The organism is Streptomyces sp. NPDC047014 (assembly GCF_040644195.1).
In the GTDB taxonomy this organism is placed as follows: Bacteria; Actinomycetota; Actinomycetes; order Streptomycetales; family Streptomycetaceae; genus Streptomyces.
Genome location: NZ_JBEYVX010000040.1, coordinates 1 through 56,229, shown reverse-complemented (window position 1 = coordinate 56,229; position 56,229 = coordinate 1). Strand labels below are relative to the sequence as shown.

The window sequence follows — 56,229 nt, the reverse complement described above, 5'->3', positions numbered from 1 at the left end:
TGGTCAACGACGTCAGCGGCGGGCTCGCGGACCCCGGCATGGTCCCGGCGGTCGCCGCGGCCGAGGTGCCCTTCGTGGTGATGCACTGGCGCGGTTTCAGCGCCGGCATGAACAGCCTCGCCGTCTACGAGGACGTGCTCGCCGAGGTCACCTCCGAGCTGCGGGCCAGGATCGACGCGGTCGTGGCCGGCGGGATCGCCCCCGAGCGGCTGCTCGTCGACCCGGGCCTCGGCTTCGCCAAGACCGCCGAGCACGACCTGGCCCTCGTGGCGCACCTGGCCGAGCTGCGCGCCCTCGGCTTCCCGCTGCTGGTCGCCGCCTCGCGGAAGCGTTTCCTCGGCCGGGTCCTGGCCGGCGGCGGCGAGGGCACCCCGCCGCCCGCCCGCGAACGGGACGCCGCCACCGCCGCCGTCTCCGCCATCGCCGCCCACCAGGGCGCCTGGGCCGTACGGGTCCACGAGGTACGGGCGAGCGCGGACGCGGTTCGGGTGGCCCGTGCCGTGGAAGGGGCACTCTGAACCTCGACGTCCGCGACCGGCAAGGAGCACTGTGAGCAGAACCGACATCGAAGCGGTCGAAGAGGTCAACACGGCCTTCTACGAGGCAATGGAGCGGGGGGACTTCGACGCTCTGTCGGCGCTCTGGCTGGAGGACGAGATCTCCTGCGTGCACCCCGGCTGGCCGGTGCTCACGGGCCGCGGCGAGGTGCTGCGCTCGTACGCGCTGATCATGTCCCACACCGAGTACATCCAGTTCTTCCTCACCGACACCAAGGTGGCCGTGACCGGGGACACGGCGCTGGTCACCTGTACGGAGAACATCCTCAGCGGGGGACCCGCCGAGAACGGCGGGGAACTGGGCCCGCTCGTCGGCCAGCTGGTCGTCGCCACGAATGTGTTCCGACGCACATCCGAGGGCTGGCGCCTGTGGTCCCACCACGGTTCTCCGGTGCTCACGGAGACCGAGGAGGGCGACGAGGACGAGCCCTCCTGACCCCGACGGCGGGGGCCGGAGTATTTCGCAGGTAAATTCGAAGACGGACGACGCCGACCGCACTCGGCGTAGGCCCATGGCCCCGGGAAGCCCCCGGGACCGGAAGAACCTACGAAAGCAGGAGTGATTCGCGTGGATCGTGTCGCACTGCGCGGCCTCAAGGCCCGCGGGCACCACGGCGTCTTCCCCCGGGAACGCGAGGAGGGCCAGACCTTCATCGTCGACCTCGTGCTGCACCTCGACACCCGCCCCGCGGCGGCCGAGGACGACCTGGCGAAGACCGTGCACTACGGGGTCGTCGCGGAGGAGGTCGTCGACGTGGTCCAGGGCGAGCCCGTGGACCTGATCGAAACCCTCGCGGAGCGAATCGCCCAGCAGTGCCTGAAGCACGAAGCGGTGGCGCAGGTGGAGGTCGTCGTCCACAAGCCGGACGCACCCATCACCGTCCCCTTCGACGACGTGACCATCACGATCACCCGGAGCCGCGCATGAACAACGGACTGAACGCACCGAGCGACCCCACCGTCCAGCCCGTCCCCGCCGCCGTCGTCGAGGCGGTGGACGCGGCGGACGTGACCCTGTCGAACCCGAAATGGGCCGTCCTCGCGCTCGGCGCGAACCTGGGCAACCGCCTGGAGACCCTCCAGGGGGCCATCGACGCCCTCGGCGACACCCCGGGGATGCGGGTCAAGGCCGTCTCGCCCGTCTACGAGACCGAGCCGTGGGGCGTCGAGCCCGGCTCGCAGCCCTCGTACCTCAACGCGGTCGTCGCGGTGAAGACCACCCTGCCGCCGTCCTCCCTGCTGGAGCGCGGGCACGCCATCGAGGAGGCGTTCGACCGCGTCCGCGAGGAGCGCTGGGGGCCGCGCACGATCGACGTGGACATCGTCGCGTACGCCGACACGGTCTCGGACGACCCGGTCCTCACCCTCCCGCACCCGCGGGCCCACCAGCGCGCCTTCGTACTGGCGCCCTGGAACGACATCGACCCCGAGGCCCAGCTCCCCGGACACGGCGCGGTCGCCGCGCTGCTGGCCGGAATCGGCCTGACCGGGGTGACGGCGCGTCCCGATCTGGAACTCCACCTCCCCGAATAGCCGTTAGCTTTGTGGACTGCCGAGGACGAGGCGGACGACGCGGACAGCGCGACGCGGCACGCAGACACAGAGAGCGGGGAACGGGCACGTGAAGCAACTGAGGCCGGCGGTCCTGGCGGGGATCTTCGCCGTCGCCGGGATCCTGTCCTGGGCCGCGGCCCGGCTGTGGAACGCGTACGGCACCCTGCCCGGGGTGCCGCTCGCCGCGCCCATCGTCCTGGGCGTCATCGCCGTGGTGCTGCTGGCCACCGCCCTGTCCCTGCGGGCCCGTCTGAAGGTCCAGCGCGAGCGGCGCCCTGAGGCCAAGGGCGTGGAACCGCTGATGGCGGCCCGCGCCCTGGTCTTCGCACAGGCCAGCGCCCTCGTGGCGGCCCTGGTGGCGGGCATGTACGGCGGCGTGGGCGTCTTCCTGCTGACCGACTCCCTGGACGTCCCGGCCCGCCGCGACCAGGCGTGGTACGCGGGCTTCTCGGTCCTGGCGGGCATCGCGGTCATCGCCGCGGCCCTCTTCCTGGAACACGTCCTGAAGCTCCCGGAGGACGACGAGACCCCGGACGCCCCGGCCCCGGCCTGACCGCTCCCCGGGGGCGCGCAGGCGCCCCCGGACGGCCCTCCGGCCAGGTCCGGAAGGGACGGCCTAGCGCGCCATGATCAGGGACATGGCCTCGTTGCGGGTGGCGGGGGCGCGGAGCTGGCCGCGGACCGCCGAGGTGATGGTCTTCGCGCCGGGCTTGCGGACCCCGCGCATGGTCATGCACATGTGCTCGCACTCGATGACCACGATGACCCCGCGCGGGTCCAGGATCTCCATCAGGGAGTCCGCGATCTGCGTGGTCAGCCGCTCCTGCACCTGGGGCCGGCGGGCGAACACGTCGACGAGGCGCGCCAGCTTCGACAGCCCGGTGATCTTCCCGTCGGTGGACGGGATGTAGCCCACGTGGGCGACCCCGTGGAACGGGACGAGGTGATGTTCGCAGGAGCTCATGACCTCGATGTCCTTGACCAGGACCATCTCGTCGTGGCCGAGGTCGAAGGTCGTCGTCAGGACCTCCTCGGGCTTCTGGTAGAGCCCGGCGAATATCTCCCGGTACGCGCGCGCCACGCGCGCCGGGGTCTCCAGCAGGCCCTCGCGGTCCGGGTCCTCGCCGACCGCGATCAGGAGTTCGCGGATGGCCGCCTCCGCGCGCTTCTCGTCGAACTCGCCGATCCTGCCCTCGTCACCGGTCAGGGACACTGGGTCGGTCATCTCATCCTCGTTCCTGTCCGCACACGCGGTCGTACAAATGTGCCGCGCCCCCCAGGCTAGAACCTGGGGGGCGCGGCTTCCATTCCGGGTGGGGCGGGGCCGGGATTACTCCGGGCGGTCCTCCGGGGCCACCTCGATGCCCTTCTCCGTGGAGACGGGCGAGGGGGTGGACGAGGTGCCGTTCGCCGCGTTCGTCAGCTGGAGCTCCTTGGGAGAGAGCACCGGCGGACGGGTCGACGGGGTGCGGCGGGAGGAGCCGGTCCACGCGGGGCGGGCCGGGCGCTTGACGATGGTCGAGAAGACCTCGGCGATCTCCTCCTTGCCCAGCGTCTCCTTCTCCAGCAGCGCGAGGACGAGGTTGTCGAGGACGTCGCGGTTCTCGACGAGGATCTCCCACGCCTCGTTGTGCGCGGTCTCGATGAGCTTCTTGACCTCCTCGTCGACCAGCGCCGCCACCTCCTCCGAGTAGTCCCGCGGGTGCGACATCTCGCGGCCCAGGAACGGCTCGGTGTTGTCGCCGCCGAACTTGATCGCACCCAGGCGCTCGGTCATGCCGTACTGGGTGACCATCGCGCGGGCCGTCGCCGTGGCCTTCTCGATGTCGTTCGCGGCGCCCGTGGTCGGGTCGTGGAAGACCAGCTCCTCGGCCGCGCGCCCGCCCAGCATGTAGGCCAGCTGGTCGAGCATCTCGTTGCGCGTGGTCGAGTACTTGTCCTCGTCGGGCAGGACCATCGTGTAGCCCAGGGCCCGGCCGCGGGACAGGATCGTGATCTTGTGGACCGGGTCGGAGTTCGGGGAGGCCGCCGCGACCAGGGCGTGTCCGCCCTCGTGGTAGGCGGTGATCTTCTTCTCCCGGTCCGACATGATCCTGGTCCGCTTCTGCGGGCCGGCCACGACGCGGTCGATCGCCTCGTCCAGGACGTGGTTGTCGATCAGCTTCTTGTCCGAGCGGGCCGTGAGCAGCGCGGCCTCGTTGAGGACGTTGGAGAGATCGGCACCGGTGAAGCCCGGGGTGCGCCGGGCGACAGCGCCCAGGTCCACGTCCGGGGCGACCGGCTTGCCCTTCTGGTGGACCTTGAGGATCTCCAGACGGCCCTGCATGTCGGGCCGGTCGACCGCGATCTGCCGGTCGAAGCGGCCCGGGCGCAGCAGCGCCGGGTCGAGGATGTCGGGGCGGTTCGTGGCGGCGATCAGGATGACGCCGCCCTTCACGTCGAAGCCGTCCATCTCGACGAGCAGCTGGTTGAGGGTCTGCTCGCGCTCGTCGTGGCCGCCGCCGAGGCCCGCGCCGCGGTGCCGGCCGACGGCGTCGATCTCGTCGACGAAGACGATCGCCGGGGCGTTGGCCTTGGCCTGCTCGAACAGGTCGCGGACACGCGAGGCGCCGACACCGACGAACATCTCGACGAAGTCGGAGCCGGAGATCGAGTAGAAGGGGACACCGGCCTCGCCCGCGACGGCGCGCGCGAGCAGGGTCTTGCCGGTGCCGGGCGGGCCGTAGAGCAGCACGCCCTTGGGGATCTTGGCGCCGACGGCCTGGAACTTCGCCGGCTCCTGCAGGAACTCCTTGATCTCGTGGAGTTCCTCGACGGCCTCGTCCGAGCCCGCGACGTCCGCGAACGTCGTCTTCGGGGTGTCCTTGGTGATGAGCTTGGCCTTGGACTTCCCGAAGTTCATGACCCGGGAGCCGCCGCCCTGCATCTGGTTCATCAGGAACAGGAAGACAACGACGATGAGGACGAAGGGCAGGAGCGAGAGCAGCACGCTCAGGAACGGGCTGGTCTTGTCCGGCGTGACGGAGTACCCGTCCGGGATCTGACCGGCGTCGTACTTGGTCTGGAGGTTCTGGGCGAGCTGGACGCCCTGATCCCCGATGTAGTTGGCCTGGAACTTGGTGCCGTCGTGCTTGCCGAGCTTCTCGCCTTGCTTGAGCTCAATCTTGATCATCTGGCTGTCGCCGGTGGTCAGCTTGGCTGTCTCCACCTGACCAGTGTTGATCGCCTTGATGACCTCGCTGGTGTCCACCGACTTGTAGCCGCCGCCGGAGCCGACGACATTCATCAACACGACCACGGCGAGGACGGCCAGCACGATCCACATGACCGGCCCACGGAAGTATCGCTTCACGTCCATCCATACGGGGTGCCGGGCACCCCGTCCCTCCTGCCCGTAGGTAAATGCTGCTGTGAGTAAAGACTGTTCTTCGGAATGTACCCCTGAATTGTCACCCGCGGTCCCGTGGGACGGCTGACAGACCCGCCTTCCCCTGTTTCAACGGGGGGAAGCGCCCCCAGGTTCCCCGGCGCGGCCGTGCTTCTCGCGGGGACCCCGGGGGGACGGCAGGGGGCGGTCAGCCGCCGTAGACGTGCGGGGCGAGCGTGCCCACGAAGGGCAGGTTGCGGTACTTCTCGGCGTAGTCGAGGCCGTAGCCCACGACGAACTCGTTCGGGATGTCGAAGCCGACCCACTTCACGTCGATCGCGACCTTCGCCGCCTCGGGCTTGCGCAGCAGCGTGACGACCTCCAGGGAGGCCGGCTGGCGGGAGCCGAGGTTGGACAGCAGCCAGGACAGCGTCAGACCGGAGTCGATGATGTCCTCGACGATCAGGACGTGCTTGTCCTTGATGTCGGTGTCCAGGTCCTTGAGGATCCGCACCACGCCGGAGGACTGGGTCCCGGCGCCGTACGAGGACACCGCCATCCAGTCCATGGTGAGCGGGGTGGACAAGGCGCGTGCCAGGTCCGCCATCACCATCACGGCGCCCTTGAGCACCCCGACGATCAGCAGGTCCTTGCCCGCGTACTCCGCGTCGATCTTCGCGGCCAGCTCGGCCAGCTTCGCGTCGATCTCTTCCTTGGTGATGAGCACCGACTGGAGGTCGCTGCCCATGTCCTTCTCGTCCACCCGCATCACTTTCGTTGTCGGCCGGGGCTCCGGGGTGTGGCCCCCGGAGGACTCGGCCGTGTTTCAGCGTCGATCAGCCCTGCCGGATGACAAGTCTGCCACCCTGCCGCTGGGCCTCGACCCGGCCGGGCAGGTTGATGGCGCCCTGACCGCGCCAGCCGGTGATGAGCCGGTCGACTTCCTCGATGTGGCGGGCGAAGAGGGAGCCGGCCGGGGAGCCGGCCGCGACCACGGCCCGGCGCAGGACGCGGCGGCGGACGGCCGGGGGCAGGGCGTACAGCTTGGCGCACTCCAGGCGGCCGTCCTCGTCGCGTACGCCGCTCTCGGCCTCGGCGGCCCAGGAGTCCAGGGCGTCGGCGTCGTCGCGGGAGAGCTGGGCGGTGCGGGCGAGGGCTTCGACGACGCCCTTGCCGAGCGCCTTCTCCAGGGCGGGCAGCCCCTCGTGCCGCAGACGGGAGCGGGTGTACGCCGGGTCCATGTTGTGCGGGTCGTCCCAGACGGCCAGGGACTGGACCATGCACGCCTTGCGGGCGGTCTGCCGGTCGACCTGGAGGAAGGGGCGGCGGTAGCGGTGGCCGCGGCCGGTCCGGCCGGGGCCGCCGGGGCCCGCGGAGACCTCGGGCATGCCGGAGAGCGAGCGGATCCCGGAGCCGCGGGCCAGTCCGAGCAGGACGGTTTCCGCTTGATCGTCCCGGGTGTGGCCGAGCAGTACGGCGGCGGCGCCGAGGCGGTCGGCGGCCTCGTCCAGGGCTCCGTAGCGGGCGTCGCGGGCGGCGGCCTCGGGGCCGCCGTCGCGGCCGACGCGCACGGCGACGGACTCCACCGGGTCGAGGCCGAGGGCGGTCATCCGGCTGACGACCTCGGCGGCGCGCAGGTCGGAGCCGGCCTGGAGCCCGTGGTCGACGGTGACGCCGCCGGCCCGGATACCGAGTTTGGGGGCCTCGAAGGCGAGGGCCGAGGCGAGTGCCATGGAGTCGGCGCCGCCGGAGCAGGCGACGAGGACGAGCGGCGGGGCGCTCGCCCCGGTACGGCGGGCCGCGCGCGGGACCGTGCCGGACGGGGTCCGGGGGAGGTCGGTGAGCTCGGTGAGGACGTCGTGGAGTACGCGGCGGACCGCCAGGCGTATCGCCGCGACCGCAGGATGGGGACCCATGTCCGGTGCCCTTCGATGGAGTTCGGATGCCTCGGAGGCTTCGGGGTGGTGTGCTGGGGTGTGCTGCCCGGCCGCCCCCGCGGAGGGGAGGATGTCACTCAGAGTGCGTCGATGGTGACAGAACCGAGCCGTTCCCCGAGCATCGCACGCCCTTCCACGCCCCACGGTCCCTCGGACGGGTGATGCTGCTTCCCCCGGCGGGACAGGTTTAGGCCGCTACGGCATATGTGGCGCGAGTGAACTCGTGGGGCCCGGGACAACCGCCCCGGGCCCTCCGTACGGCCGCTCCCGGGCCTTCGTACGGCCGCCCCGGCCCCGCCCCGGATCCGCCGCGGAGCAGCCCCGGGGACCCGCCGTCACGCCTCGTGGCTCCCTTCGCCGGCCTTGCGGTGCACGCGCGCCACCCAGTCGGCGGGCCGGTCGATCTCCGCCTTGGTGGGCAGGGTGTTCGGCGAGGTCCAGACCCGGTTGAAGCCGTCCATGCCGACCTGGCCGACGACGGCGCGCACGAAGCGCTCCCCGTCGCGGTACTGGCGCAGCTTGGCGTCGAGCCCGAGCAGTTTGCGCAGGGCGGCGTCCAGCCGGCCCGCGCCGCTGGCCCGGCGCTGCTGGAACTTCTCGCGGATCTCGGCGACCGAGGGCACCACCTGCGGGCCGACGCCGTCCATCACGAAGTCGGCGTGCCCCTCCAGCAGGGACATCACGGCGGTGAGGCGGCCCAGGATCTCCCGCTGCTCGGGCGTCTGCACCAGCTCGACCAGGGACCGCCCCTCCTCGCCGCGCTCGGCGTCGGGGCGGGCGCCGGAGAAGGACTGGGCGGCCTCCCGGATGCGCTCCAGGACCGTCATCGGGTCCATGTCGGTGGCGCCGAGAAACGTCTGGATTTCCCCTTCCAGGTGGTCGCGGAGCCACGGGACGGCCGTGAACTGCGTACGGTGCGTCTCCTCGTGGAGGCAGACCCACAGCCGGAAGTCGTGCGGGTTCACCTCCAGCTCGCGCTCCACGTGCACGATGTTCGGGGCGACGAGCAGCAGCCGGCCGCCCCCGGGGGACGCCGGGAGGTCGCGGGACACCGGCGCGAAGGTCTCGTACTGCCCGAGGACCCGGGAGGCCAGGAAGCTGAGCAGCATGCCCAGCTCCACCCCGGTGACCTTGCCGCCGACCGCGCCGAGGACCGCTCCGCCGGGGGCGCCGGCCCGGCGCTCCTGCATCTTGCCGAGGAGCGGCGTGAGCAGCGCCCGGAATCCGGCGACGTTCGCCTTGACCCAGCCGGCCCGGTCCACGACCAGGACCGGCGTGTCGGGGACCGCGACCCCCTCGGGGAGCAGGGTCGCCATCCGCGTGAACTCGCGTACGTGCCGTTCCGAGGTCCTGGCGTGCCCGCGCAGCTCGGCGACGACGGCCCGCGCCTCGCCCCGGGTGACCTCCGGCCCGGGCCGTACCAGTCGGGTCGCGGTCGCCACCGCGAGGTTCCAGTCGACCATCTCCGCACCACTGATGCTCGTCATGCGTCAACGGTACGTGGACGAGCCCGCGGGCGGACCCCCTACGCGGTGCCCGCGACGGCCGCGGCCAGCTTGTCGAGGGCCTTCTCCGCGCCCTCGGGGCCCGGGGTGTTCGCGGTCAGGAAGGCGAAGGCCAGCAGCCGGCCCGAGGTGTCGACCACGGTCCCGGAGAGGGAGTTGACCCCGCTCAGGGTGCCGGTCTTGGCCCGCAGCAGGCCCGCGGCCGGGGAGGCGCCGGCGTTGCGGCCGCGCAGGGTGCCGGTGAATCCGGCGACGGGCAGTCCGGTCAGCACGGGCCGCAGCTCGGGGTGGGCGGGATCGGCCGCCTTGGCGAGGAGGGCGGTGAGCAGCCCGGCGCTGACCTTGTCGGCGCGGTTGAGGCCGCTGCCGTCGGCGAAGCGGGAGCCGGCCACGTCGAGGCCGAGTCCGGCGAGCCGGGCGGAGACGGCCTTCTCGCCGCCCTCGAAGGCGGCGGGCTGCCCGGAGGCGAGGGCGGTCTGGCGGGCCAGGGCCTCGGCGATGTCGTTGTCGCTGTTGGTCAGCATCCGCTCGACGAGCCCGGCGACGGGGGTGGAGAGGGTGGTGGCGAGCGGCTGGGCCCCGGCGGCGGGCTTGGTCCGGGCGGGTTCGCCGGTGACCTTGACCCCGCGTTCGGCCAGCAGGGCGCCGAAGGCGCGGGCGGCGTCCCGGGCCGGGTCCTCGGCGCGGTCGACGGGCCCGGAGGTGGAGTCGTCGGGGCGGCCCTCGTCGGCCGCGAGGGCGGTCACGAGCGCGATGTTCGGGTTGACGCCGATCGGGTGGCGGGCGGGCCCGGAGTAGAGCGAGTCGTCGTAGCCGAGGGACACGGTGTCGGTGCCGGCGGCCTTGAGCGCCTGCGCGGCGTCGGCGGCGAGGGCGACGAGGCTGCCGCCGGATCCGGCGGGCCTCTTCTTCCTGGCGGTGAGGGAGGGGTCGCCGCCGCCGACCAGGACGATCTGTCCGGGCGTGGCACCGGGGACCACGGTGGTGCGGATCCGGTGCTCGGGGCCGAGGGCGGTGAGCGCGGCCGCCGCGGTGGCGATCTTGACGGTGGAGGCGGGGGTCATCGGCTCGCGCGCGCCCGACTCGTAGAGCACCTGTCCGGTCGCGGTGTCCACGACGGAGGCGGTACGGACGCTGCCGAGCGCGGGATCGGCCAGCAGGGGCCCGAGCGCCGCGGCCAGTCCCCCGCCGCCGGGGGCCGCCGCCGCCTGGCCGCGCGCGGCGCCGGGGCCGGTGGCGTCGAGCACCCCGGGGGCACTGGGCGCGGCCTGCGGGAGGGAACCGGAACCGGGGCCGCCGCCGTGATCTGCGCCACCCGTGAGGCCCCAGGAGGCTGCTCTGTCCCGCTCGGCCTTACGCTGGCCGGAGTCCCAGGGACCGGCGGCGGCCACCGTCGCCACCGACAGGGCGAGGCCGGCGGCGGCCGCACCCGCGATGAGCTGCCAGGTCTTGACCGAAGGCACCTCGGACCAGCCCCTTTCGCGATCACACATATGCGTGAGGGACACTTAACCACTGCGTCTTGCCGCGAGCATGGCACCCCACCCGGCTGGGGTACCTCCCAGCGGTATCCGGGAGGGCTGGGCCGGACGCGCTATCACTCGGAGCACATCAAGCCCCGGCACAGGGCCGGAGCTGATCATGGAGGAGCAGGACGTGGAGTTCGACGTCACCATCGAGATCCCCAAGGGTTCGCGGAACAAGTACGAGGTGGACCACGAGACCGGCCGGATCCGCCTGGACCGTCGCCTCTTCACCTCGACCAGCTACCCGACGGACTACGGCTTCGTCGAGAACACCCTCGGCGAGGACGGCGACCCGCTGGACGCGCTGGTCATCCTGGACGAGCCCACCTTCCCGGGCTGCCTGATCAAGTGCCGCGCGATCGGCATGTTCCGTATGACCGACGAGGCGGGCGGCGACGACAAGCTGCTCTGCGTCCCGGCGTCGGACCCGCGCGTGGAGCACCTGCGCGACATCCACCACATCTCCGAGTTCGACCGCCTGGAGATCCAGCACTTCTTCGAGGTCTACAAGGACCTGGAGCCGGGCAAGTCGGTCGAGGGCGCGAACTGGGTCGGCCGCACCGAGGCCGAGGCCGAGATCGAGGCGTCCTACAAGCGTCTGCAGGCGCAGGGCGGCCACCACTGAGCTCGGCTCGGCGGTGACGGGCCGGGGGCGGTGAACTCCCCGGGCCCCGCGTGACGCGTGACACGTGACAGGTGGCGGGCGGTACCTCTTCGGGGGTGCCGCCCGCTTCCGTGTGCCCGGGCGGGCTTCGGGCAGGCGGTGGCTGAGGCGGGGGCTCGGGCCGTAGCTGAGGTGGCGGCTCGGGCCGTGGCTGAGGTAGTGGCTCGGGCGGGCGCTGCGGGTGTGCGCGAGGACTGAACGATTCCGCATACTGATGTTCCGGGTGATCACGAACGGGAGGGCGAGGACGCGTGGCGGAGGCCGACGGGGCGGAGGACAGGAAGCCCCAGTCCGACGAAGCGCACAGCGCCTTCATGGTGCCGCCCGGCATGGAACCGGAAGCCCTGGACGAGGACCAGCCCACCTCGGAGTTCGCCCTTCCGGCGGGCGCCGAGCCGGTGCAGCCCGAGCCGGAGGGCTCCGCCTTCGCCACCCCGGCCACCTACAGCGCCGCGCACTCCCCGCCCGCCTACACCCCCGGCCAGGGCTTCCCCGTGGCCCGGCTGACGGAATCGCCGTGGCAGGACCGGATGCGGACGATGCTGCGCATGCCGGCGGACGTGCGGCCCCTGCCGGAGCTGGTCCAGCGGCCCAGTGAGTACGGGCCGGCCGTGGGGCGCGTACTCGACCTGACCCTGCGCATCGGGGAGCTGCTGCTGGCCGGCGGCGAGGGCTCCGAGGACGTGGAGGCCGCGATGTTCGCGGTGGCCCACTCCTACGGCCTGGACCGCTGCGAGCCGACGGTGACCTTCACGCTGCTGTCGATCAGCCACCAGCCCTCCCTCGTCGACAACCCGGTGTCGGTGAACCGGACCGTGCGGCGCCGGGGCACCGACTACACCCGGCTGGCGGCCGTCTTCCGGCTGGTCGCGGACATCAGCGAGCCCGACGTCGACGTCTCGCTGGAGGAGGCGTACCGGCGGCTGGCCGAGATCCGGCGCAACCGGCACCCGTACCCCACGTGGGTGCTCACGGCGGCGGCCGGGCTGCTCGCCGGGGCGGCCTCGGTGCTCGTCGGCGGCGGGGTGCTCGTCTTCTTCGCGGCCGCACTCGGCGCGGTGCTCGGTGACCGGCTGGCGTGGCTGTGCGCGGGGCGCGGACTGCCCGAGTTCTACCAGTTCGTAGTGGCGGCGATGCCGCCTGCGGCCTTCGGGGTGGCGCTCAAGCTGCTGGAGATCGAGGACATCAAGGCGTCCGCGGTGATCACCGGCGGGCTGTTCGCGCTGCTGCCCGGACGGGCCCTGGTCGCGGCCGTGCAGGACGGTCTGACCGGCTATTACATCACCGCGTCCGCCCGGCTGCTGGAGGTCATGTACCTCTTCATCGGCATCATCATGGGCGTGCTCGTGGTGCTCTACCTCGGGCTCCAGCTGGGTGCCTCGCCGAAACCGGAGGAGGTCCTCCAGATCACCCAGCGGCCGCTGCTCCAGATCGCGGCCTCGATGGTGCTGGTGTTCACGTTCGCGATCCTGCTCCAGCAGGAGCGCTCGACGGTGTGGATCGTGACCCTCAACGGGGCGGTGGCGTGGGTGACCTTCGGGGCCCTGCACTACGCGGGCGGGATCCCGCCCGTGCCCTCCACCGCCGTCGCGGCGGGCCTGGTGGGCCTCTTCGGCCAGCTCTTCTCCCGCTACCGCTTCGCCTCCGCGCTGCCGTACGTCACGGCGGCCATCGGCCCGCTGCTCCCCGGCTCGGCGACCTACTACGGCCTCCTCCTCATCGCCGAGAACCGCCTCAACGAGGGCCTGGGCTCCCTGGTCAACGCCGCGGCCATCGCCCTGGCCATCGCGATCGGCGTCAACCTGGGCTCGGAAACCTCCCGCCTCTTCATGCGCATCCCGGGCGCCGCCACAGCCGCGAAACGCGCGGCGGCCAAGCGCACGCGGGGCTACTGAGGGCCCGTCCGGCCGCGCTTGCGGACGGCGGACACGGCGAAGGGCCGCCCTCTCCCCGCCCCCTGCGGGGGTGGGTGGTCGGCCCTTCGGGGGTGTGGGTCAGCGCTTGGCGTGGCGGCCTCGCTGGGGGGTGGAGGGGTCCGTCGGGAGGGGTGCGGGGGGCTGGGCGGCCGCCGCGGCCTTGGACTCCTTGCGGGCCTTGAGGACCTCGAAGACCACCGGGATGACCGAGATCAGGACGATGCCGACCAGGATGGGCTCGACGTTCTCCTTGATGAACGCGATCTGGCCCAGCCAGTAGCCCGCGATGGTGACGCCCGCGCCCCAGCCGATGCCGCCGATGATGTTGTACGTCAGGAAGGTGCGGTACTTCATCGAGCCGGCGCCCGCGACCATCGGGGCGAAGGTGCGGATGATCGGTACGAAGCGGGCCAGCACGATGGCCTTCGGGCCGTGCCGGTCCATGAACTCGTGCGCCTTGTCCAGGTTCTCCCGCTTGAAGAGCTTGGAGTTCGGACGGTTGAAGAGCTTCGGCCCGAAGAACTTGCCGATCATGTAGCCGACCTGGTCACCGATGATCGCCGCGGCGACGATCAGGGTGCAGACCAGCCACAGCGGCTGCTTGATGTACTGCCCGTCCGCGACCAGCAGGCCCGCCGTGAAGAGCAGGGAGTCGCCCGGGAGGAAGGCGAAGAGACCCGATTCGGCGAAGACGATGACCAGGATGCCGATCAGACCGAAGTGCGAGATCAGGTAGTCCGGGGACAGCCACTCAGGGCCGAGCGCAAGCGTATACACGGGTTCCGGGCTCTCCTGGAATCGGGGGGACGTACTGCGGAGGGGGCAGTTTCAATTATCAACGCACACGACCCCCACCGGGTTCCAGGGACCGGAGGGGGCCGTGCGGGGTGTTCACCCGCTCATACCTGGCGTACCGCGTTCGCCAGGATCGCGTCGCGGACGAAGACCGCCAGACCGGGACGGACGGCTTCGTAGAAGGCGGTGAAGCGCTCGTCCGCCACGTACATCTCGCCCAGGCAGGTGTGGATCTCGTACGTGCAGAAGTAGTAGCTGCCGTTGATCCAGTCGCGGTGCTCCTCCGCCAGGTCCATGGCCCGCTCCGAGTCCGCCGCCGCACCGGAGTCCAGCAGGGCGGCGAAGCGCCGGTTCAGGTCGTCGGAGAGCGCCTGGATCCGCTGCCAGTCCTCCTTGGTGTACGAGGCGGTGCGGCGCGCCGATTCCCGGTACGCGTCCGTGCCGCCCCAGCGGCGCTCCGCCTCCTCGGCGTGCTCGTCGGGGTCGAAGTCCCCGAAGACCTCGAACTTCTCCTCGGGGGTGAGGTTGATGCCCATCTTCTTCGCCTCCATGGCGTGCTCAACGGCCCTGGCCATCTGCTGGAGCCGGTCGATCCGGCCGGTCAGCAGCGCGTGCTGCCGGCGCAGATGCTCCCGCGGATCCGTCCGCGGGTCGTCCAGCAGGACCGCGACCTCGTCGAGGGGGAAGCCGAGCTCCCGGTAGAACAGGATCCGCTGCAGCCGGTCGAGGTCGCCGTCGTCGTAACGCCGGTGCCCCGCCCCGCTGCGGCCGCCCGGGGAGAGCAGGCCGATCTCGTCGTAGTGGTGCAGCGTGCGCACCGTGATCCCGGCGAAACCGGCGACCTGGCCCACGGAGTAGCTCATCTCTCCCGCCCTCTGGTTGGGTACGCCCCTCACTGTGGTCCCTCACGCGGCGTGAGGTGCAAGTCCCCGCGGGCGGGCTACTTGCTGAGCCCCCGGAACCGGGCCACCGCCAGCGGGAAGAAGACCGCCAGCAGCGCCAGCGGCCACACCACGGCGAGCAGGGCCGCGTGGTCGCCGGCCCAGGAGGAACCGGCCGCCGCCGGGTTCCCGAACAGGTCGCGGACCGCGGTGGCCGTCGCGGACATCGGGTTCCATTCCACCACCGCGCCCAGCCAGCCCGGCATCGACTCCGGGGTGGCGAAGGCGTTGGAGAGGAAACCGACCGGCCAGACGAGGATCTGCACCGCCTGCACCATCTCCGGCCGGCCCGCGACCATGCCGAGGTGGATCCCGATCCACAGCATCGCGAGCCGCAGCAGCAGGAGCAGCCCGAAGGCGCCCAGGGTGGCCGCCGCGGAGCCGTGCCAGCGCCAGCCGAGCAGCAGCCCCACCCCGGCCAGCACCACGAGCCCCACCGCCGACTGGATCATGTCCGCCGCGCTGCGGCCGACCAGGACCGCGGAGGAGGACATGGGCATGGCGCGGAAGCGGTCGATGACCCCCTTGCCGAGGTCCTGGGTGACCGCGGTCATCGTCGACTCCAGCCCGAAGGCCATGGTCAGCGCCAGCATGCCGGGCACCAGGAACTCGACGTACTCGCCGTCGATCCCGCGCCCGCCGCCGACCAGGAAGCCGAACATCAGCAGCAGCATCACCGGGAAGACCAGCCCGACGATCATCTGCACCGGCTGCCGGGCCCAGTGGGCCAGCTCGCGCCGGGTCATGGTCCAGGAGTCCACGACCGCCCAGGGCAGGCCGCCCGAGGCCGGTCCCGCCGAACCCGCCGGGCCCGCCGGACCCGCCGGACCGGTCGTCGCTGTCGTCGCTGTGCCCGTGCTCATACGGCCGCCTCCACGGTGTCCTTGTCCTTGCCGCCGGTCAGGTGCAGGAAGACCTCGTCCAGCGTGGGCCGCCGGACCGAGAGGTCCACCGCTTCGATGCCCGCCTCCTGGAGCACCCGCAGGGTGCGGGTCAGGCCCGCCACCCGGTCCTCCACCGGGAAGCCCAGGGTCAGCGTGTCCGGGTCCACGGCCGGGCCGGGCAGCAGCGCGGCCGCCTCCGCGAGCCGGGCCGCGTCCCGCAGGACGACGACGATCCGGTCCGCCCCGACCAGGGCCTTGAGCTGGTCGGCGGTGCCCTCGGCCGAGACCCGGCCGGAGTCGACCAGCGCGATGCGGTCGGCCAGCTGGTCGGCCTCCTCCAGGTACTGCGTGGTCAGCAGCACCGTGGTGCCGCCGCCCACCAGGGAGCGGACCGCGCTCCACACCTCGGCCCGGCCGCGCGGATCGAGCCCGGTGGTGGGCTCGTCGAGGAAGAGCACCTCCGGATCGGTGATCAGGGAGGCCGCGAGGTCGAGCCGGCGCCGCATGCCGCCGCTGTACTGCTTCACCGGTTTGCGGCCGGTGTCCGCGAGGCCGAAGCGCTCCAGCAGCTCGTCGGCCCGCAGCCCCGCCCGCCGCGCGCCGAGGTGGTGGAGCCGCCCGAACATCTCCAGGTTCTGCCGCCCGCCCAGTCCCTCGTCGAGGGCCGCGTTCTGGCCGAGCAGGCCGATGCGGGCGCGGACGGCCGCCGCGTCCGTGCGGACGTCGTGGCCCGCGACCCGGACCACGCCCTCGTCGTGCCGGAGCAGGGTGCTCATGATGCGGACCGCCGTGGTCTTGCCCGCGCCGTTGGGGCCGAGCACGGCGTGCACGGTGCCGCGGGCCACCTCCAGATCGAGCCCGGCCAGGGCGGGCTTGCCGCCGTAGCGTTTGTGGACACCTTCGACGTGGATCGCCGTCACCACTCCCCCATTAGTCAATTTTGATTAGCTGGGACCGATACGGTAAGCCCCAGCATCCGGCTAGTCAAACTTGATCAGATCGCGTACGGGTTCTCCTGGCCCTCCGCGAGGACACCCACGAACGGATCGCCGCCCTCACCGGCGAAGGAGTACGCGCCCCCCTCGATCCGGGCGACCAGGCCCCGGGTCCACTCCGCCTCGGCATCCGCGGAATGGACCCACATGTGCATGATCTCGCCGATGTGGCCCAGGGCCTGCGGGCCGCCCTCCGGCGTGTAGTGCTCGGTCACCGCCGTGCGCCAGGCCGACAGCTTCGCCAGCCGCTGCCCCAGCAGCGCCAGCACCTCGGCCCGCGGCAGGTCGACCATGAAGCCGATCGCCGCCGACAGCATGTCCGCCTTCTGGTCGTAGGAGGACAGCGCCTCGCGCAGCAGCCGGACGTACTCCTCCCGGCCCGCGCCCGTCAGCTCGTACTCGGTGCGCGGCGGGCCGCCGGCCACGCTCGGGGCCACCTCGTGCGCGAGCAGGACGCCCTGCTTCGCCATCTGCTTGAGCGCGTGGTAGATCGACCCGGGCTTGGCGTTCGACCACTCGTGGGCGCCCCAGTACTCCAGGTCGTTGCGCACCTGGTACCCGTGGGCCCGGCCGTGCTGACGGACCGCGCCGAGGACAAGGAGCCGGATCGCTGACATGGGGCCAGGCTACTCAGCCCGGCCCGGCCGCCCGCCGTCCGGCCCCGCCGCCTCCCGCCCGGCGGCCCGCCGCGTCAGCCCATCGCCTTGGTGCCGTCCAGGGACTCGCGGATGACGTCCGCGTGGCCCGCGTGCCGGGCGAACTCCTCCACCAGGTGCAGCAGCATCCAGCGCATCGACACCTTGGTGTCCTTGGGGAACCAGGGCGCCGGCGGCAGCGGGAAGGACTCGTCCAGGCTGGGCAGGGTGGTGACGAACGCCTCCGTCTCCTGCCGGATCCCGTCCCAGAAGGCCAGCGCGGACGGGATGGACTCGTCCTCGACCAGCCGGAAGCTGTCCCCGTACGTGGTCTCGTCGCGCTGCCGTTCGTTCGGCCGCCGCTGGGCCATCCGCAGCCAGCCCAGCTCCACCTCGGCGGCGTGCTTGAGCAGCCCGGACAGGGAGAGCTCGCTGGCGCTCGGCCGGCTCGCGGCCTGCTCCTCGTCCAGCCCTTCGACGGACGCCCGGAGGGCCGCGCGCTGCGCCTCGACGAAGGACAGGAGCGTGCCGCGCTCGTCGCCGGGAATGTCGACAGGAACCTGGGCCATGATGAACCGCCTCCGCGTGGACCGTGCCGGGGGGTTTCTCCCTCCGACACGACCCACGCTACGGAGCATTGCGGTCAGCGGCTGTCCTCGATCCGGCCTCAGCCGGCGGGATTCTCCGTCTCCGGGCGGATCGCCGGCAGCCCGGTCGCGGGCTGCGGCAGCAGGGCCTTGCTGAGGTCCTGCTTGCCCGTCGGGTCCAGCCCGTACATGGCCTCGTAGATCTTGCGGACGGCCGGGCCCGAGGCGCCGGAGCCGGTGCCGCCCTGGGAGATCGTCATCACGATCGTGTAGTCCTCGGTGTAGGAGGCGAACCACGAGGTGGTCTGCTTGCCCTGGACCTCGGCGGTACCGGTCTTCGCGTGCATCGGGATCTGCTTCTGCGGCCAGCCGCCGAAGCGCCAGGCGGCGCTGCCGTCGGTGGCCACGCCGGCGAGGGCCGCGTCGATGTTGTCGCGGGTCTTCTTGTCCATCGGCAGCTTGCCCTGCTCCTTGGGGGCGATCTCCTTCACCGAGGAGCCGTCGGCGCTGACCACCGCCTTGCCGACGCTGGGCTGGTGCAGGGTGCCGCCGTTGGCGATGGCCGCGTAGACGGAGGCCATCTGGACCGGGGTGACGAGGGTGTCGCCCTGCCCGATGGAGTAGTTGATCGCGTCGCCCTCACGCAGCTGGTTGCCCTGGCGGCAGTTCTCGTAGGCGATCTTCTCGGCGAAGCTGCCGTTCTTCTTGCCGTCCCGGCACCAGGCGTCCTTGTTGGCGTCGAAGAAGTCCTGCTTCCACTTGCGGTCGGGGACCCGGCCGGGGACCTCGTTGGGCAGGTCGATGCCGGTGCGCTTGCCCAGGCCGAACTCGTGGGCCGTCTTGAGGAACCAGTCGTTCGGGTCCTTCTTCGGCTTGATGCCGCCGTCCTTCTTCCACTCCTGGTCCGCGAGCAGGTAGTAGACCGTGTCGCAGGAGACCTCAAGGGCCCGGCCGATGGTGATGTCGCCGTGGCCCTGCGACTCGAAGTTCGTGAAGGTCTGGCTGCCCACCGAGTAGGAGCTGGGGCAGGGGTAGCGGTTGTTGAAGGGGTAGCCGGCGTTGACCGCGGCCGTGGAGGTGACCACCTTGAAGATCGAGCCCGGGGCGGCCTGGCCCTGGATCGCGCGGTTCAGCAGCGGGTAGTTGGACTCCTTGTCGGTGAGGGAGGCGTAGTCCTTCGCGGAGATGCCGCCCACCCAGGCGTTCGGGTCGTAGGTCGGGTTCGAGGCCATGGCGACGATCCGGCCCGTCCTGCTCTCCATCACCACGACCGCGCCCGAGTCGGCCTCGTAGTTGCGGCGGGTGTTCTTGTCCGAGACCTTGCGGGCGTCGATCATCGCGTTGTTCAGCTCGCGCTCCGCGACCGCCTGCACCCGGGAGTCGATCGAGGTCACGATGTTGGAGCCGGCCTGCGCCGGGTCGGTCACGCCCTGGCCGATCACGCGGCCGAGGTTGTCCACCTCGTAGCGGGTGACGCCCGCCTTGCCGCGCAGCTCCTTGTCGTAGGTGCGCTCCAGGCCGGAGCGGCCCACCTGGTCGGAGCGCAGATAGGGCGATTCGGTCTTCTTGGCCTTGGCGATCTCCTCGTCGGTGACCGGCGAGAGGTAGCCGAGGACCTGGGAGGTGTTGGCCTGGTCCGGGCCCGCGTAGCGGCGCAGGGCGGTGGCCTCGGCGGTGATCCCGGGGAAGTCCTCGGGGTGCTCGCGGATCTGGAGGGCCTGCTCGGTGGTGGCCTCGTTACTGACCGGGATCGGCTGGTAGGGCGAGCCGTTCCAGCAGGGCTGCTTGGTCTTGGCGTCGCAGAGCCGGACCTTGTCCACGACCTCCTGCGGGTCCTTGCCCAGCACCCCGGCGAGCCGGGTCAGCACGCCCTTGCCCTTGTCCTTCATCTTCAGCAGCTCGGTGCGGCTCGCGGAGACCACCAGGTGGGTGGCGTTGTCCGCGAGCGGAACACCGCGCGCGTCCAGGATGGAGCCGCGCACGGCGGGCTGGACCACCTGCTGGACGTGGTTGTTCTTGGCCTCGTCCGTGTACTCCTGGCCGTTGCGTATCTGGAGGTACCAGAGCCGCCCGCCGAGCGTGAGCAGGAGCGAGAAGACCACGATCTGGATGACGACGAGCCGGTTCTGGACCCGAGGGGTCCGGCCGGTCTCCGGAATGTTGCTCAAACTCGATCTCCCCCGGGCGGCTGCCTTCGCCCGGCCGAGTCTAATGACCTAGAAGGGGAACGCCGTCCGCCCGTACTGGACAGAGATCCACTTCTGGGTCGTGAACGCCTCCACCGTGGCCTCGCCGTTCAGCCTGCCCAGGCCGGACGCCTTCTCCCCGCCGAAGGCGGCGAGCGGTTCGTCCCCGATGGTGGAGTCGTTGACGTGGATCATGCCCGTCTCGATCCGTTGGGCGAAGCGCACGCCCCGCTCCACGTCCCGGGTGTGCACGGCACCGCTGAGCCCGTAGGGGGTGGCGTTGGTCAGCCGGACCGCCTCGTCCTCGCCGTCGAAGACCACCAGCAGGGCCACGGGGCCGAAGATCTCCTGGCCGAGCAGCGGGGAGTCCTCGGGGATCCCGGCGAGCACGGTGGGCTCGACGAGGTTGCCGCGCGTAGAACCCCGTACGAGGGCACGCGCCCCGGATTCCACGGCCTGGTCCACGAGCGCGGTGAGGGCGTCGGCCTGGAAGGAGTTGATCAGCGGGCCGATGTGGGTGTCGGCGTCGTGCGGGTCACCGGTGCGCAGGGCGCGCACGCGGGCGGTGAACTTCTCGGTGAACTCCTCCGCGACGGAGGCGTCGACCAGGATCCGGTTGGCGGCCATGCAGACCTGGCCCTGGTAGACGAAGCGGCTGAACACGGCGGCGTCCACCGCGTAGTCCAGGTCGGCGTCGTCGAGCACGACGAGCGCGCTGTTGCCGCTCAGCTCCAGGACCGTCCGCTTGAAGTGGCGGGCGGCGACCGCGCCGACGTGCCGGCCGACCCGGTCGGAGCCCGCGAAGGAGATCACCTTGGGGACGGGGTGGGTCAGGAGCGCGTCGCCTATCTCGGCGATGTCGGTGACCAGGACGTTCAGCAGGCCGGCGGGCAGCCCGGCGTCCTCGAAGATCTTGGCGATGACCCCGCCGCCGACCACGGGCGCGTTCTGGTTGGGCTTGATCACCACGGCATTGCCGAGGGCCAGGGCCGGGGCCACGGATTTCAGGGCGACGAGGAAGGGGAAGTTGAAGGGGCTGATCACGGTGACGACGCCGACGGGCAGCCGCTGGACGCGGTTCTCCTTGCCCGGGACCGGCGAGGCCAGGATCCGGCCCTCGGGGCGCACGGCCAGCTGGAGGGACTCGCGCAGGAACTCCTTGGCGAGATGCACCTCGTACTCGGCCTTGGGACGGGTCCCGCCGAGCTCGTCGATCATCGCCTCGACGATCTCCTTCTCGCGCTCCTCGGTGATCCGCAGGGCGCGTTCCAGGACGGTACGTCTGACGAAGGGGCTGGTGGCGGCCCATTCGCGCTGGGCGCGCTCGGCGCCGCGGTAGGCCAGGTCCACCTGCTCGACGGTGGCGACCGTGATGGCCGCCAGCTTCTCGCCGTTGTACGGGTTGACGTCGATGATGTCCCAGGAACCGTTGCCGGCCAGCCATTCGCCGTCGATGTACTGGTGAGCGAGGTCGCTGAATATGGACATGCCATCCCTTACTGCGAGCGCGCACCCTTGCGCTGCACCGGAGACCGATCGGTCCTCATGCACTGATCAGACGTCATACTACGTGCGAATCAAGACAGTTGGAGTAGGCCGCGAAGAAGATCCCGGGTGCGGTCCGGGTCCGGGCAGTCGGCCTGGAGGCGCTCCATCGCGCGCTCGTACTGCCCCACTTCCTCTTCCTTGTCCAGGTAGAGGGCACTGGTGAGCTGTTCCAGATAGACGATGTCCTGGAGATCGGACTCCGGGAAGCGCAGCAGGGTGAAGGCTCCGCTCTCGCCCGCGTGGCCGCCGAAGGAGAAGGGCATCACCTGGAGCTGCACATTGGGCCGCTGCGAGACCTCGATGAGGTGTTCGAGCTGGCCGCGCATGACCTCGCGGTCCCCGTACGGGCGGCGCAGCGCGGCCTCGTCGAGCACGGCGTGGAAGACGGGCGCGCTCTCGGAGACGAGGACCTTCTGGCGCTCCAGGCGCAGCGCGACGCGGCGGTCGATCTCGGCGGCGGTGGCGTCGGGCATGCCCCGGCTGACGACGGCGTGGGCGTACGCCTCGGTCTGGAGCAGGCCGTGCACGAACTGCACCTCATAGATACGGATGAGGGAGGCGGCGCCCTCCAGGCCCACATAGGTCTGGAACCAGCCGGGCAGCACATCGCCGTAACTGTGCCACCAGCCGGTCGCGTTGGCCTCGCGGACGAGTCCCAGCAGGGACTCGCGCTCGGTGCTGTCCGTGACTCCGTAGAGCGTGAGGAGGTCTTCGACGTCCCTTGCCTTGAAGCTCACCCTTCCCAACTCCAAGCGGCTGATCTTCGATTCGGATGCGCGGATCGAGTAGCCGGCCGCCTCACGGGTGATGCCGCGGGATTCTCGGAGTCGCCTGAGCTGGGAGCCCAGGAGGATGCGGCGCACCACAGAACCGCTGGTTTCTGCGGTCACTCGTACTGCCCTCCCCATCGCATTGGCGTGCGCGTGGTGTGTACGCGACGTCTTGGAGCCCCCGTACCCCAGAGGCCGCAGTCTGCCACCAAAACGCATCGGGCCGTACTCGTTCTGTAACGGAATCCTGGGCGCGCGAAAAGAAGTCCGTCAGTCTGCGTAGGAAGAAATGAGCAAGAACCATGACGTGAGTGGACAGGTCCGGCGCGTGCACGTGCATCTGCCCTTGCATCCGGCCCGAGCATTCGGAACGATGGTCCCCGCGCACCTGCGTGCTCTTCGCGCCGGCGCGGGACCCACCCCGCAGTTCTCTTTGGACACAAGCCACCGCTTCGTCCGCGAATCCCGGGAGTGCCTCGCATGGGGACGAATGGATCGACCATGCTCGAGCCGTTACGGCAGGGGCTTCCCCCGGTCGACCCCACGGCTGTCTCCGGGTCCGCCTCCTGCGCTCTGCCCGCGCGGTTCGACGCGGTGCGGGGCGCCCGCTCGTTCACCCGCTCGACACTGTCCCAGTGGGGGCTCGACGACCGGTTCGACGATGTGGCCCTGGTCGTCTCCGAACTCGTCACCAACGCGCTGCGCCACGCCCTCCCGGACGAGTCGCGCGGCCCGGACGCCGAGCCGGGGCCGCCGGTACGGCTGCACCTCATGCGGTGGAGCACCCGGCTGGTGTGCGCGGTGCGCGACCCCAGCGAGGACCGGCCCGGGGGCGCCTTCTCGCCGGAGCGGACCGAGGAGAACGTGGACCTGGAGTCCGGGCGCGGGCTGTTCCTCGTGGACTCCTACAGCGACGGCTGGGGCTGGCACCCGCTCGCGGGGCAGCTGACCGGCAAGGTGGTCTGGGCGCTGTTCCTGCTCCACGACTGAGCACGCTCCACGACGGGGCCCGCTCCCCGGCAAGGCGGCGGCGCCGCTGCCTCGGCACGGAAAACCGGCCGGTACCGATCAGGGCGATCGGTACCGGCCGGTGCACGTGCATGGCGTGATCCGTGCGGTGACTGCGCCGTTCCGTCAGCCGATCAGATGATCGAACTCGCCGTCCTTGACGCCCAGGAGCAGGGCCTGGATCTCGGCGGGCGTGTAGACGAGCGCCGGGCCGTCCGGGAACCGCGAGTTGCGCATGGCGACATCGCCGCCGGGCAGCTTCGCGAACTCCACGCAGGAACCCTGCGAGTTGCTGTGTCTGCTCTTCTGCCACGTCAGCTCAAACAAGGTAGCGAGTTCTGCAGCTGCCATCCCGTTGTACGCGTGGTCCACAGGAAGCCCCCGATAGTGCAGATGTCAACTCCACCGGATCATAGCCGTGTTCATCGGCAGCTGCATGCGCAGATGCACGTGCACGCGGGGTGGTGCGTTGATCACGGAGCGGTTCAGCGGGCGGGGAGGCCCGGCCGCCTGCCGCCCATGTGGGCGCGGTCGGCGGCGGCCGTGCCGTCCTCCCAGCCCGCGTGGTCGGTGGCGCCGCGCAGCCGGGTGGTCGTGGTACGCGGGAACATCTCCTCCGCCCGGGAGGTGACGGCGACGTCCCGCGCCACCAGCGCGGGCAGGTTGTCCGGGGCCTCGGCGGCCGTGTGCTCGGCCGTCTCGGCCAGGCGGTGGCCGAGGCGGCTGGCGTAGGCGAGGAGGAAGGACTGCCGGAAGGTCTTGGTGCGCTTGCGGCCGCCGGAGCGCTGGGCGGCCTCGGCGCGGGTCATGGCGGCCGTGCCCTGCACCAGGAGCGAGGTGTACAGCAGTTCCACCGCCTCCAGGTCGCTCTCGAAGCCGACCACCGTGGAGAAGGCGAAGCCGCTGTTCCACACCGCCCGGCAGCGGTTCGCGGTGGCCACCGCGTCCAGCAGCACCGCCTTCGCCTCCTCGTACGGGGGCTCCACGCCGATCCGGCAGGCGGCGGGCACCTGGGCCGGGCCACGGCCGCTCGCCGCGAGCAGGGCCTCGTCCACGGTGTGCCGGGCCATCAGCTCCTGGGCCTTGGCGCTCAGCGCCTCCGCCTCCTCGGGGTAGGTGGTCGCCTCGGCCTTGGCGAGCAGGGCCCGGATCCGGGCCAGCATCCGCGGCTCGATGTGGGCGTGCCCGGCGAGGGCGTCGACCGGGTCGCCGGGCAGCGGGCCCACCGGCTCCACGGAGGGCAGCCGGACCAGCAGCCGCAGCACCTCCAGGAAGGCGGTGGCGAGGGTGAACCGGTCGGCCCGCTCCCGCCGGGCGAGCGCGTCGGCGTAGGCGTCGTCGTCCTGCCACCACGCCTCGCCGGCGTCCCAGCGGGCGGGGAGGCGGTCGTAGCGGCGGGCCTCGGCGGCGATGAGGTCCCCGGTGATCCGCAGATGCCGCTCGTCGAGGTCCCGGCGGACGAGCCGCAGCAGGTCCGCGGGGCGCCAGCCGCGCACCCAGCCCTGGCGGACGTACGCCGCACCGCGCGCCAGCAGCTCCCGGCCCACCCCGGACCACCGGCCCTGCTCGGCGGCGAGCAGGGAGGCGCCGGTGTCCAGCCCGGCGTCGTCCTGGGTGTGGAGGGCTGCGGCGAAGGCGCGGTCGACGGTCTCGGCAAGGTCACTCACACCTCTCAGCTTGGCACGCCGCCTGCGGGCCCCTGTCGGAGGGCGGTGGGAGACTCGCACCCATGAGCGACCGCACGCCCCGGTGGGCCCTCGCCGAGGACGGCGACGGCTGGTGGCACGCCGCGCCCGCACGGCCGGGCGGTGACACCGCCGGGGGGCCGCGGCCGGGCGGTGACACGGACGCGGCCCGGCTGCGGGTGCGCGACCCCGCCGAGGCCGTGCGCGCCGCGCCGCCCGGGACCCGCTGGATCTGGCGGTCCACCGCCGCCGTGTACCCGCGCCTCCTCGCCGCCGGGGTGCGCGTCGAGCGGTGCCATGACATCGAGGCGTGCGAGCTGCTGCTGCTCGGCCACGAGGGGCGGCCCGGCGAGCCCCGCTCGGCCGCCGCCGCCTGGGCCCGGCTCACGCACGCCCCCGTACCGCCCGATCCGCGCCAGCGGGCCGCGGACCCGCGCGCCCAGGACTCCCTCTTCGACCCGCAGCCCGCCCCCGTCCCGCTGGAGGCCCTACTCGCCGTGCACGCCGAGCAGGCGCGGCGGATCGCCGCCACCGCGCACCCCGACCGGATGGGGCTGCTGGCGGCCGGTGAGTCCGCGGCCTTCCTGGTCGCCGCCGAGATGAACCGCGCGGGCCTGCCCTGGCGGGCCGATGTGCACCGGGCCCTGCTGACCGAGCTGCTGGGCGAGCGGTACGCGGGCGGCGGCGAGCCCCGGCGCCTCGCCGAGCTGGCGGACCGGATCTCGGCCGCCTTCGGCCGCCGGGTGCGCCCCGATCTGCCCGCCGACGTGATACGGGCCTTCGCGAAGGACGGGATCCGGCTCAAGTCCACCCGGCGCTGGGAGATCCAGGAGCTGGACCACCCCGCGGTGGAGCCGCTGATCGCGTACAAGAAGCTGTACCGGATCTACACCGCGCACGGCTGGTCCTGGCTCGCGGACTGGGTCCACGAGGGCCGCTTCCGCCCGGAGTTCGTGCCCGGCGGCACCCTGACGGGCCGATGGGTGAGCAACGGCGGCGGGGCCCTGCAGATCCCCAAGGTGATCCGGCGGGCCGTGGTGGCCGATCCCGGCTGGCGGCTCGTCGTCGCCGACGCCGACCAGATGGAGCCGCGCGTGCTCGCCGCGATCTCCCGCGACCCCGCCTTCATGGAGGTGGCCGGGCGCCCCGAGGACCTGTACACGGCCGTCTCCCGGCAGGGCTTCTCCGGCGACCGCGAGAAGGCCAAGCTCGCCGTGCTCGGCGCCGTCTACGGCCAGACCTCCGGCGACGGCCTCAAGAACCTGGCCGCGCTGCGCCGCCGCTTCCCCCGCGCCGTGGCCTACGTGGACGACGCGGCGCGGGCCGGGGAGGAGGGCCGGCTCGTACGGACCTGGCTGGGCCGCACCTGCCCGCCGCCCGCGGGCTCCGGCGAGGCGTCCGAGGCCGGGGACGGCGGGGTGGACCCGGCCGAGGGGTACGAGGCTCCGGGGACCGGCTCCGGCGGCGGCGGGGCGGAGCGGGAGGAGGGCTGGACGCCGAGCTACGCCTCCACCAACACCCGGGCCCGCGGCCGCTTCACGCGCAACTTCGTGGTCCAGGGCAGCGCCGCCGACTGGGCGCTCCTGCTGCTGGCCGCGCTGCGGCAGGCGACCGCGGGGATGGCCGCCGAGCTGGTCTTCTTCCAGCACGACGAGGTGATCGTGCACTGCCCGGCGGAGGAGGCGGAGGCCGTGGTGGAGGCGATCCGCGCCGCGGGCGAACGGGCCGGGCGGATCGCCTTCGGCGACACCCCGGTGCGCTTCCCGTTCACGACGGCGGTGGTGGAGTGCTACGCGGACGCGAAGTGAGGGGCGGCCGGCGGATCGAGGGCGTCCGGCGGACTGAGGGCGGCCGGCGGGTCGAAGGCGTCCTGTGGACTGAGGGCGGCCGACGGACTGAGGGCGGACGGCGGCCTCAGGGGCGGGTCCACTCCGGCGCCAGGGCCAGTTCCCGCAGCTGCTCGACCGTCAGCGGAGGTGCCTCCCGGGTGGCGCGGCCGCTCTGGTTCACGGCGTTGAAGGCCGAGACCGCCACCCGGACACCGCTCTCGCGCCGGATCTCCACGGTCCACTGGACCACCCCCCGCCCCTTCTCCCCCGGGCCCTGCCGGATCCTCATCCGGGTGCCGCCGGGCAGGGTGACGACACCGGCGCCGGTGAGCTCGGGCGCGCTGCCGTCCCGGACGGCGTCGACCTGGACCAGTGATCTGCCGCGGCCGTCGTCCAGGACCGCGTAGCCGTAGGTTCCCTCCCCGCCGGTGACCGCGACGGGGATCCCGTACCGGGCGAGCAGGCCCTCCAGGAGCATCCCGGTCCGGCCGTCCCCGCCCTCCGTGTTCCCGTCGGGCTCCTCCGGGGCGGCCGCGGGCAGGTCGTCGAGTGCGGGATGCCAGGCGGGCGAGGTGACCAGGTCCCTCAACTGCGCGGGGGACAGCGGCGGAACGGGCCGGGTGACCGGGGCGCCCTTCTCGGCCGGGGCGTTCCACTCCCCCGCGGTCACCATGAAGCCCCGCGGGGTGACGAGCACGGCCCGCCAGTTACGGGTCTCCTCGCGCCGGTCCGCGTACTCGTAGCCCTGGTACAGCATCAGGCGGGAGCCGTCGGGGAGCCGTTCGGCCCGGCAGTCGTCGTATCCCTGGATCTCCTTCATCCCGCAGCGGGTCTCCGCCAGCGCGGTGGGGCCCTCGGGGTCCACGCGGAAGAGGGCGACGGAGAGGGCCGCCACGCCCTTGCCGTCGTCGTACAGGCCCTGGACCAGCGGGCCGCGCTCGTCCTCGGTGCCGCGCGCGCGGGCGTCGGACAGGGTCCCGCCCGGCAGGAGCCCCCGCAGCGTGCTGATCATCCGCTCGGCGCCGACCGCCCCGGTGCCGGTGGCGGGCGCCTCCTCCGCACCGCTCGCGCCGCTCGCGCCGCCGGAGCCGCCCCGGGCCGCGGCGGCGGGCGGGGTGGCGGAGTGCCCGGCCGAGGCTGTCGGGCCCGCCGGTACGCCGATCAGGCCGCCGGAGTACCCGGCCGCGAGCGCGGCCAGGCCGAGGGCCAGCGCGGATCCCCCGGTGACGGCGGCCCGGCGGCGCGCGCGCAGCCGCCGGCCCCTGCGCTCACCGGCGTCGGCGAGGGCGCGGCGGTCGGGTTCGACGGGCATCGGGGACCAGACCTCCCGGTCACCGGGGGTCAGGAACGCGGCCGGGGCGCCGCCCGGTTGCTCGCGCAGCCGGGCCAGCGCATGCGTGGTCCGGGCGCGGACCGCCGCCGGGCTCATGTTCATCGCGTCGGCGGTCTCCTCGACGCTGCGGTCCTCCCCGTGGCGCAGCACCAGGACCGCCCGGTCCTTCGGCGGCAGCCGCCCCAGCGCCTCCAGCAAGGCCGGCCGCGGCTCCGGTCCGGCGGGGGCGGCGGGGGCGGCGGGGGCGCCGGGGGCGGCGGGGGCGACGGGGGCGGCGGGGGCGGCCCCGGCGGACGGCTCCCCGGCCGGCCGGCGCCGCCGGTGGGTAAGGAAGGCCCGGACCAGCACCGTCCGCGCGTACGCCGCCGGGTTGTCGATCCGGGAGATCCGCCCCCACCTCAGGTACATCCGCCCCAGGGTCTCCTGTACGAGCTCCTCCGCGAGGCGGCTGTCCCCGCCGGCCAGGATCCACGCCGACCGGTACAGATGGCCGGCGCGGCCCTCCGCGAACTCACGGAACCCGTCCCCGCGCCCCTGCCGCATGCACTCCCCCTCGTGTCCGTCCCCTTCCACAGACGCGGCGAGGGGGCGGAAATGTTTCACTCCCCGGCGGAAACCTCTGCGCCGAGGTCGTGGAAGTACACGTGGAACTCCTCGCGGACGAAGCCCTCCGCCTCGTAGAGGGACTGCGCGACGGTGTTGTCGTAGGCGGTCTCCAGGGCCACACCCGCCACTCCCGCCTCACGGGCCCGGCGCAGCACCTCGTGCAGCAGGGCGCGGCCGGCGCCGGTGCGGCGGCCTTCGGGGGCCACGTACAGGTCGTTGAGGACCCAGCCGGGCTTGAGCGACAGGGAGGAGAAGGTGCGGTAGACCTGCGCGAAGCCGACCGTGCCGAGGCCGGGGACCTCGGCGAGCAGGACCAGGGACTCGTCCTTCGCGATCCGCTCCGCGAGGAAGGCCCGCGGGGCGTCCGGGTCGGTGATCGCGACCTCGTAGAAGTCGAGGTAGCCGCGGAAGAGCGCGGCGGCCGTGCCGAGGTCCGCCTCGCCCGCGACGCGTACCAGGGCGGCCGGCCGTGCTTCCGGCTGTCCTTCCTGCTGTGCTTCCCGCTGTGCCGACTGACCGGTCATCTGTTTCTCCCTGCCCCTGGAACGCGGTGGAGATCACCGCGAAGGGCCTACGCTACGGCGGGAGTTCGCGGAACCGCCCGTTCATTGCCCCGATGCGGGCTGCGCGGGCAGGTCGAAGACGTGGTCGGGGGTGACGATGCTGGTCATGGCCTTGCCGAAGAGGGTGCTGGGCTCGTTGCCCTGGGAGGTGATGTCGGTGTTCAGCAGTACGACCATGGTGGCGTCGGCCTCGGGCAGGTACACGGTCAGCGCGCCGTAGCCGGGCAGGGAGCCGTTGTGCCCGATCCAGCCCTGGACGTTGAAGATGCCGAGGCCGTAGCCCGCGCCCGGGATGCCCGAGGGGTAGGTCTTGAGCCGCTCGGCCTGGGTGGCGGGCTCCAGCAGGGAGCCGGTGGCCAGGGTCTTGGCCCAGCTGCGCATGTCGGGGAGGTCGGAGATCATCGCGCCGGCGGCCCAGGCCCAGGAGGGGTTCCAGTTGGTGGAGACCTCGGTGCGGCCGGTGGCCGTCTGGTTCGTGTAGCCCTGGGCGTGCGGACTGGGGAACTCCGCGCCCTTCGGGAAGAGCGTGTGCTTGAGACCGGCCTCGGCGGCGACCTTCTCGTCCACATAGGCGTCCAGGGGCCGGCCGCTGATCTTCTCCACCACCAGCCCCAGGAGGATGAGGTTGGTGTTGCAGTAGAGGAACTTGGCGCCGGGCTCGAAGAGCACCGGGTGCGCGAAGGAGTAGTCGAGCAGCTGGCGCGGGGTGAAGGGGCGCTGCGGGTCGCTGGTCAGCGCCTTGAAGAAGTTCTCGTCCTCGGAGTAGTTGAAGAGCCCGCTGCGCATGGCGGCCAGCTGACGCAGCGTGATCCTGTCCCCGTTCGGAACGCCGTCGACGTACTTCCCGATGGTGTCGTCCAGGCGCACCCGTCCCTCGTCGACCAGCTGGAGCAGGGCGGTCACGGTGAAGGTCTTGGTCACGCTGCCGATGCGCATGTACAGCCCGGGGCTCATGGCCGCGCCCGTCGCCTTGTCGGCGACGCCGAAGGACCGTACGTACTGGCCCTTGCCGGGGGCGGACAGCGCGACGGTCACCCCGGGCACCTCGGCCTCGGCCATGACCTTCTGCACCGCCGCGTCGAGCTGCCGCGCGAGGGCGGGGGTGAGCTCGGGGAAGGCGTCGGCGTCCGGGGTGGGGGCGGGGACGGGAGCCGCCACCGCCGTACTGCCGCTTCCGTACGCCGCCCCCGCGACCGGGGGTGACACCAGAAGCAGGAGAGCCGCGGCGGCCACCGCCGCACCGCGCCGGTGAGTCCTCATGTCCGGCCTCCTCGCACACCGAGCCCCGAGATCCGGCTATCCACGCTAACCCGGCACCCGGGGGGCGGCGACCCGGCCCGGGCCCGGCCCGGGGGCACGGGGACGTGGGCCGGGAGGATCCGCGGTGCCCGGGCTTGGCACGAAGTTCGTGGGGGTGGTGCAACAAGTTGACAGGTGGGGGGCGGTTCTGGGGACGGGGGCGCTGACAAGGTGTTCTCACCGGCAAATCGCCGGGGAGTCCACCTGTTCTTCCATCCACGGAGATCACGATGAGCGTCAAGAAGATCAGCGTCGCGCTGGTGCCCGCCGCGGCCCTCCTCGTCATGCTGGGCCCGGCCGAGGCGAGCGCGGCGACCCCGCAGGCGGCCGCGGCGGAGAAGAGCTGTTCGGGGTACCGGCCGCTGCCGCTGCCCGATCTGCTGCCGCAGTCCCTCCAGCGGATCGCCGCGATGGTGCTGCCGAAGCCGGCCTGCGTCAACGGCTGGCAGTGAGCGCGCGATGAGGGAGCGGCAGCCGTACGAGGTCGTCCTGGTCCGGGACGGGCCCGCGGCGGGTGCGGCGGAGACGACCGTCATGCGGCTCGTGGGTCTGCTGCCGGCGGACTGGGGCTGCGTACAGCGGCTGGACGCCGACCGGATCACGCTGCTGCTGCGGCCCCACCCCGCGGAGCGGGGCGAGGACACGGTGCGGCAGTGGCTGGCCCGGGCGCTCGGCGACACCTCGCTCAGCGGCTGGCGTGCGGAGCGGCCGCGGCGCCCGGGCGACGGGCCGGAACAGGGTCTGGGGCAGACTCCGGGGCCCGGGGCCTAGATCCAGCCACGTTCCCGTGCGAGGAGCGCGGCGTGCGGGCGGCTGCTGGCGCCCAGGATGCGCAGGACGTCGGCGACATGGCGACGGTAGGTCCGCACGGAGATGTCGAGGTTCCGCGCGCCCGTCTCGTCCTTGCCGACGCGGCAGAGCTCTTCGAGGACGCGCAGCTCGATCTCCGACAGCACCTCGACGGAGTCGAAGGCGTCGCCGGTGAGGACGGCCAGATCCACGGCCTGGTCCCAGATCTTCTGGAAGAGGGCCAGGATGTTGGACACCAGGCCGGCCTGCTGGGTGACCAGCGCGCCGCGCGAGGTGTCCGCCGGGTCGACGGGCACCAGGGCGGTCTTGCGGTCGTAGACGAGGATCCGCTCGGAGAGGCTTTCGGCGACCCGGATCGAGGCGCCCTGCGCGGTGAGTTCGCGCAGGTAGGCGACGGTCGGCGGGTGGTCGAGGGCTTCCTTGCTGACCACGCTGCAGATCCGGACGCCGCGGCGCAGGCACCGGGTGTCGAGGGGGCGGGCGTGGGCGATGTTGTCGGGGGTGAGCGCGGAATAGGGCTCAACCGACAGGATCTCCTCGCGGGCGAAGAAGGCGAGGTCGTCGATGCGGTCGCGAATCTGGGAGAGCACTTCCAGCCGTTCCACGCCCTGCGGGGCGAGCGATCCGGCGCCCTGTTCGGACTTGAGCTCGGCCACCAGGTGGCGGGACTGCGTGACCTGCTGGAGCTGCTCGTGCAGCACCCGCAGCTGGAGGTCGGTGAGGCGGCCCACGGCCGTCTCCGGATCGGCGGCGAAGGCGGCCGCCGCGTCGCCCTGGAGCAGGCCGAGCCGGAACAGTCTCTCCTGTGCCGTCTCGACCTCCTCGCGGGGAACGTGGAGGAGGACATGAAGGTCCTCGCCCAGAGTTCCCGGGTTCCGGAGGAAGTGGCGGTAGATCCGCTCCTCCGTCGCTGTGAGTCCGAGTATGAGCAGGCTGGCGCCGTGCACTTTGCCCCCGTTGGCCGTGCGATCGATCACTGCCGGGCCTCCGGTCAGAGGCCGGGCAGTCTTACGTACTGGAGTGCAGGGTAACGCGCAGGTAAAGAAGCCAACTCCGGCATAGCAGTCGGAAGTGAAATAAATCACCAATCATCAACGGGGGAAGCAACTATGAAGGCATTGGCCGAAAATCACCCACTGGATTTCTCCTCCCTCACCAGCCGTGAGGTGGAAGTACTCCTTCTCCTGGCGTCCGGCGAACAGAATCGCCGGCTCGCGCGCCACCTCGGTATCGCCGAGCGCACGGTCCGCGCGCACACCGCCAGCATTGTCCGCAAGCTTCGGCTCAAGTCGCGTTTCGAGGCGGCGATCGTCGCCCATCTCCACGCCGACGACATCAAGGGCCGGGACGCGGCCCAGCGCAGCGCCGCCGCCTGATCCCGCGCCCGCGCGGAACGCGAACGGCCGGTCCCCGCGGAGGGGGACCGGCCGTTCCGGCGTACGCGCGGGGCGGGGCGTGGCGGAGCCGGGCGGACTACGGCAGCGCCGAGCTGACCCCGTCCACGATCATCATCCACATGGGCTGGCCGCCGGTGCCGAAGGCCGAGGCCAGCGCGTACCCGACCGACGCGTCCAGCGGCCGGACCTCGGCGTCCTCCCGCCACTCCGCGAGGACCAGCTCGTCGCCGTCGGAGGAGAAGTCACCGATGTGCGCGCCGTCGCGGGTCAGCCGGCTGCTGGGGATCGAGTCCGGGACGAGGCGGTAGTTCACCCCCTCGAACTCCACGTCCACCCGGTACGAACGCCTGCTCAGCCCGCCCTTGGCCGGCTTGAGCAGCGCCTCCCGGCCGTCGATCCGCAGCTGGAGGGCGGCGGGGTCGCGGGTGCCGATGGCGATCTGGTCGTCCGCCTCCGACTCCGGGTCCCGCTCCAGCACCACCCGGGGGATCCCCTCGCCGCCGACCTCCAGGCGGAACTGGCCGTCCTGGTGGACGGTGATCCCGCCGAAGCGGGTGTCCTCGATGGGGGTCGGGGTGCGGTCTGCGTCGTCAGTCATGCTCAGGTCCTTCGGTGCGGGTGGGGCAGGAGGTTCGTGGCGGAAGACCGGCGACCGGGCGGGCGGGGTACGCCGCCCGCCCGGCCGCCGGTCCGCTCAGCGGGCGGAGGCCAGCTGGGTCGCGGCCAGTTCGCGGTAGAGGTCGTTGCGCCGCAGCAGTTCCTCGTGCGGGCCGTGGTCGCCGACCCGGCCGTCGTCGAAGAGGATCAGCTGGTCGGCGGAGGTCACCGTGGACAGCCGGTGCGCGATCAGCAGGACCGTGCAGTTCTCCGCCGCCTGTTCGACCGTCCGGCGCAGGGCGATCTCGCTCAGGCCGTCCAGATGGGCGGTGACCTCGTCCAGCAGCAGCACCTGCGGCTCGCGCAGCAACGCCCGCGCGATGGCCAGGCGCTGGCGCTCGCCGCCGGAGAGGGCGAGGCCGCGGGAGCCCACCTCGGTGTCGAGCCCGTCCGGGAGCCCGGCGACGAACTCGTCGAGCAGGGTCTTGCGCAGCACGTCCGCGACGGCCTCGTCGGTGGCGTCGGGGGCCGAGTACAGGAGGTTCTCGCGCAGGGTCCCGGCCAGCATGGGCGAGTCCTGCTCCACGTACGCGATACGGCGCCGCAGGTCGGCCCGGCTCAGGGAGCGGATGTCCGTCCCGCCCAGCCGGATGCTGCCCGCGTCGGTCTCGTAGAAGCGCTGGATCAGCGAGAACACCGTGGTCTTTCCCGATCCGGAGGAACCGACTATCGCGGTGACCGCGCCGGCGGGCGCGGTGAAACTGGTCCCCTTCAGGGTAGGTGTACGCCCCCGGTAGGCGAACTCCAGCCCCTCCAGCACCACTTCCGGCGGCGGTCCGGAGGGCTTCACCGGGGTCAGGTCCACATCGTCCTCGGCCTCCATCTCCCGGACCTCCTCGATCCGGGCGAGCGCGCCGAGGCCCTGCTGGAGGGCGGTGGTGCCGGAGATCAGCGACAGGATGGGCCCGCCCAGGTTGAACAGGTAGAGCAGGAAGCCGATCAGCGCGGCGAGGTCCAGCGTGCCGGTGGCGACGAGCGCCCCGCCGAAGCCGATCACGGCGAGGAAGGACGCCTGGACGACGAGCCCCGCGAGCACGGCGATCATCGCCTGGTAGCGGGCCCCCACCAGCCCCGCGTGGTACGCCTGTTCGGCCGCGGCCACGGCCCGCTCGGTCTCCTTGGCCTCGCCGCCGTTCGCCTTGACCGTACGGGCGGCCCCCAGGGCCCGGTCCAGGGCCGCGCCGATCGCGCCGACGGACTCCTGCGCCTGGGTGGTGACCCGGCGGATGCGCGGCATGACCACACCCATGGCCACGCCGACGACGAGCAGCACCACCGAGGTGATGCCGAGCAGCGGCAGGCTCATCACGCCCATGAGCACGATCGTCGCCAGCAAGTGGATCGAGCCGTCGACGAGCTGGATGAGCCCCCCGGTCGCCGCGTGCTGCACCAGCGTGCTGTCGGAGGTCACGCGGGTGGTCAGACCGCCCGGTTCGACGCGGTCCAGCTCGCTGGTGCGCAGCCGGATCAGCCGGGCGATGAGGCCCCGCCGTACGTGGAGGACCACGCGCTCGGCGGTGCGCTCGCTCAGCCACGCCTGCCCCCAGGTGAGGGCGATGGACAGCACCAGCAGGCCGACCAGCAGCAGGATCTCGTCGCGCAGGCTCGCGCCGGTCATCAGATTGCCCAGGACGGTCTGGACGACCATCGGCTGGGCGAGGCCGGCGGCACTGGCCAGCAGGGTGAGCAGCAGCACCACCGATAGAACACCGCGGTGCGGGCGCGCGTACGAGAGCAGCGCGCGCAGCGCGGGCCGCCCGTCCTGGGGCTGTTCTGCGTCAGATGTGTTCACCCACGTATTTCTAATCCCCCTCGCGCGCGAGCGGAATTGTCTCTTGCGGCAATGCCGGAACGGCCGTGAAAGGCCCGGTAGGGGGCAGGACGGCAATGTGCGCATTCCCCGAACCAGCACTGCCGCAAGCGGAGTTGATGGAAAGGGCAATGCCGCAAGTGGCAATGGTGCGGGATCCGGACAGCGGGCCACTATCGATGCGTCCCCAGCGGACACCGGCCGCCGCTCCGGCGGATCCGGACTTCCCACTGCGCATTCCGAGGAGATTTCCCATGCAGAACGTCACCGAGAAGGACCTGTTCGACGGCTACACCGCCTACACCTCCGCCGAGGAGCTGGGCATGCACGACGGCGCCACCGCCGGCCCCGCGTTCAGCCCCACCATCCCGTGGGCCATCCAGGCCGGCATCATCTCCGCCCGCTCCTCGCAGGCATGCGCCGCGGCCCTCGGGTCCCTCGCGGCCAAGACCGTCGAGAAGAAGTGCTGATCACGGCATGACAGCGGGGCCCGGCCGGCTCGTCGCGGCGCACACCGCCGCGGCGCTGCCGGCCGGCCCCGGCCCCATCCCGCACCACCGCACCACCGCACCACCGCAGACCCGTAGACCCGCAGCCCGAGAGGAGGAGTCATGGACGTCCCGGAGACCCGGGCACGACGTGTGCTCGTCGTGGGAACCGGCGCCCTCGGGGTGGCCTTCCTCCCCTTCTGGATCAACTGGCTGAGGAACGCCCACCCGGAGGACGAGGTCCGCGTCGCGCTGACCCGTTCGGCGCTGCGGTTCGTGTCCGCCGACGCGATCGCCGTGCTGTCCGGCACGGAGGTCTTCGTCGACGACTGGAGCCGCTTCTCCGGGGTCGAGGTCCCCCATGTCGAACTGGCCCGCTGGGCCGATCTCGTCCTGGTGCACCCGGCCACCCTGCACTTCGTGAGCCGCTACGCCCTCGGCATCACCGACACCCCCCTGCTGCTCGCCCTCCAGTCCACCGACGCCCTTGTCGGTGTCGCCCCCTCCCTGCCCCCCGCCGCGCACCGGAACCCCGTCGTTCAGGGCCACCTGGAGGTGCTGCGCCACCGGCCCGGTGTGGTCCTCGCGCCGACGATCCCGGCGGTCAGCGCCAGCACGGGCGAGCTGGAGGACGGCGGCTCCGCGCCCCTGAACGAGCTGTACGACCTGTGCGTCGCCCGCTCCCGCGCCGGCGCGAAGGGAGCCACCGCGTGACGACCGTGACAGCCCTGCCAGTCGTGACGGCCGTGACGGCGCCCCCGGTGCTCGCCGAGCCCTCCGGCCCCGACGTGGTCGCGGAGTACGGTACGGGGCTCCAGACCACCCGGGTGCTCCGCGCGCCCGACGGCGGTTTCCTCTGGTGGCACGGCCCCGGCAGCCAGGTCCCGGGTCCGCTCCGCGCCCCCGCCGCGCACCTGCTGCCCGCGCTGCCCGAGGACAGCGGCGCCGCCCTGCTGACCGCGCCCGAGCCGGCCGGCGCGGGCCTGCTGCACCGGACCGGCGGCCCCGCCTCCGCAGCCGCCTGGCTGCGCGACTTCCGGCCGCAGGCCCGCACACTGGTCGCGCACTCCCTGGCCGCCGCGGCCCGGGCCCTGCGCGCGCTGCACTCCGTCCCCCTGCCACCCGAGGCGCAGTCGCCCGCCGGGCCCCCGCCCGGGCTCGGGCGGCTGCGGGACTGGGCGCGCGGCGGCGGTGAGCTGCGCGAGCGCGCCCTCGCCCACTGGGGCGCGGCACGGCTGGAGCGGCTGCTCGGCTGGGCCGACGAGCTCGCCCCGGAGCATCCGGCGGGACCCGCGGGCCGGTCGCTGGTGCACGGCTGGGCCTCGCTCGGCGCGCTGGTCCCGCCGCTGAGCCGGGGCCGGGTGGCCCTGCTGACCGGTGAGGACCTCGGCCTCGGCCGCCCCGAGCTGGACCTGGGCTGGCTGCTCGGCGAGCTCGTGGAGCTGGCCTGGGCCACCCCGCACCAGGAACCCGCCGACCTCCAGCGGCTGCTGCTGGCCGCCTACGGGCCCGGCCCGGACCCGGCGCTCGCCGGACGCGCCGCCGTCCTGCGGATCGTCACGCACATGCAGGACTTCGCGGCCTACCGGGGGTGGGACGACGAACTCCTGGGCTACATCGCCTTTACCGCCGAGCTGATCGACGAGGAGGGCCGCCGAGCGGTCCCCCAGGGAGAGTCATGACCACAGCGCCCCCGACCGAGCAGCAGCCCGCGCTGCTGCGGTACCAGCCCACCGCGCTGGACACCGTCCCCGAAGTGGCCGAACTGCTGGACCGGCTGGGCCTCGGCCGCTTCGAACCCGAAGGGCTCACCGCCTTCGGCGGCCGCAACGACAACTGGGCCGGTACGACGACCAGCGGCGAGCAGGTCTTCGTGAAGACGGTGGTCCGCGCCGCCGACGGCAGCAGCCCCGAACTGGACCGCACCCTCGCCTACGAGGCCCTGTCCCGCCGGCTGCCCGCGGACTCCCCGCTGCGCTCCCCCGTCCACCTCGGCGCCCACACGGGCGCGGCCCTGAACGCCTACCGGCTGCTGCCCGGGGCCCGTTCCGGTTCCGAGATCGCCCTCGACGGCGGTTTCGGCGAGGAGATGTGCCGCGAGGCCGGCCGGGCCGTCGCCACCCTGCACTCGCTGGACGCGGAGGGCGCGGACGTGGACACCGGCGAGGCCCCGCTGCCACCGCTGTCCTGGCTCGAGGCTCTGCCCTGGAGCGCGCTCCAGGACCGCAGCATGGCGCAGATCGCCGCCTGGAAGCTGGTCCAGGACGATGTGGAGGCCGTCGCCGCGCTGCGTCTGCTGCGGGCCCGGGAGGAGGCGGCTCCGCGCACCCCCGCCCACTGCGACCTGCGCTTCGACCAGTTCATCGCGCACGAGGGCACGCTGTACCTGTGCGACTGGGAGGAGTTCCGGATCGCCGACCCGGCGCGCGACGTCGGCGCGTTCGTCGGCGAATGGCTCTTCCAGGCCACCTACTCCGTCTTCGCCCCCACCGGCGACCGCGCCACGAACGCCCCCGCCCTCGGCTTCGACCTCACCCATGAGGAGATCGTCGAGCGCGGCGCGGCCAGCGTCCGCCGCCACCTCCCGCGCATCGCCGCCTTCTGGCAGGGCTACCTGGAGCGCCGGGTGCCCGACGCGGGACTGGCCAAGCGGGCCGTGGCCTTCGCCGGCTGGCACATGTACGACCGGCTCATCGCCACCGCCCAGGCCCACGCCGTGCTCAGCCCCGTCGCCCGCGCGGCGGCCGGCATCGGGCGGGTCCTGCTGCTCAACCCGTCCGGAGCCGTCGCCACCCTGCGGCTCGACGCCCTTTCCGGGAGCCCCCGATGATCCCCACCGCCCCGCACGTGCTCGCCCCCGGGCTGGCCGCCGCCCTGGACCTGGTCTCCGTACGGTCCGACGGTCTGCAGGCCACCGCGGCCGGGCGCGAGGTCACCGCCGAGAGCCCGCGCGACCTGCGCGGACGGCTGTCCAACGCGCTGTACGAGGAGTTCCACGCGGGCAACGGCGAGCACCGCCGGGAGCCCGGCGGGGCACCGCGGCGCAGCCTGCGCGATGCCGGGCTGGAGGAGCGGCTGGCCGCCGGGGTGCCGCACGAGCGGACGCCGACGCGGGCGCGGCTGATCGAGATACTGCGCCGGGAGGGCGGCGACCAGCTGGTCGTGCAGCTGCCGGACATCACCACCCGGGTGCCCGCCGACCGGCTCATCGGACCGCCCGGCGGCGGAGAGCCGCAGGCGGGTGACCTGGTGGAACTGTCCCTGGAGGCCGCCCGTCCCGCCCTCTCACCCGGCTTCTTCTACGTGATGGGCTCACGGCCGCTGCCGCGCCCGGCGGGGCCCATCCGGCGGCTGTTCGTGCACGCCGTGGACGGTGACGCCACCGCCCGGCTGTGGGCGGCGGCACTCACCGCGCTGGAGGAGGCGGGCGCGCTCTACCACGCGAAGGCGCTGTCCGACCCGGACGACTTCCCGCGCCGCGACGGCATCGTGATCTACCTGCACGGCGACCACGCGCCGGGCGAGCGGGCCGTGGTCGAGGCCCTGCGGGAGCTTCCGGGGCGGGGCGCGGACACCTCGCTGTTCACCGAACGCCTCGCGCCGGGCGTGGCCGCCGCATGGGACCCGCGCGATCCGCGGCCGGGGCGCGGCGGCATGAGCTTCGGGCAGCACCGCAGCTTCGCGCTGGCGACGGCGCTGGTGGACCACGCGGTGGCGGGCGGGGGCGCGGACCGGGTCGAGGCGTACGTGGTCCGGGAGTTCCGCGCGGCGGGGATCGACCCGCTGAACCCGCAGAACAACATCACGACGACGGAGGGGAACTGACATGAGCGAGACGACGACGGACACGGGCCTGGACCTCGACCCGGGTCTTGGGGAAGCCGGCGTTCTGGGGGAGGGCAGCGGCCTGGGCACGGCCCTGACGACCGCCTACAGCGACGCGCTCGCGGACGTGTACGACGACATCTACCCCGCCGCCCCCGAGATCGCAGAGTACCTGTCCACCCTCACCAAGCCCGGCGCGAGCGTCCTGGAACTCGGCGTCGGCACCGGCCGCGTGGCCCTCCCGCTCGCGGACCAGGGCTTCGAGGTGCACGGAGTGGAGACCTCCGCGGCCATGCTCGCCCGCCTGGCGGAGAAGGACCCGGAGGGGCGGATCACCCCGGTCCACGGGGACCTCGTCCAGCTGGACCTGGGGCGCACCTTCGACGTGGTGCTGGCGCCCTTCAACGTGATGTGCTGCGCGATGACCGTCGACGAGCAGATCGCGATGATCCACGCGATCGCCCGGAACACCGCCCCGGACGGCCATGTCGTCATCGAGACTTTCGACCCGAGCGACCACCATGTGCAGCGCAAGGCCGATGTCACCACCCGCCCGGCCGGTGGCCGGGGTGTGGTCATCGAGTCCCTGGAGGTGCTGCCCGCCTCCCAGAACATGCTGCTGAACAGCACGCTGTTCCTGGACGGCGCCGCCCCCAAGTCCTCCTCCACGGTGATGCGTTACCTGTGGCCGAGCGAGATCGACCTGCTGGCGGCCATCGCCCGCCTGGAGCTGGTCGGCCGCTACTCCGGCTGGCAGGAGCAGCCCTTCGACGGCGGGGACAGCCGCAAGATGTGCGTCTCGGTCTTCCGGCCGCTGGCATGAGCCCGCACGGCGGCCGGCTGGCGAACGGCCTCGGGGTGTGGGTGGACCCGCTGCCGGGCCGCGGGCTCGTCTCGGTCGCGCTGACGGTCGCGGCGGGCGGCGACGCGGATCCCGAGGGCCTGCCCGGCATGGCCCACCTGGTCGAGCACCTGATGTTCCCGCGCGCGGCGTCCGGCGAGGACGGTACGGACGACCACGTCGCCCGCGTCGAGGGCGTGGGCGGCGTCTGCAACGCGGAGACCCACCGCGACCACACGGTCTTCCACACGACGGTCCCGGCCGGGATGCTCACGGAGGTCCTGGAGTGGGAGGCCCGACGCCTGCACACCTTCGGCCCGGTGGAATCGGTCCTGCGCACGGAAACGGCGGTCATCGCGGAAGAGATCCGCGGCGCGGCAGCCGCAGGCACCCTCTGGGAAACGGCCCTCACGGCCCTCCACCCCAGCACCCGTGACAGCTTCGGCACACCGGCCGCCCTGGCCTCGGCCACGCCGGCGGACGCGATGACGTTCTTCCGCCGCCACTTCCGCCCGGAGAACATGGCCCTCACGATCGCGGGCGACGTGAACCCGGCTGCCGTACTGGCCACGGCGGAAGCCCTGTTCGGAGACCTGCCCTCCGATCCGGCCCCGGCCGCCGGCCCCGGCCCGTACCCGGCCCCCGCCGCCGCGAGCGGTGGGGTACGGACGGTGGCGCTGCGTTCCGCCGTCGGCGGGGTGGGCATCGGGCATGCCCTGCCCGGCGTCGTCGGCGAGCGGGGGAGCTATCTCGCGCATGTGGTGCTGGCCGAGGTGCTGGGGCGGGGAAGGTTGCCGGGTCTGGTACGGCGGGAGCCGCTGGTGGTCTCCGCTCGGGTGACCTGCGGGCTGTACGGGCAGTGGCTCGCGTCGGCCGCGCCCGATCTGCTGCTCGCGCAGTTCGCCACCGCTCCCGGGGCCGGGCCCGCGGCCGCCGCCGACGGGTGGTGGGAGGTCCTCGCCGAGCTGGCCGAGCACCCCGCGGGAGCGGCCGAGCACCGCCGCGCCGTCAACGCGCTGCTGCTCGCCTGCCACCGGCGGGCCGACTCCCTCACCGCCCGCAGCGTCTCCCTCGGCCGGGCCGCGCTGCTCTTCCCCGGCGCCCCCGGCCCGGACGCGCTGCCGGACGAGCTGGCCCGGGTCACCCCCGCCCAGGTGTCCGGCGCCGCCCGCGCCCTGCTGTCCGGCCGCCACTCGGTGACCGTACTCACCCCGACCCCGCCCGCCCCGATCGGAGAGCCCCGGTGACCCCCGCGCCCCGCACGATCCCCGAGATCTGCGACACCAGCCTCCGCAACGGCCTGCGCGTCGTGGTCGTGCACACCCCCGCCGCGCCGCTCGCCGAGCTCCGCCTCGTCCTGCCGTACGCCCGCACCGCCCCGCACCTCGCCGCCGCACAGGAGCTGCTCGCCGCCTGCCTGGGCACCGGTACGGCCACCCGTACCCGGCAGGACATCGCGGACCACGCCGCCGACCTCGGCGCGGAGCTGAGCACCGTCGTCACCGCCGAGTCCCTGGTCATGGCCGCGAGCGTGCTCTCCCCCGGCCTCCCCGGCGCCCTGGAACTCCTGGCCGGCCTCCTCCTGCGCCCCGCCTACCGCGAGCCCGAACTCGCCCTCGCCCAGCGGCGCGCCGCCGCCCACCCGCGCCTCCCCGGCCCCCGGCAGCGGCTGCGCCGCGCCCTGCTCGGCCACGCCTTCGGCCCGCACCCCCTCTCGGACACGGCCACCGCCCCTGCCTCCCCGGCCACCACCGAGGACCTGTACGCACTGCACGCGCGTGCGGTCGTACCCGGCGGCGCGGTCCTGCTGGTGACCACCCCCGGCCGCCCCGACGCCGTCGCCGCCCGCGTCCGCGAGCTCCTGGACCCGTGGTCCGGCGCCCCCTCCGGCCTGGTCCTGCCGCCCTTCGCCCGCCGCGCCCCGCGCCCCGGCCGCGTCACGCTCACCGCCGGCCCGCCCGGCTCCCCGGACTCCGGGCAGGCACTCGTGCTGTGCGCGGCCCCCGCCGTCCCGGCCGGCCATCCCGCCCACGCCCCGCTGCACCTGGCCCAGTTGATCCTCGGCGGCACCGCCTCCTCACGCCTGGCCCGCCGCATCCGCGACCGGCACGGCCTCGCCTACGCGGTCTCCGCCGACCTCCGCGGCAACCGCGCGGGCGACTGGCTGGAGATCGAGTGCGCCGGAGCCCCCGGCACGGCCGGCCGGATCGCCGGGGAGATCACGGACTGCCTGCGGGAACTCGCCGAGGACGGCCCCACGCCCGAGGAGGTCGAGCGGGCCCGCGCCTACGCCGCCGGCTTCACCCGCTTCGCCCTCGCCACCCGCACCGAGGAGGCGAGCGCCCTGGCCGGCTTCGCCGCCACGGGCCTGCCGCTGGACTGGCTGGCGTCGTACCGCGACCACCTCGCGCGGGTGACGTACGAACAGGTCGGCGAGGCCGCCGGCTTCTTCTTCGCCCCGGCCCGCACCACGGTCGCCACCCTCGACGACGAACCGTTCACGCCACCGCACGCGCAGCAGCAGGAACCCGAACAGAACCAGGAGAGCGACCGGTGGACCCCGTGAAGACCCCCCAGCCCGGCCCCCGCACCCCCGCCGTCCTCTACCCCCTCCAGCCCGACCACCCCGAACTCGTCGCCCCCTTCGCCGCCCTAGTCCAGCGCACCGCCGCCCGCCGCCTCTGGCTCTGCCAGTCCTTCAAGGCCGAGCCGCACCAGGTCCTGGCCCACCTCGCCGGCATGGGCCACACCACCGCCGTCGGCACCTCCGTGACCCTGCTGCCCCTGCGTCACCCGTACGAGGCCGCCCTCCAGGCTCGCTCCCTCGCCCTGGTCACCGGCCGGCCCGTCGTGGCCGGCTTCGGCATCGGCAACCCGGGCTTCGTCTCGGGGCTGACCGGCAGCCCGTACGAGAGCCCCCGCACGGCCGTCCGCGACTACTTGCGCTCCGTACGCGCCCTCCTCGACGGGGAGACCCTCGACCACGACGGTCCGTACCACCGGATGCACGGCAGCCTGATGCCGCTGGACCACGCCCCGGTGGAGGTCGGCGCCGGGGTGCTGCGCCCCGGTATGGCCCGCACGGCCGGCGAGGTCGCGGACGTGGCCATCACCTGGATGACCCCGCCCTCCTACATCGAAGGCACCCTGTGCCCGGCCCTGGAGGAGGGCGCGCGGAACCGCGCGGTCCGGCCGCGGATCGCCACCGCCGTGCACGTCGCGCTCACCCGCCCCGGCCGGGACCCCCGGCGCCTCGCCCTGGCGGCGACCGGCTCGCACCTCCAGGTCCCGCACTACGCCGACATGCTGCGCCGGGCCGGCGTCTCCGTGGACCCGCACGACCCGACGGGGACGGCGGACGCGCTGCTGCGCGGGCAGGTGGTCGTCACGGGCACCGCGCAGGAGATCGCCCAGACCCTGGACGTCTACCGCCGCGCCGGGGTGGACGAGCCGATGCTCAACCCGTCCGGCGTGCTGCTGACGGAGGGCGTGCACGCGGCCGTCGCGGACCTGGAGGAGATCCTGGCCGCCTGCGACAGCTTCCTGCCGGGCTCCCGGCAGGAAGCTGCTGCCTGAGGGCCGCCGGGGGTGTGCCCCGGCTGATTTGCTGAGGAGCGCGGAGGGGGGCGTACCGCTCGCCGTTCCGCTTCCCTTCGATTCCGTTCGGTCCGTCCGGTCCTTTCGATCCGTTCGATCCGTTCGGCCCCTTCGATCGTCCGACGACCCCGGCAGGAAGAAGATCCGTGAGCAGGGAACACCCGGACCGGGCGGGCGGCGCCAGCGTCGCCCTGTCCGGCATCAGCAAGCGCTTCGGCGACCACCAGGCCCTCCAGGACGTCTCCTTCGAGCTGCGGCCGGGCAAGGTCACCGGCCTCCTCGGCCCGAACGGCGCGGGCAAGAGCACCCTGCTGCGGATCCTGCTGGGCCTGGCCCGCCCCGACACCGGCAGTGCGCGGGTGCTGGGCGCGGAGCCCGGCACGGCGCCCCGGAGCAGCCGACGGATCGGCGTCGTCATGGACTCCGTCGGCTTCCCGCCGCGGATGACCGTACGGCGGCAGCTCCAGATCTCCGCCGTCGCGCTCGGCCTGCCCGCCTCCCGGGTCGACGAGGTACTCGCGCAGGTCGGGCTGGAGGGCAGCGCGACGCGACGGCGCATCGGCGCCTGCTCCACCGGCATGCGCCAGCGCCTCGCGCTGGCCGTGGCCCTGCTGCCGGACCCGGAACTCCTCATTCTGGACGAGCCGTTGAACGGTCTCGACCCGGACGGCATCCGCTGGATGCGCCGACTGGTCGAGCGGTCCGCCGCCGAGGGCCGGACGGTCCTCATGGCCAGCCACATGCTGTCGGAGGTCGAGCAGAGCGTGGACGACATCGTCGTGCTGCGCCGCTCGGTCCTCTTCACCGGCACCCTCCAGGACCTGGTCCGGCGGGGTGACGGCCGGCTGGAGGACGCCTACTTCGAGCTCGTCGACGGTGCCGCCGCGGGCGCCCCGTCCCCTAGGGAGGCATCCCGTGCCTGACACCGATGTCCACTCCTCCATGAGCACTTCCAGCACCTTCAAGCACCAGGTCGCGGCCGAAATCCTGCGGGCCCGGTCCGGCGCCGCCCTGCCCGGGCTGCTGCTGACCGCCCTGGCCTTCGGCGTGCTCGGCCAGCTCGGCACGGTCTACGCCGAGGCGGACCTCGCCGCGAACGCCGCCGAGGTCTCCCACCGCGTGATGAACCTCGCCGCTTCCGCGACCCTGTTCGCCTCGCTCTTCGGCGCCCTGCTGGTCACGGGCGAGTTCAAGTCCGGCTCGATCGGCCGCAGCGTGCTCTACGCCCCGGGGCGCGGCGCGGTGGTCGGCGCGAAGCTGCTGGTCGCGGGCCTGGTGGGGATCTTCTACGGGCTGGTCTCGGTGCTGACCGCCCTGGCCGTCGGCACGGCCGCCTTCTCCGCGCAGGACGCCGCGCTGGTCCTGGACGGCCGCACCTGGCAGCTCGCGGCCGCCGTGATCGGCGTCTGCGCGCTGGCCGGGCCGTGGGGCGCCGCGATCGGTTTCGCCGTGCGCAACCAGCTGGTGGCGGTGATCGGGCTGGTGATGTGGGGGACCCTCGGCCAGCTGATGGTGCTGGGGCAGTTCCCGAAGGTGGGCCGTCTCCTGCCCGACGGGGCACAGCTGGCGGTGCTCGGCGACCGGCTGACGCTGCCGACCGCGCTGGACGCACCGTACGGCCTGCTCCTCCTGGTCGCCTGGTGCGCGGCCCTGGCCCTGCTGGCCCAGCGCCTGTTCGCCCGCCGCGACGTCTGATGCCGCCGGTACGCGACGAACCCCCGGGCCGGGCGGCCCGGGGGTTCCCCGCGTGCGGGCGCGGCGCGTCAGTCGGCGGACTCGGTGGTGCCGTCCGGGTGCACCAGGATCCGGATCGCGCCGCCGTACCGGTCGTCGCTGATGGTCGCGGCGGTCGGGCCGCCCGTCTGCTGGGCGCGCTGCTGGAGGATCGAGATGACGACCTCCTGGATGTCGACGTAGGGCGGGGCGGTCACGGGGACGCCGTCGACCAGGCCGGCGCTGTGCGAGAAGACGCGGACCTCGGCGACCGAGTACGGGGGCTGCATGATGCGGAAGCCTTTCATGAGCTCGCGGCGAACGCGCCGCCGGAGGGTGAGGCCACGGCATAGGTACCGCGGGAGACGCGCAGCAGGCGGCCCGACCTGGCCAGGGCGGAGAGGGCGTTGCTGACGGACTTGGCGGCGTCCCCGTAGGCCCCGCGGGGCAGGGACAGCAGCACGTCGCGGGCCGTGAACGGCCCCGGGAAGGAGGACACCGCCTCCTCCACGGCCCGCCGCAGACTGAGCGGCGGCAGCGGGGTGAAGGGCAGCCCGCCGCCGGGGGCCAGGTCCGGCACGGGCCGCAGCCGGGTGTCGTGCGGGCCCGGCGCTCCCTGGAGGCGGTCGGCGTACGCGGCGCTGCGCGCGGAGCCGGCGGCGTACTGGTCGATGTGCGCGGCGAGGACACCCAGGGAGGCGTGCACGGCGGCGAGTTCGGGCCCGTAGGGGGTCTCGGTGGCCGCCTCGGCGTCGCCGTGGGAGTCCGACGGGGTGCTCAGTACGGCCGTCAGCACCTCGATCCGGCGAATCGATTCGGCGAGCCGGTGCAGCAGCGGCTCGAAGATGTCCTGCCGGAGTGCGGAGAGCGGGTCACTGGTGGCGAGTTCGACGCTCACGGACCCGGTGAGCCCGCTCGTCTCCGGCAGACCGGTGAGATCGTCGCCGGACGCGCTGCGCCACGCCTCCAGGCTCCGGCGCGCCCCCGCGAGGGCGTCGCAGAGCTCCGGCCCGATGCCGGCCGAGGGCATGCGTACCAGCATCGCCGCGATCTGCCCGGTGACTTCGAGCGTCGGCAGCACGGAGCGGAGTACGGGGCCGAGCACGGCCTTCTGTATGGCGCGGGCCGGATCGTCCAGCGAGAAGCCGATCCGTTCGCCTGCCGGGGCCGCCATCGATACCTCGTGTGTGTTGACCTGCTGTTGACCGACCTGCTGTTGACCGACCTGCGGCGGCTCGCCGAGTGCCGCCGGGCGGTGTGCCCTGCCGTTCGCCTGGCCGTTGGCCGGGCCGATGGCCTGGCCGTTGATCTGGCCGTTGATCTGGCCGTTGATCTGGCCGTTTGCGTGGCCGTTGATCTGGCTGCCCGTGTGGCCGTTCGTCTGGCCGTTCACGTGGCTGCCCGGCTGGCCGCCCGCCTGGCCGCCCGCCGACGCGAGGACGGGCCGGTTCGCCCAGTGCTCCTGGAGCGCCTGGAACCCCCGCAGGACGAGGACGTCCTCGACGCCCGGCGGGCGCCCGCCCGCCTCCGGTGGCGGCGCGAGCCGCCCCTGCGCGTCCCCGATCCCGATCCGCCGGCGGATCCACCGCCGGTCCTGCGGGGTGGTCCCGGCGGCATAACCACCGGGGTCGGAGCGCGCGACCGCTTCCCTCAGGCACTCCGCCCACAGCGGGCAGGAGGAGCAGAGCTGCCTCGCCGCGTGGGTGAGTGCCTGGCGTCTGCGCGTCTGGAGCGGCGGCCCGGCGACCCGGCCGACGGGTGGGTTGGCCAGCAGCGGCTGGCCGAAGATGTCCGGCCTGCGCTGGCAGGGCAGAAGGATGGAAGTACCGGCCGCCTGCACTGCTGTGGGCGGCGCCGTACGCACTGTCGTGACCATGAAGACTCTCCCCCGAGGCGATCATGACTCGGGGGACTCTAGAACACGCGGATTGACGTTCGCAAAGTTGTCTCATAAGCACGGATGTGTATGCACGATAAAGACGGTGATGGTCCATCAGTCAACTAACCGTCCGTCTCGGCGCCCGGCACGGTGCGTCGCGATTCCCGCCCCGCCCGCCCGAACCGCCTCCGTACGGCCGCGATCCCACCCCCGCGCGCGACCAGCACCACGGCCAGCCCGACGAACCCCATCGCCACGGAAGCCCCGGGCAGCACCGTCCCGGCGGCGGAAGCCACGACGAGCAGCATGTCGGCGATCACCACGGTCACCCCGCGCCGCCCGGGATGGTTCTTCGGAATCCAGGCCCCCAGCAGCGCCATCGCGGACAGCGCCCAGTACCCGAACACGGCCTGCCCGCTCAGCATCCCACTGGCCGAACCCCCGGCGATCTCCCCGGCGGCCCCGAAGTACCCGGCGACGGCGGCGGTCACGAGGGTCGACGCCAGCGCAAGCAACAACTGCCCCCGCCGCCGCATCAGCCACAGCAACACCGCCAGCACCACAAGCCCGGAGACCGTCACAAAGGACGCCATGCTGGTGGAAGCAAGAGCAAACAACGTATAAGCCCCGGCCACCGCAAAAACGATCCGGCGCAACAGCCGCACGGCCCACGCGTCGTCCCGCTCCTGCCTCAGGAACCGCAGAACGGACTCACGAGAAGGTCGGGAGATCACGGCCCCTCCATCCCGGCCGCAGCCTCACGACTCACCACAGCGGGCACAGCCGCCGCCCCACCAACCCCCACAGGCTCAGCAGTTACAGCGGGCTTGATGGTCCCCGTCTGCTTGAACCCCAGCTGCCACAACGGCGCGGGCAACTTCTTCGGCCCGGCCTGCCGCTCCGGCGCCTCCACAGCCGCGGCCGCCCCCTGCCCCGGAGCGACCTCCTCCACAATCCCGTCGATCTGCGCCTTCCGCTCCTCGGGCGGAAGCTCCGCAAACCCCTTGGGGTCGATGTACCGGGGCAACGCCGGATTGTCGAACTGCGCCACAGCCCGCACCGCATCCGTCCCCGCCTCGGCCCGGGTCACCTCGGGCCACTCGGCGTTGGACTCATAGGCGAAGTGAATATTGTGCAGCCCGACCTTGGAGTTCTTGCACAACTCCCCCGACTCCTGCTGATGCAGAATCGACCGCGTATTGGCATCCTGCCCGAACACGACGGCCCGCCCTTCGGCAAGCCCGGCATAGGTCTCGGAGATCTTGGCCCAGGTCTCCTTGGCGTAGCCGGGGTGAAAGCCCCTCCTCGCGCCACCGAGTGCGCTGATGACTTCCGGTTCCCAGAGGAACATCTCGTCGAGCTCATGCCCTCCCCGGGTCGTCTCCAGCGTCTGCGCGGAACCGGGAACAGCCTGGTTCTGCTCAGCCGCCCACTCTTCTGCGATGAAGCGCTGGGACAGGAAGGGGATCGGCTTCTCCCAGTCGTTCAGCGGTGCGTCCTCGTGCCTCATGCCAAACGACCAGAAGGCACTGATCGGCTTTGACCCCTCAGGTGGAGTGAGCTTCGCCTTGTCCCCGGCCAGGCTGTCGATGTACTGCCTCTCCTTGGAGATCACGATCTTGGAATCGGCCACGAGTATGTCCTCGAACCCTGCCTCCTCGGCCGCGAGGGCGACACGAAGCGCAACGGCTTTCGGATTGCGCCTGGCCTCACGGGCTGCCTCCTCACGGTTGTGCGCCCGCTGAACGGCCCCGCGCTCGACCTCCTCCGGTATCGGTTCCGGGCTCATCGCCGTCCGGCCTCAAGCGGACGCGGATATACCTGAAGGTCCATGTTGACGACTCCGATACTCGACCCGGTGGCGGTACCCAGGCCGGGTGTGATGCGCAGACTGACCAGCGTCTTCGCCGTCCCGGCAAGTTCCCAGTAGGCCATGCGATATGGGTCCTTCTCCTCCATCCGGTCGGTCTCCTGGGGGATCGCGTACTCACCGAGCTCCGCCGGGAAAGAAGCGGAGTTCCAGGCACCCTCCCAGACCGGTTCGCCCAACACCGAGGAGGCCGCATCGCGGTAGAGCGGCCATACCCGGTCGGCTTCGGCCAGCACCTCCGCATTGTGTTCCTGGCCGTTGACCGAGACGTCACCCCAGACCCCGTGGGAAACACTCCGAACCGGCGCCCAGCTGCCACCCGTAGCGTTCAGGACCAGCAAGCCGCCCGCATCGGTCCGCACGTTCAGGACGTACTCGAACTGCGTCGGCGTCCACCCGAACTGCGCACACCACATGTCCAGCCCCTGACCCGGAAGCGGAGGCCCGTTCCACACCGTCTCCCAGTCCACGCCCACCAGACCTCGCAGCTCGGCGGCCAACTCCTGCGGGGTCCGGTCCACCGGCGGTTCGAAAGGGGTACCCATAGCTCTTTCTCTCTCTCGTTGTCCTACGTCACACCAGTCGGCCGGCGCCGGCCGCCGACGGGACCGCGATCAGCTGACCCCAGCTAGGTAGAGGTGATCGTCCCATCCTCCGTTCCACCCTCACCTCCGGCCTCACCGCCACCCGGCCTCCAGCGGCCGTGGACAGACCTGCAGGCTCATGTTGACCACTCCGGCGTCGGAGCCGTCCGCAGTACCCAACGCCGGAGTGATACGCAGACTCACCAGGGAGCCCGCTGACGCGTGCAGTTCCCAATAGGCCATGCGGTACGGGTCCTTCTCCTCGATCCGATCGGACACCTTGGGAATCGCGTATTCACCGAGCGCACCAGGAAAGAACGACGAATCCCAGGCTCCCTCCCACGCGGGACCCCCCAGCACCGACGACACGGCGTCCCGGTACACGGGCCACACCCGATCGGCCTCGGCCAGCACCTCGGGATTCCCCTCCGGCGTCTCCGCCGACGCTCCCCACACCCAGTGGGAAAGGCTCTGCACGGGCCGCCAGCTCCCACCCCGCGCGTTCAGCACGTGCTCGCCCCCGGTGTCCGTCCGCACATTCAGCACGTACTCGAACTGCGTCGGCGTCCATCCGAACTGGGCACACCACATGTCCAGCCCCTGTCCCGGCAACGGCGGCCCGGCCCAAACGGTCTCCCACTCCACACCCACCAGCCCCCGCAGCTCAGCGACCAGCTCCTGCGGCGTCCGGTCCACCGGCGGTCCGGCGGGGGTACTCATTTCACCGTCTCCTCGCCCGTTTCACGCATCACACCCGACTGCCTTTCAGGCTCCGCGGGAAGACGTCGAGATCCAAGTTGACGGCTCCGACTCCCGACCCGCTGGCAGTACCCACACTGGGAGTGATGCGCAGGCTGACCAGCGCGCCCCCAGGACCGGAAAGCTCCCAAGAGGCCATGTGATACGGATCCTTCTCCTCGATCCGGTCCGCCTCCTGGGGGATCGCGTACTCGCCCAACTCCTCCGGGAAGGACTCGGAGTCCCAGGCCCCCTCCCACGCCGGTGCGCCCAGTACAGAGGAAGCGGCGTCACGGTAGAGGGGCCATACGCGGTCGGCTTCGGCGAGGACGGACGGGTTGTGGCTCCGTCCGTCGATCGCCACCGCCCCCCACAGCCAGTGGGAAACACTCTGTACGGGGGCCCAGCTCCCGCCCAGGGCATTCAGCTCCAGGTCGCCGCCGGTGTCGGTCACCACGTTCAGGACGTACTCGAACTGCGTCGGCGTCCAGTCGAACTGGGCGCACCACTCGTCCAGGCCCTGACCCGGCAGCGGCGGACCGGCCCACACCGTCTCCCAGTCCACGGTCAGCAGGCCCCGCAGCTCGGTGGTCAGTTCCTGCGGCGTCCGGTCCACCGGTGGTTCGAAGGCCGGGCCGGTCACAGGAGCCAGCCCGGGCCGGTTGCCGGGGCGGGGTCCGGCGGGCCGTGGAAGGTGAGGGTGAGGGTGGCGCCGCCCGCGTAGCCGCCCGGGCGGTGGTTCAGGGTGAGGGCGATGACCGGGGCGAGGGGGTTCGCGTAGCGCCACTGCGCGAGGCGGTACGGGGACCTGTGCTCCAGGCGGTCCGCGGCGGAGGCCCAGCGGCCCGGGGCCGGGGGTTCCGGGAAGTCCGGGCTGTCCCAGGCGCCCTCCCAGCCCGGGGCGCCCAGCGCGGTGGCCAGCTGGGTGAGGTGGGCCGTGTAGCGGTCGAGGGCGACCGCCAGGACCTCCGCGTCCTGGGCGGGCGTGTCCGCCGTGACCTTCCACGCGGTGTACGAGGCGCGCGTCACCGGCCGCCCCGGGCCCCCGGCGGCGGCCAGGTGCAGGCGGCCGCCGGCGGGGGTGCGTACCCACAGGCCCGACTGGGGCCACAGCGGCGTCCAGCCGGAGCCCGCGCACCAGGCGGCGAGCTCCGCCTCCCCCTCCGGGAGCCCGGACCATACGGTGCGCCAGTCCACGCGCAGCAGCTCAGCCAGTTCGGCCGCGAGCCGCTGCGGCGGGTGGTCGGTGATGACACTGGCCATGTTTCAGCGCTTCGCTTCCTACTGGGATATCCGGCCGCCGCTGCCGTCGCGCGGCGGCGGGGGCTGGTGCGGCGGGGCCTGGCGCGGCGGAGCCTGCGGAGCCGGCGGCTGCTGGTACGGCTGCGGCTGCGGAGGCCGCGGCGCGGGGGGCCGGGCCGCCGGACCGTCGACGATGCCGACCCGTCCGGGCTGCCGCGGCGCGGGCTGCTGCACCGGCGGCGGAGCCGGGGCCTGCTGGGGCACCGGGGCGGGCGCGGGGCCCGGCTGCGGCTGCGTCGCGGGCGCCGGACCCTGCTGCGGCGCGGGCGCCTGGGAGGCGCTGACCCGTCCGCTGCGGCGGCGCGGCGCCGGCTCGGTGGTGGTGGTGGGCACCTCCTCCTGGTCCCCGCCCTGGTCCTGCTGCTTCTTCATCTGGTCGTAGTTGTGCTTCTGGAGCTCGGCGCTCATCTGCGCGTTCTTGCGCTGGCCCCGCTTGGTGTTGCTCGGCGCGATCCAGCCGCCCTTCTGGAGCTTCCCGCCGTTCGCGACCTTGTCCAGGCCCCGCCCGGTGTTGCCCGCGGCCCGCCCGGTGACCCGGCCCGCCGCCCTGGCCGTACCGGCGGCCGCGTTGCCCGCGAGGCGCTGGCCCTGCGCACCGAGCTTGCTGCTCAGCGAGTTCGCCATGTCCCCGACGCCGAGGGCGTCCTCCGCCCCCGCGATCTTCGGGCTGTAGCTGCCCGAGAGCAGCTTCTTGAGCATCATCACGACGGCGATCGTGACCAGCAGCAGCATCAGGAGCTGCATGCCGAGCGAGATCCGGGCGGGCAGGATCATCTGGTAGAGCACCAGCAGCACCGTGAGGATGACACCGAAGCCCGCGCGCAGCACGAAGCTGTGGATGAAGGTCTCCAGCCAGCCCTTGAGCAGCTTCTGCTGGGACGGATGGATACCCAGGGTCGCGATCAGCGGAAGCATGATGATCATGATCAGGGTCACAGCGTGCCACAGCAGCGTGAGCGCGCTGAGCACGATCACCATCACACCGACGATCAGCGCGGCGAACACCGAGTAGAAGGCGATCCCGAGCCGGTCACCGGCGTTGTGGCCGGCCCATTCGTTGAAGGAGACCGGATAGATGAAGTAGTCGCCCTTGTCGTGGTTGGCGCCCTTGCCGCCCGCCATGTCGTACCGGATGGGGACCCAGTCGTCGTTGTACTTGTCGAGGTCCTCGCCGATCTCCTTGTTGGTCCGGGCCTGGGCCACGAGCTGGCGTATGCGCAGGTCCTCGCAGCGGGCGGTGCCCGGCGTGCCCCATGTGCACTTGTCGTCCCTGCTCTTCGGAAGGCACTCGCCCTCGCGGACCTCGCCCTTCTCCTTGCGGAAGATGCACGCGCTGCCGGGCTCGCCGAACTGCCCGAGGGCCCAGGGCCGGAAGAGCAGCGTGTCGTACATGGCGCAGCTGTTGACCCGCACGCCGCGGTTCTTGGCACCCTGCGGCAGGTCGCAGGGGGGCTGCATGGTCCCGGAGAGGCCGCTGAGCACCGCTTCGCTGAGCAGGGAGTTGGCCTGCGCGATCCCGGAGTCCGCCTCGTTGATGACCTTCTGGTAGTTGCCGCCGGTGAGCATGACCACCACGGCGATGGTGGTCAGCGCCGCCCAGCCGACGCCCGACCACGCCTCGCGCATCTCGTTCTTGCGCCACTTACCGAAGACCCAGATGCCGGTCAGCGTGATCAGGACCGGCACGGCCGGGATGAAGAGGTTGTCCTTGAGCGTGTCGACCGCGTTGTTGCGCCCCTCGTACAGACCGGAGAGCGGGCTGGGGTTGGAGGCGTACTCCTTGATGGAGATGGAGGCGCGGGTCAGCAGCTTGGTCAGGTCGAAGACCGTGTCGGCCAGGCCGTTGTTGATGAAGTTCATGATCGAGCAGTGGTCGGCGCCGTTGGCGTTCATCCCCAGGAAGCCCGAGTCCTGGGAGGCGTCCCCCACACCGCGCATGGTCATCGACCAGTTGAGACCACGCATGCCCGCGAGCTCGTACATCGTGTAGTTCTTGGCGTCCTGCGGCAGATCGGCCGGCCCGTCCAGGAAGCCCGTGGTGTCGTTGAGGTTCTTGCCCCGCTTGTCGTCCCACTGCTTGACGGAGGGGAAGACCTCCTCGATGTGGCCCGGGTTGTCCATCTGGTAGTTGTCGTCGCCCGTGAAGGAGCAGGCGAAGTCGATCGCCTGCGCCGAGTTGGGCACGGCCATGGACAGCGAGAACAGCGCGAGCAGCAGGAACACGCCGACCCGTACCGCGCGCCCGGCCGCCTTCGCCCGTGCGCGGGGCGAGGGACGGGCGGAGAGGTCTCCACGTGATTTGGCGCTACGGCGCACGGACATCAGCTTCCTTCTGGAGTTCCACGACGGACGGGTGGGCGGGGCCTTGGCGCGGCGACGCGGACTACACGGGGAAGTAGTCCGTCATCACGCAGCCCTCGACGCCGCCCTCGCGCTTGGTGTAACCGCTCGGGATCTTGCTGTTGAAGTCCGGCATGCACGAGAGGATCAGCAGCCCCGAGGACTTGAGCGCGCGCGTGGTCACCGTGGCCTCGGGCACCACGGCGAAGTCCGCGCCGACCAGGGCGCCGCCGTACTGGCCGGCAGCCACCTTCTCCTTGAGGCCCTTCTGGAACTTCTTCATGTCCGAGACGGTCAGCAGGACGATCGGCTCACCACGCTCGGCCTCGCAGAACGCCCGCTCCTTCACCCCGCCCGCAGGCATCTTGGCGAACGCGTCCTTGGCGGCCTCGCCCGCCGTCGCCTCCGTCTCCAGGTCCTTGCACACGGTGTACGTGTTGACGAAGCGCTCCATCGCGGCGACGTCCTTCGCCTTCGGCAGCTTCTTCCCGCCGATTCCCTCGTCGAGCGCGCCCTCGCCGTCCCCGCAGCCCGTGAGGGCCGTGAGGGCTATGAGGGCCGCCGCGGCGGTGAGGGTCTTGGTCAGGCGCATGGTGGTGTCTCCTTCGGTACCGCGTTCGAAATGGTCTGGACGGGCCTCGCTCAGCCCGCCGCCGCCTCCGCCGCCTGGGCCGCCTCCTGCATGAAGGTCCAGTCCCACACGCTCAGCGGCGGATCGACGGCCTGGCGGCCGGGGCGGGTCGTGCCGTTGGTGTCCGTGGCGGCGAGGATCTCCTGGAAGACCAGGTCCACCGCGACCGTCCCCACCCGCTTGTCCACGTCCCGCTGGAGGCAGACACCCGTACGGAGCTCCTGGAGGGCCGAGATGACCTTCGCGTCGTTGTCGGGGCGGCCCAGCAGCGGCGCCACCATCGACGCCTCCTGCGCCGACTTCTGCTTGAACGCGAACACCGTGTGGATCTGGTTGGCGCCACCGCTGCGGGCCTCGGAGTCCTCGATCTGGACCAGGTCGATGGCCTGCTGCGTGATCAGGACGGTCACCGCCAGGTACGAGCGGCCCTGCTTGAGGGCGCGCCGCATCAGGTCGCGGCCGCTCTCCGTGGCGGTGACGACGTACGCCTCGTCGACGAAGAGCGCCTTGGGCCGCAGGCCGATCTCCCCCGTCACCGGGTTCTTCTCGTAGCCCACGTCGAGCATCTGGCTGCCCAGCTCCACGACCGCCATCAGCGCCGTCGCCGCCAGCCGCTCCGCCGGGTTCCAGTTGCGCGGGTCCGAGGAGGACGGGGACTGGAAGCCGCGCAGGGTGATGACCGTACGGCGCTTGCGCATCGCGGACAGCGTCTTCGGGCTCTCCGCGAAGGCCAGGCGCGCGTACGGCAGGGTCCGCAGCTCGGTGAGGAGCATCTGGGCGAGCTTGAGGTCCTTGACGGCCTCGCGGTCGCCGGTGGCCACCGCGTGGTCGTAGGCGCTCACGACCTCGTCGACGACCTGCCACAGCGTCGGCCGCGGCACCTTCTCCTCGGCCTCCCGCGCGGTCAGCCCCTGCTCGGTGGCCTGCCGGATGGCGGAGTTGTACCAGCCCACCACGGTGGCCATGGCCTCGATGACGGGCAGGCGGACGCGCTGGTAGTCCTCGTCGCCGAGGAAGCCCCGCAGCATCGATTCTGCGAGCAGCCGGCCCGAGGGCA

General features: G+C 72.4%; 54 protein-coding genes and 3 pseudogenes (1 of these 57 only partly in view). 23 read left to right on the top strand and 34 right to left on the bottom strand.

What is annotated here, in order from left to right; translation table 11 throughout:
* From folP to ABZ873_RS21430, 5 genes are all read left to right on the top strand, one after another.
* Positions 1-518 carry the 3' portion of a dihydropteroate synthase gene (gene folP / locus ABZ873_RS21450; RefSeq protein ID WP_360874316.1) on the top strand. 355 nt of this gene lie to the left of the window's left edge, so only the last 518 of its 873 coding nucleotides appear in the window; the start codon falls outside the window, past its left edge; it ends in the stop codon at positions 516-518.
* Positions 519-549: 31 nt separating this feature from the next.
* Entirely contained in the window at positions 550-993 is a 444-nt protein-coding gene (locus tag ABZ873_RS21445; RefSeq protein ID WP_360874314.1) for a nuclear transport factor 2 family protein, read from the top strand.
* 132 nt (positions 994-1,125) lie between these two features.
* The gene (gene folB, locus ABZ873_RS21440; RefSeq protein ID WP_360874311.1) at positions 1,126-1,485 is read left to right on the top strand and encodes a dihydroneopterin aldolase; all 360 of its coding nucleotides are present in this window, start codon (positions 1,126-1,128) and stop codon (positions 1,483-1,485) included.
* On the top strand, positions 1,482-2,090 hold the full coding sequence (gene folK / locus ABZ873_RS21435) for a 2-amino-4-hydroxy-6-hydroxymethyldihydropteridine diphosphokinase (protein WP_360874308.1): 609 nt from the start codon (positions 1,482-1,484) through the stop codon (positions 2,088-2,090). The genes folB and folK overlap by 4 nt, the downstream gene beginning before the upstream one ends.
* Before the next feature lie 88 nt (positions 2,091-2,178).
* Positions 2,179-2,664, top strand: a complete 486-nt coding sequence (locus tag ABZ873_RS21430) for a DUF3180 domain-containing protein (protein ID WP_360874305.1) — start codon at positions 2,179-2,181, stop codon at positions 2,662-2,664.
* A 63-nt stretch (positions 2,665-2,727) separates the two neighbouring features.
* Here the strand turns inward: ABZ873_RS21430 and folE are convergent, their stop codons facing one another.
* From folE to dacB, 6 genes are all read right to left on the bottom strand, one after another.
* Positions 2,728-3,336: a GTP cyclohydrolase I FolE gene (gene folE, locus ABZ873_RS21425; RefSeq protein ID WP_360874302.1), complete on the bottom strand. Its 609-nt coding sequence runs from the start codon at positions 3,334-3,336 to the stop codon at positions 2,728-2,730.
* Positions 3,337-3,441: 105 nt separating this feature from the next.
* Positions 3,442-5,469 carry an ATP-dependent zinc metalloprotease FtsH gene (ftsH, locus tag ABZ873_RS21420; protein ID WP_360874299.1) on the bottom strand — a complete coding sequence of 676 codons (2,028 nt, stop codon included), beginning with the start codon at positions 5,467-5,469 and terminating at the stop codon, positions 3,442-3,444.
* Positions 5,470-5,686: 217 nt separating this feature from the next.
* On the bottom strand, positions 5,687-6,247 hold the full coding sequence (hpt, locus tag ABZ873_RS21415; protein WP_030228417.1) for a hypoxanthine phosphoribosyltransferase: 561 nt from the start codon (positions 6,245-6,247) through the stop codon (positions 5,687-5,689).
* 67 nt (positions 6,248-6,314) lie between these two features.
* Positions 6,315-7,394, bottom strand: coding sequence for a tRNA lysidine(34) synthetase TilS (tilS, locus tag ABZ873_RS21410; protein ID WP_360874295.1), 1,080 nt, complete (start codon positions 7,392-7,394; stop codon positions 6,315-6,317).
* A 356-nt stretch (positions 7,395-7,750) separates the two neighbouring features.
* Positions 7,751-8,902 carry a zinc-dependent metalloprotease gene (locus ABZ873_RS21405; protein ID WP_360874292.1) on the bottom strand — a complete coding sequence of 384 codons (1,152 nt, stop codon included), beginning with the start codon at positions 8,900-8,902 and terminating at the stop codon, positions 7,751-7,753.
* Between the two features lie 38 nt (positions 8,903-8,940).
* Entirely contained in the window at positions 8,941-10,383 is a 1,443-nt protein-coding gene (dacB, locus tag ABZ873_RS21400) for a D-alanyl-D-alanine carboxypeptidase/D-alanyl-D-alanine-endopeptidase (RefSeq protein ID WP_360874289.1), read from the bottom strand.
* 193 nt (positions 10,384-10,576) lie between these two features.
* Between dacB and ABZ873_RS21395 the strand changes: the two genes are divergently transcribed.
* Positions 10,577-11,071 carry an inorganic diphosphatase gene (locus ABZ873_RS21395; RefSeq protein WP_360874330.1) on the top strand — a complete coding sequence of 165 codons (495 nt, stop codon included), beginning with the start codon at positions 10,577-10,579 and terminating at the stop codon, positions 11,069-11,071.
* 290 nt (positions 11,072-11,361) lie between these two features.
* Entirely contained in the window at positions 11,362-13,005 is a 1,644-nt protein-coding gene (locus ABZ873_RS21390) for a threonine/serine exporter family protein (RefSeq protein ID WP_360874286.1), read from the top strand.
* A gap of 165 nt (positions 13,006-13,170) precedes the next feature.
* Here the strand turns inward: ABZ873_RS21390 and ABZ873_RS21385 are convergent.
* The 9 genes and pseudogenes from ABZ873_RS21385 to ABZ873_RS21345 all read right to left on the bottom strand — a co-directional run.
* Positions 13,171-13,803: pseudogene (locus ABZ873_RS21385) on the bottom strand (VTT domain-containing protein); the annotation flags it as partial.
* A 122-nt stretch (positions 13,804-13,925) separates the two neighbouring features.
* Positions 13,926-14,684: a MerR family transcriptional regulator gene (locus ABZ873_RS21380; RefSeq protein ID WP_360874283.1), complete on the bottom strand. Its 759-nt coding sequence runs from the start codon at positions 14,682-14,684 to the stop codon at positions 13,926-13,928.
* A gap of 77 nt (positions 14,685-14,761) precedes the next feature.
* Positions 14,762-15,508 (bottom strand): ABC transporter permease, encoded by a 747-nt coding sequence (locus ABZ873_RS21375; protein ID WP_360874327.1) that lies wholly within the window; start codon positions 15,506-15,508, stop codon positions 14,762-14,764.
* Between the two features lie 113 nt (positions 15,509-15,621).
* Positions 15,622-16,569, bottom strand: coding sequence for an ATP-binding cassette domain-containing protein (locus ABZ873_RS21370; RefSeq protein WP_360874280.1), 948 nt, complete (start codon positions 16,567-16,569; stop codon positions 15,622-15,624).
* A gap of 71 nt (positions 16,570-16,640) precedes the next feature.
* Positions 16,641-17,258, bottom strand: a complete 618-nt coding sequence (locus tag ABZ873_RS21365; RefSeq protein ID WP_360874277.1) for a PadR family transcriptional regulator — start codon at positions 17,256-17,258, stop codon at positions 16,641-16,643.
* A 74-nt stretch (positions 17,259-17,332) separates the two neighbouring features.
* On the bottom strand, positions 17,333-17,848 hold the full coding sequence (locus ABZ873_RS21360) for a DinB family protein (RefSeq protein WP_360874324.1): 516 nt from the start codon (positions 17,846-17,848) through the stop codon (positions 17,333-17,335).
* A 116-nt stretch (positions 17,849-17,964) separates the two neighbouring features.
* A pseudogene (mrdA, locus tag ABZ873_RS21355) lies at positions 17,965-20,031 on the bottom strand (penicillin-binding protein 2); the annotation flags it as partial.
* Positions 20,032-20,079: 48 nt separating this feature from the next.
* The gene (locus ABZ873_RS21350; RefSeq protein ID WP_360874274.1) at positions 20,080-21,537 is read right to left on the bottom strand and encodes an aldehyde dehydrogenase family protein; all 1,458 of its coding nucleotides are present in this window, start codon (positions 21,535-21,537) and stop codon (positions 20,080-20,082) included.
* An 89-nt stretch (positions 21,538-21,626) separates the two neighbouring features.
* The gene (locus ABZ873_RS21345) at positions 21,627-22,505 is read right to left on the bottom strand and encodes a helix-turn-helix transcriptional regulator (RefSeq protein WP_360874271.1); all 879 of its coding nucleotides are present in this window, start codon (positions 22,503-22,505) and stop codon (positions 21,627-21,629) included.
* A 342-nt stretch (positions 22,506-22,847) separates the two neighbouring features.
* Here ABZ873_RS21345 and ABZ873_RS21340 point away from each other — a divergent pair, with 342 nt between their 5' ends.
* On the top strand, positions 22,848-23,357 hold the full coding sequence (locus tag ABZ873_RS21340) for an ATP-binding protein (protein WP_360874268.1): 510 nt from the start codon (positions 22,848-22,850) through the stop codon (positions 23,355-23,357).
* Positions 23,358-23,501: 144 nt separating this feature from the next.
* Here the strand turns inward: ABZ873_RS21340 and ABZ873_RS21335 are convergent, their stop codons facing one another.
* Together ABZ873_RS21335 and ABZ873_RS21330 are read right to left on the bottom strand one after the other, a co-directional pair.
* A complete protein-coding gene (locus ABZ873_RS21335) occupies positions 23,502-23,747 on the bottom strand; it encodes a DUF397 domain-containing protein (RefSeq protein WP_360874265.1) in 246 nt (81 codons plus the stop codon).
* A gap of 113 nt (positions 23,748-23,860) precedes the next feature.
* Positions 23,861-25,042, bottom strand: coding sequence for a DUF2786 domain-containing protein (locus ABZ873_RS21330; RefSeq protein WP_360874262.1), 1,182 nt, complete (start codon positions 25,040-25,042; stop codon positions 23,861-23,863).
* A 62-nt stretch (positions 25,043-25,104) separates the two neighbouring features.
* Between ABZ873_RS21330 and ABZ873_RS21325 the strand changes: the two genes are divergently transcribed.
* Entirely contained in the window at positions 25,105-26,868 is a 1,764-nt protein-coding gene (locus ABZ873_RS21325) for a bifunctional 3'-5' exonuclease/DNA polymerase (protein ID WP_360874259.1), read from the top strand.
* 1,372 nt (positions 26,869-28,240) lie between these two features.
* On the opposite strand, the pseudogene ABZ873_RS21320 reads toward ABZ873_RS21325, so the two are convergent.
* The 3 genes and pseudogenes from ABZ873_RS21320 to ABZ873_RS21310 all read right to left on the bottom strand — a co-directional run.
* A pseudogene (locus tag ABZ873_RS21320) lies at positions 28,241-28,765 on the bottom strand (SigE family RNA polymerase sigma factor); the annotation flags it as partial.
* Positions 28,766-28,821: 56 nt separating this feature from the next.
* A complete protein-coding gene (locus tag ABZ873_RS21315) occupies positions 28,822-29,352 on the bottom strand; it encodes a GNAT family N-acetyltransferase (protein ID WP_360874257.1) in 531 nt (176 codons plus the stop codon).
* A gap of 81 nt (positions 29,353-29,433) precedes the next feature.
* Complete coding sequence (locus tag ABZ873_RS21310) at positions 29,434-30,651, bottom strand: serine hydrolase domain-containing protein (protein WP_360874254.1); 1,218 nt, start codon at positions 30,649-30,651, stop codon at positions 29,434-29,436.
* A gap of 269 nt (positions 30,652-30,920) precedes the next feature.
* On the opposite strand from ABZ873_RS21310, the gene ABZ873_RS21305 reads away from it, so the two are divergent.
* Together ABZ873_RS21305 and ABZ873_RS21300 are read left to right on the top strand one after the other, a co-directional pair.
* On the top strand, positions 30,921-31,142 hold the full coding sequence (locus ABZ873_RS21305) for a hypothetical protein (RefSeq protein WP_360874251.1): 222 nt from the start codon (positions 30,921-30,923) through the stop codon (positions 31,140-31,142).
* A gap of 7 nt (positions 31,143-31,149) precedes the next feature.
* Positions 31,150-31,461 (top strand): hypothetical protein, encoded by a 312-nt coding sequence (locus tag ABZ873_RS21300; protein ID WP_360874247.1) that lies wholly within the window; start codon positions 31,150-31,152, stop codon positions 31,459-31,461.
* On the opposite strand, the gene ABZ873_RS21295 is transcribed toward ABZ873_RS21300, so the two are convergent.
* On the bottom strand, positions 31,458-32,447 hold the full coding sequence (locus tag ABZ873_RS21295; protein WP_360874321.1) for a helix-turn-helix transcriptional regulator: 990 nt from the start codon (positions 32,445-32,447) through the stop codon (positions 31,458-31,460). The genes ABZ873_RS21300 and ABZ873_RS21295 overlap by 4 nt on opposite strands.
* A gap of 162 nt (positions 32,448-32,609) precedes the next feature.
* Between ABZ873_RS21295 and ABZ873_RS21290 the strand changes: the two genes are divergently transcribed.
* Positions 32,610-32,876, top strand: a complete 267-nt coding sequence (locus tag ABZ873_RS21290; protein WP_360874245.1) for a LuxR C-terminal-related transcriptional regulator — start codon at positions 32,610-32,612, stop codon at positions 32,874-32,876.
* A 97-nt stretch (positions 32,877-32,973) separates the two neighbouring features.
* Here ABZ873_RS21290 and ABZ873_RS21285 read toward each other — a convergent pair whose 3' ends face one another.
* Positions 32,974-33,495: a hypothetical protein gene (locus tag ABZ873_RS21285; protein WP_360874242.1), complete on the bottom strand. Its 522-nt coding sequence runs from the start codon at positions 33,493-33,495 to the stop codon at positions 32,974-32,976.
* A gap of 96 nt (positions 33,496-33,591) precedes the next feature.
* Entirely contained in the window at positions 33,592-35,346 is a 1,755-nt protein-coding gene (locus tag ABZ873_RS21280; protein WP_360874239.1) for an ABC transporter ATP-binding protein, read from the bottom strand.
* A gap of 272 nt (positions 35,347-35,618) precedes the next feature.
* Here ABZ873_RS21280 and lxmA point away from each other — a divergent pair, with 272 nt between their 5' ends.
* The 11 genes from lxmA to ABZ873_RS21225 all read left to right on the top strand — a co-directional run bounded on the left by lxmA (position 35,619) and on the right by ABZ873_RS21225 (position 45,810).
* Complete coding sequence (lxmA, locus tag ABZ873_RS21275) at positions 35,619-35,834, top strand: lexapeptide family class V lantibiotic (RefSeq protein WP_360874236.1); 216 nt, start codon at positions 35,619-35,621, stop codon at positions 35,832-35,834.
* A 141-nt stretch (positions 35,835-35,975) separates the two neighbouring features.
* Positions 35,976-36,566, top strand: coding sequence for a peptide terminal cysteine decarboxylase LxmD (lxmD, locus tag ABZ873_RS21270; protein ID WP_360874233.1), 591 nt, complete (start codon positions 35,976-35,978; stop codon positions 36,564-36,566).
* Positions 36,563-37,534 (top strand): hypothetical protein, encoded by a 972-nt coding sequence (locus ABZ873_RS21265; RefSeq protein WP_360874230.1) that lies wholly within the window; start codon positions 36,563-36,565, stop codon positions 37,532-37,534. The genes lxmD and ABZ873_RS21265 overlap by 4 nt, the downstream gene beginning before the upstream one ends.
* Entirely contained in the window at positions 37,531-38,682 is a 1,152-nt protein-coding gene (gene lxmK / locus ABZ873_RS21260; protein ID WP_360874227.1) for a class V lanthionine synthetase subunit LxmK, read from the top strand. Before ABZ873_RS21265 ends, lxmK begins: the two co-directional genes overlap by 4 nt.
* Positions 38,679-39,677, top strand: a complete 999-nt coding sequence (locus ABZ873_RS21255) for a T3SS effector HopA1 family protein (protein ID WP_360874225.1) — start codon at positions 38,679-38,681, stop codon at positions 39,675-39,677. Before lxmK ends, ABZ873_RS21255 begins: the two co-directional genes overlap by 4 nt.
* 1 nt (position 39,678) lies before the next feature.
* Positions 39,679-40,500, top strand: coding sequence for a class I SAM-dependent methyltransferase (locus tag ABZ873_RS21250; protein WP_360874222.1), 822 nt, complete (start codon positions 39,679-39,681; stop codon positions 40,498-40,500).
* Positions 40,497-41,765, top strand: a complete 1,269-nt coding sequence (locus ABZ873_RS21245; RefSeq protein ID WP_360874220.1) for a pitrilysin family protein — start codon at positions 40,497-40,499, stop codon at positions 41,763-41,765. Before ABZ873_RS21250 ends, ABZ873_RS21245 begins: the two co-directional genes overlap by 4 nt.
* Entirely contained in the window at positions 41,762-43,084 is a 1,323-nt protein-coding gene (locus tag ABZ873_RS21240) for an insulinase family protein (RefSeq protein WP_360874217.1), read from the top strand. The genes ABZ873_RS21245 and ABZ873_RS21240 overlap by 4 nt, the downstream gene beginning before the upstream one ends.
* A complete protein-coding gene (gene lxmJ, locus ABZ873_RS21235; protein ID WP_360874214.1) occupies positions 43,072-44,094 on the top strand; it encodes a F420-dependent peptide dehydroalanine reductase LxmJ in 1,023 nt (340 codons plus the stop codon). Before ABZ873_RS21240 ends, lxmJ begins: the two co-directional genes overlap by 13 nt.
* Positions 44,095-44,261: 167 nt before the next feature.
* Positions 44,262-45,038: an ATP-binding cassette domain-containing protein gene (locus ABZ873_RS21230; RefSeq protein WP_360874211.1), complete on the top strand. Its 777-nt coding sequence runs from the start codon at positions 44,262-44,264 to the stop codon at positions 45,036-45,038.
* Positions 45,031-45,810 carry an ABC transporter permease gene (locus ABZ873_RS21225; RefSeq protein ID WP_360874209.1) on the top strand — a complete coding sequence of 260 codons (780 nt, stop codon included), beginning with the start codon at positions 45,031-45,033 and terminating at the stop codon, positions 45,808-45,810. Before ABZ873_RS21230 ends, ABZ873_RS21225 begins: the two co-directional genes overlap by 8 nt.
* A gap of 68 nt (positions 45,811-45,878) precedes the next feature.
* Here the strand turns inward: ABZ873_RS21225 and ABZ873_RS21220 are convergent, their stop codons facing one another.
* From ABZ873_RS21220 to ABZ873_RS21170, 11 genes are all read right to left on the bottom strand, one after another.
* Positions 45,879-46,118, bottom strand: a complete 240-nt coding sequence (locus ABZ873_RS21220) for a hypothetical protein (RefSeq protein WP_360874206.1) — start codon at positions 46,116-46,118, stop codon at positions 45,879-45,881.
* 14 nt (positions 46,119-46,132) lie between these two features.
* Complete coding sequence (locus ABZ873_RS21215; RefSeq protein ID WP_360874203.1) at positions 46,133-47,704, bottom strand: WhiB family transcriptional regulator; 1,572 nt, start codon at positions 47,702-47,704, stop codon at positions 46,133-46,135.
* A gap of 125 nt (positions 47,705-47,829) precedes the next feature.
* Positions 47,830-48,441 carry a hypothetical protein gene (locus ABZ873_RS21210; protein WP_360874201.1) on the bottom strand — a complete coding sequence of 204 codons (612 nt, stop codon included), beginning with the start codon at positions 48,439-48,441 and terminating at the stop codon, positions 47,830-47,832.
* Entirely contained in the window at positions 48,438-49,496 is a 1,059-nt protein-coding gene (locus ABZ873_RS21205; protein ID WP_360874198.1) for a hypothetical protein, read from the bottom strand. Before ABZ873_RS21205 ends, ABZ873_RS21210 begins: the two co-directional genes overlap by 4 nt.
* Complete coding sequence (locus ABZ873_RS21200; RefSeq protein WP_360874195.1) at positions 49,493-50,122, bottom strand: hypothetical protein; 630 nt, start codon at positions 50,120-50,122, stop codon at positions 49,493-49,495. Before ABZ873_RS21200 ends, ABZ873_RS21205 begins: the two co-directional genes overlap by 4 nt.
* 132 nt (positions 50,123-50,254) lie before the next feature.
* Complete coding sequence (locus tag ABZ873_RS21195) at positions 50,255-50,881, bottom strand: hypothetical protein (RefSeq protein ID WP_360874192.1); 627 nt, start codon at positions 50,879-50,881, stop codon at positions 50,255-50,257.
* A 28-nt stretch (positions 50,882-50,909) separates the two neighbouring features.
* Positions 50,910-51,515, bottom strand: coding sequence for a hypothetical protein (locus tag ABZ873_RS21190; protein WP_360874189.1), 606 nt, complete (start codon positions 51,513-51,515; stop codon positions 50,910-50,912).
* Positions 51,516-51,538: 23 nt separating this feature from the next.
* Entirely contained in the window at positions 51,539-52,162 is a 624-nt protein-coding gene (locus ABZ873_RS21185) for a hypothetical protein (RefSeq protein WP_360874186.1), read from the bottom strand.
* An 18-nt stretch (positions 52,163-52,180) separates the two neighbouring features.
* Positions 52,181-54,523, bottom strand: coding sequence for a hypothetical protein (locus ABZ873_RS21180; RefSeq protein WP_360874183.1), 2,343 nt, complete (start codon positions 54,521-54,523; stop codon positions 52,181-52,183).
* Between the two features lie 61 nt (positions 54,524-54,584).
* Entirely contained in the window at positions 54,585-55,133 is a 549-nt protein-coding gene (locus tag ABZ873_RS21175; RefSeq protein WP_360874181.1) for a hypothetical protein, read from the bottom strand.
* Between the two features lie 50 nt (positions 55,134-55,183).
* On the bottom strand, positions 55,184-56,229 hold a 1,046-nt coding region (locus ABZ873_RS21170; protein WP_360874178.1), incomplete at its 5' end, for an ATP-binding protein.

Coding starts and splice junctions, on each gene's coding strand:
- folK (WP_360874308.1), top strand. CDS start 1,482: ATGAACAACGGACTGAACGCACCGAGCGACCCCACCGTCCAGCCCGTC.
- folE (WP_360874302.1), bottom strand. CDS start 3,336: ATGACCGACCCAGTGTCCCTGACCGGTGACGAGGGCAGGATCGGCGAG.
- ftsH (WP_360874299.1), bottom strand. CDS start 5,469: ATGGACGTGAAGCGATACTTCCGTGGGCCGGTCATGTGGATCGTGCTG.
- hpt (WP_030228417.1), bottom strand. CDS start 6,247: ATGCGGGTGGACGAGAAGGACATGGGCAGCGACCTCCAGTCGGTGCTC.
- tilS (WP_360874295.1), bottom strand. CDS start 7,394: ATGGGTCCCCATCCTGCGGTCGCGGCGATACGCCTGGCGGTCCGCCGC.
- ABZ873_RS21405 (WP_360874292.1), bottom strand. CDS start 8,902: ATGACGAGCATCAGTGGTGCGGAGATGGTCGACTGGAACCTCGCGGTG.
- ABZ873_RS21380 (WP_360874283.1), bottom strand. CDS start 14,684: ATGAGCTACTCCGTGGGCCAGGTCGCCGGTTTCGCCGGGATCACGGTG.
- ABZ873_RS21375 (WP_360874327.1), bottom strand. CDS start 15,508: ATGACCCGGCGCGAGCTGGCCCACTGGGCCCGGCAGCCGGTGCAGATG.
- ABZ873_RS21365 (WP_360874277.1), bottom strand. CDS start 17,258: ATGTCAGCGATCCGGCTCCTTGTCCTCGGCGCGGTCCGTCAGCACGGC.
- ABZ873_RS21350 (WP_360874274.1), bottom strand. CDS start 21,537: ATGTCCATATTCAGCGACCTCGCTCACCAGTACATCGACGGCGAATGG.
- ABZ873_RS21345 (WP_360874271.1), bottom strand. CDS start 22,505: ATGGGGAGGGCAGTACGAGTGACCGCAGAAACCAGCGGTTCTGTGGTG.
- ABZ873_RS21340 (WP_360874268.1), top strand. CDS start 22,848: ATGGGGACGAATGGATCGACCATGCTCGAGCCGTTACGGCAGGGGCTT.
- ABZ873_RS21325 (WP_360874259.1), top strand. CDS start 25,105: ATGAGCGACCGCACGCCCCGGTGGGCCCTCGCCGAGGACGGCGACGGC.
- ABZ873_RS21315 (WP_360874257.1), bottom strand. CDS start 29,352: ATGACCGGTCAGTCGGCACAGCGGGAAGCACAGCAGGAAGGACAGCCG.
- ABZ873_RS21310 (WP_360874254.1), bottom strand. CDS start 30,651: ATGAGGACTCACCGGCGCGGTGCGGCGGTGGCCGCCGCGGCTCTCCTG.
- ABZ873_RS21305 (WP_360874251.1), top strand. CDS start 30,921: ATGAGCGTCAAGAAGATCAGCGTCGCGCTGGTGCCCGCCGCGGCCCTC.
- ABZ873_RS21300 (WP_360874247.1), top strand. CDS start 31,150: ATGAGGGAGCGGCAGCCGTACGAGGTCGTCCTGGTCCGGGACGGGCCC.
- ABZ873_RS21290 (WP_360874245.1), top strand. CDS start 32,610: ATGAAGGCATTGGCCGAAAATCACCCACTGGATTTCTCCTCCCTCACC.
- ABZ873_RS21285 (WP_360874242.1), bottom strand. CDS start 33,495: ATGACTGACGACGCAGACCGCACCCCGACCCCCATCGAGGACACCCGC.
- lxmA (WP_360874236.1), top strand. CDS start 35,619: ATGCAGAACGTCACCGAGAAGGACCTGTTCGACGGCTACACCGCCTAC.
- lxmD (WP_360874233.1), top strand. CDS start 35,976: ATGGACGTCCCGGAGACCCGGGCACGACGTGTGCTCGTCGTGGGAACC.
- lxmK (WP_360874227.1), top strand. CDS start 37,531: ATGACCACAGCGCCCCCGACCGAGCAGCAGCCCGCGCTGCTGCGGTAC.
- ABZ873_RS21255 (WP_360874225.1), top strand. CDS start 38,679: ATGATCCCCACCGCCCCGCACGTGCTCGCCCCCGGGCTGGCCGCCGCC.
- ABZ873_RS21250 (WP_360874222.1), top strand. CDS start 39,679: ATGAGCGAGACGACGACGGACACGGGCCTGGACCTCGACCCGGGTCTT.
- ABZ873_RS21245 (WP_360874220.1), top strand. CDS start 40,497: ATGAGCCCGCACGGCGGCCGGCTGGCGAACGGCCTCGGGGTGTGGGTG.
- ABZ873_RS21220 (WP_360874206.1), bottom strand. CDS start 46,118: ATGCAGCCCCCGTACTCGGTCGCCGAGGTCCGCGTCTTCTCGCACAGC.
- ABZ873_RS21215 (WP_360874203.1), bottom strand. CDS start 47,704: ATGGTCACGACAGTGCGTACGGCGCCGCCCACAGCAGTGCAGGCGGCC.
- ABZ873_RS21205 (WP_360874198.1), bottom strand. CDS start 49,496: ATGAGCCCGGAACCGATACCGGAGGAGGTCGAGCGCGGGGCCGTTCAG.
- ABZ873_RS21200 (WP_360874195.1), bottom strand. CDS start 50,122: ATGGGTACCCCTTTCGAACCGCCGGTGGACCGGACCCCGCAGGAGTTG.
- ABZ873_RS21195 (WP_360874192.1), bottom strand. CDS start 50,881: ATGAGTACCCCCGCCGGACCGCCGGTGGACCGGACGCCGCAGGAGCTG.
- ABZ873_RS21185 (WP_360874186.1), bottom strand. CDS start 52,162: ATGGCCAGTGTCATCACCGACCACCCGCCGCAGCGGCTCGCGGCCGAA.
- ABZ873_RS21180 (WP_360874183.1), bottom strand. CDS start 54,523: ATGTCCGTGCGCCGTAGCGCCAAATCACGTGGAGACCTCTCCGCCCGT.
- ABZ873_RS21175 (WP_360874181.1), bottom strand. CDS start 55,133: ATGCGCCTGACCAAGACCCTCACCGCCGCGGCGGCCCTCATAGCCCTC.